Source organism: Arthrobacter sp. P4_H3, assembly GCF_056400885.1.
Window position 1 is genome coordinate 222,297 of the sequence record NZ_JBFUKK010000003.1, and the last position, 57,051, is coordinate 279,347.

The following is a 57,051-nucleotide window of genomic DNA, read 5'->3' on the forward strand; positions in this document are numbered from 1 at the left end:
CATGCGGCCACAGTACCAGCCGTGGCACCGGTCCGGTCCAGACCTCCGCGCCGCTGGTCCTGCCCTAGTCCTGGTGCAGCTGGACGAAGTTCCCGCAGCCGTCGTCCAGCACCGCTGAGATGCCGGTGGGGTCCTCGATCGGTTCGGCCTGGAAGATGACGCCCAGGGCAGTCAGCCGCTTGTACTCGGCCCGGACGTCGGGAACGCCGAAGACGATCGCCGGGATCCCGGCGTCGTGCAGGCCGTTCATGTAGTCCGCTCCAATGGGATTGTCGCTGGGCTCCAGCAGCAGCCCCACAGACGCGGAACTGCCCCCATTGGAGCCGGGATCCTTGACGATGTACAGGTTGTATTCGGGCATGACCATGAGGGTCTCGAAACCGAGGGTCTCCGTGTAGAACTGGTGGGCCGAGGCCGGATCCTTGACGTGGATGCTGCACATTTTTAGTCGCATGGTGCCTAGGCTACCCGTGCGCCGTCCGCGCCGGAACGGGACCGGGCCGGAAAAAGCCCGGGAAGGACACGTCGGGACTCCTGCCCATTGACGGCCGGGCCTGCCGGGATTCCAATGGAATTAACGGAACCCAGCCACCCCGGTCAGGTTCCGTCGGAGGTGGAGCGGTGTCTGTCATTACGGAGTCGGTCCCCATGGGGCCCCTGCAGCTGGCCGTCTGTGCCGTCGTTGTAGTGTGCGGCGTGGCCGGTGCGGTCTTTTCGGCGCGGTACCACGCCGGGCGCGACGCCGGGCAGCTCGACGCCGTCTTCTGGGACGCCTTCGCCGGACTGGTGATCGTGTTCCCGGCTGTCCTGATCCCCTCCCTTGCGTCACCCTGGCTGGGCCTGGCAACGGGTTCCCTCGCCGCAGTTACGGCGGTGGCGTCCTTTGTGTGGAGTCCCCGCGTGCTGGCCTGGCAGGACGAGCGGCTGCACCGGGCCGCCACACACCAGGACCTCGAGGCGGCGGCCGCACGTCACCGGACGGTGCTGGCCCGGTGGCAGCGTTACGAGCTCGATCCTGCGTGCTGCATCGACTTCCCGGATATGACCGACGTGCGACGGCCCGAAACGGCGGCCCTGATCAAAGCCATGAAAGAGGCCGAACGGCTCCGTGCCGTCGAAGCCGCGGCCTACCTTCCCGCCGTCGCCCGGCTGGAACATGCCCTGGGGCGGGCGGAAGCTGCAGCTGGTGTCCCTTCCCCCTGAGTCGCCAGGCCGCCGTAAGCCGCGGGAAATTCACCGCGGACGTTAACCGGTGTGTCGGGTACATTGGGCCGGCCTGAGCCGGCGGCGGTAGCATCCCATAATGGAGCCTTTAGTCACGGACACACGAGACCAGCACGGCAGGTTGCGATCGGACCGGGGAGTCTGGCGGCAGGCCACCACGCTCGCAGCAGCCGGTGAACTCACCGCCCGGTGGCTTGAGTCCCGGAGCGAATACCAGCCCGGCACCTTTGCGCCCAGCTTCGACGAGGAGACCCGGCCCATTGCCGCCGACCTCGCGGAAATTAACCGAAGCGGGCTGTTCACGAAGGAATCCCAGCCGGGCGTGCGCTCCGACGACGGCCATGCACAGCGCCAGTACGTGACCGGCTTCTGCAGCGCAGCGGCGGCAGCCGAACTTATGGCCCTGTCCACCCGGTCCGAGCTCATCACCATCGGCCATGCCCCCGGTGAAACGAGCGCAGCGGCAGTACCGGTCACGTTCGACGGCGCCGACGTGGTTACGGTGCTCGGGTCCAGCGAAAACCCTGTGGACGAAGACCAGCTCCGCGACTGGTCGGATGAAACCAACGAATCGCTGGCCCTGGTCCTGGCCGATTCCTGGTACGTGGAGGTCCTGGACCCGGTGTGGGGACGGAACGACGTGCTGCTGCCGGAGGTGCTGTCGGCACTCCGGCAACAGCAGTGAGGACTACAGGCCCACGGTTCCGCTCTCGCCGACACTCATGCGGCTGTGCGTCACCTTGGACTTGATCCACTGAAGCACCGTTGCCGCCCTGCCGCCGGGGCTGGTCCAGTACTCCGCCGAATCCGAGTCGACCCGCAGCAGGACCACTTCCGGGGTGTCCGGTCCGTCCGGGAACCATGCTTCAACCACCTGGTTCCACATGCCGTGGATCTTTTGCCTGTCCGTGATCACTTCAGCCGTGCCGGCCACCGACACCCATTCGGTGTTCTTCCCGAAGGACACATTCACGCGCGGGTCGGCGCGGACGTGCGCCACCTGGGAAGTTTCCGACGACGTGAAGAACCACATGTCGCCGTCGTCCTTTACTTCCTGGACGGCAAGCGGCCGGCTGACGAGGGCGCCTTCTTCGTCGATGGTGGTCAGCATCCCGATATGGGAACCGTTGATGATCTCCGTGACTTTGCTGATGCTCTCAGTGTCAGACATGCTTTTCACCCCGTTCTGGTCCAAGCTGGGGAAGGTCCCCACCCGGCCCAGCCTATTAGTAAGCGTGCTTACTTTCAACGGCGGGCCGCACTTGCCCCAAGCCACCCAATCCCAGGAGCAACTCATGACCACGCCGGACACCACACCCAAATCGGTGCGACCGGATTGGCTGATGCCGGTCATCGTCACCGTCGTAACCGGCCTGATCGCCATCGTCCTGGTCGCCCTGAACGGCCTCTACTGGATGTGCGCTGCCATTGCCGTGGTGGAAGCGATCAGCATTTCGATGATGATCAGGGCCTCGCGGGCGCGTGCCAGGAACAGCGTCTGACCCCAGATCCCGCCTGGCCTTAGATCCCGCGGGCCAGGACCTGCCCCTTGAAGAATTCCGGGCGAAGTTTCGCCATGACCAGCATGAGCGCCGCGCCCAGCAGGATCACTCCCATGCCAAGGATGAACACCAGCCCCACGCCGCCAATGGAGGAGCCCGATCCGTAGCCAGGGTCCATGGAGTCGTAGGCCGTCTTGACGAACATCACCAGCAGGATGACTCCACCCAGCAGTGGTGCCAGGAACTTGAAAAGGAATGCGCGGGGTCCGCTGAAGGCCTGGGCACGGAAGAACCAGACGCAGGCCAGAGCCGTGATGCCGTAGTAGAAGCAAATCATCATGCCGAGCGCGGTGATGGTGTCCCAGAGCGCGTTCTCGGACGTGGTCCGGGTGATCACGTAGAAGGCGGCGGCCGCCACGGCAGCGGCCACCGTGGCGTAGCCCGGGGACTTGTAGCGGGGACTGACATTTCCGAACTTCAGTGGCAGCGCCTTGTAATGGCCCATGGCCAGCAGGGTCCGGGCCGGTGACACGAACGTGGACTGCAGGGACGCGGCCGAGCTGCTCAGGATGGCCAGGGACATCAGGATGGCGAACGGGCCCATCACCGGACCGGCGAGCACGGCAAAGATGCTGGACTGGTTCTCGGGGTTTCCGGCGCCCAGCCCTTCCTCGCCGATTCCCGCGAAGGACAGCGTGGCCAGCGCCACGGTCATGTAGATGACCACGATCACCAGGACCGTGACGGTCGCGGCCCGGCCCGGCGTCTTTTCCGGATTACGGGTCTCCTCGTTCATGGTCAGCGTGACGTCCCAGCCCCAGTAGATGAAGATCGACAGCGACACACCGGCCGCGAAGGACGAGAAGGAGTCCACGGCGAACGGGTTGAACCAGTCCGGCGAGATGGCTGTGGCATCGAAGGCCGAGCCGTTGGCAACGTGGCTGAATGCCGCCACCGCGAACCAGCCGAGCACCAGGACCTGGAACGCCACCAGGACATACTGGACGCCCTTCGTGGCTTCCATGCCGCGATAAGACACCCAGCAGGCCAGCGCGATGAACACCAGGGTGGTAGCGATATTGAGGGGCAGGTTCCTGCTCAGCCCGCCCAGTTCAGGGTTGCTGAAGAGCTGGGCCAGCATGAGGTAGAAGAAGTCCACGGCCACGGCGGCGAGGTTGGACAGCACAATGATGGTGGCGGCGATCAGGCCCCAGCCGCCCATCCAGCCGATCCACGGCCCAAAGGCGCGCGTTGCCCACGTGAAGGAGGTTCCGGCGTCGGGCATTGCGTTGTTGAGTTCGCGGTAGCCCAGCGCAACGAGCAGCATTGGGATGAAGCCCACCAGGAAGATCGCCGGAAGGTGGACGCCCACCTCGGAGACGGTGGGGCCGAGCGCTGCAGTGAGGGTGTACGCCGGGGCAATGCAGGACACCCCGATGACGACGGCGCCGATCAGCCCCACGGATCCGGCCTTCAGTCCCTTTTCGCTCAGGGTTTTGCGTGCACCCTTGCCTGGCTGGGTTGCGGTTGACATGGGAGTTGCCTCTCCGGAGGATTCATTCGACGTTGAATGGCGGGGGCGCCAGGTTCCGGCGGCAGGCGCCGCCGAAACCCGCTCCCTAGGCCGGGGCGGTGACCCTGGCGACGGCGGCTACGCGGGCGGCAGTCAACTGCCCCATCCGGATGGCTCCGTCCACGTGCTGGTACCCCTCGGCCGCGAGGTCGGAGGAGCTCCAGTAGATGGGCCCCACCGGCTGGTGCTGGTCCTTGCCGTAGCGGTGCAGGCCGCCGAGGTCGTAGCTGGAGGCGTAGGCCCCGCGCGTCCACTCCTCGGAGCCCCAGTCGGATTCGTAGTACACCTCCGGCTCGAGTGCCTTGTCCCCCAGGAAGGCCGCGATGGATTCGAGGACGGCGCGGCGGCGGTCCCCGGCGCTGAGCTCGAAGACGGCGTCGGCCTTCTCATCCGAAATAAAGCCGACCAGGGTGCCTCGGGAATCCCCGTGGTTGGTGTTGTCGTAGACCTCCTGCACCAGCGAGCCGGCGCCGAAGCAGGTTCCGGAGAGCCCGTCTTCGCGCCAGAAGGGCGTCTCGTAGACGGCGTGCACCTTGATGACCAGGCCCAGGGACTGGTGCTGGTGCATCTGGTGCTGGCGGCGGGGCAGCGGCGGGTTGAAGGAGACCCGGGAATACAGGTTCGGCGGCACCGCCATGATCACATAACGGGCGTTGACGGCGGCCCGCTCGGACACGACGGTGACGCGCGGGCCGCCGTCGGGCTCTTCAGTCCAGTTGATGGTGCGCACCGGGCTGTTAAGCACGACGTCGTCACCCAGTTCCCGCGCCTGCAGCAGTGAGACCTGCTGCATTCCGCCCACAACCCGCTTGTCCAGGATGAAGTCCTCATCCGTCAGGTGGGTGAACGATCCCGCGGAAGCTGCCATCAGCACGGCCTGCAGCGCGGAAAATGCGTGCGCGGGCTTGGTCAGCATCCCGCCGGCGATGAACAGGCCGATGTTGTTGCAGGCCTCCTCATCCGGGGAGTTCCGGCGGAGCCAGTGGTGGAAGGAAATGGTGTCCAGTTCGCGCGCCTTGGGGTGGGCCCAGGGTTCGGTGGGGCCGATTTCCGCCGCCAGCCCGTCCAGCAGGCCAATCAGCTTGTCCATTTCGGCGGCGGTGGCTTCGCTGACCGGGAAGGAGTCCCCCGTGTAGCGGGTCTTCTTCCCGTCGGCGCCCATGTAGACGGATTCACCGTCACGGTAGCGGGAGTAGGTTTCCAGGCCCAGTTCGTCCAGGAGTTCCAGGAGCACCGTCTGGTCCGGCGAGACCCACTGGCCGCCGATTTCCAGCATGGCGCCGCCGATGGTGTCGGTCCAGGTGCGGCCGCCCACGCGGTCCCGCGCTTCCAGCACGGCGACGCTGAGGCCGGCCTTCTTCAGTTCGCGGGCTGCCGTGAGGCCCGAGGGGCCGGCTCCTACGACAACGACGTCGCGGTCAAGTTCCAGCATGATGTCCTCTCTGTGGCCGCCGGAGTGATGCGGGCCACTAAATGAATGCCATTCATTTAGGAAAACTATAGCGCGTACCGGGACGTCACGGAAGGGGTCAATGGAATAATGCTGGGGACCCCGCCACCAGAAAGGCCGACGATGCCGGCAGCCGCACAACCAGCCACGGACTCCCGCCACCCCGAAATTCCGTCCAAGCGCCGCGCGGGAAGGCCATCCTCGGCAGTGCTGGACCAGGCGGTCATTACATCTGCCGCGCTGCGGCTGATCGGCAAGAGCGGCTACGACGGCCTGACGATGGCCGCACTGGCACGCTCACTGCAGGTGGCGCCGTCGGCCCTTTACAACCATGTGACATCCAAACGGGACGTCCTGGTCCTGGTGGAGGACCACCTCGCATCGCTGGTGGATGTGTCCGCCTTCGGCGCGGAACCGTGGGACGAGGCGGTGCGGCAGTGGGCATGGAGCTACCGGGACGTCTTCTCCAAGCACACTCCGCTGATCCCGGTCATCGCGGTCCTGCCGGTTACGGATGCGCCGCAGACCCTGGCCATGTACGAGACCGTCAGCCAGGGACTGCGCGCAGCCGGGTTCCCCCAGGAGCGCATCGTTTCCTCGATCGTGGCCTTGGAGTCGTTTATCTTCGGTTCGGCCTACGACGTCACGGCACCGGCCGACATCTTCGATCCGGGCAGCATGGCGGAATCCACGCCCCACTTCACGGCAGCGGTGCGGAGCCTGGCGGACCAGGGCCACGAAAGGCCCGCAGACGTCGCCTTCAGCCTGGGCCTCGAGGCGCTGATTTCCGGGCTGGGGGCACTGCGGACGTAGGCGCCTTCAGGCGGCCCGAGGGCCGGGCTTCAGGCGGGCCGGTGGTCGGCCTGGGAGCCGCCGCAGGGGTTGAGGGCCGCCGGAGGGCGGCGGTCAGTCGACGGGGCGGGGCGGACGGGAAGGGTGCCGCGGGCTGTTCGAGGCCCGGGGCGGAGCCTTCGCACCAGGCGCGTTCAAAACAATGGTCATGATGTCCTCAGGAAGTCGTTTTGCAGTGGCCAAAAGTGCCTGCGTTAGAAGTGCGCGCCGTCCGCTTTCACTGCCAGGACCGGGCGGTCAGCCTGCATCAGGATGCGCTGGGCATGGCTGCCCAAGATGAATTTGCCAACCTGCGAACGGTGCCGCAGGCCGATAACGATCAGCGACGCGTTCGCTTCGCGGGCAACGTCCAGGAATTCATCGGCCAGGTCGTGATGGTAGGGCGGCTGGATGACCTTGGCCATGACGCCGGCCTCCGCCGCACGCTGGGCCGCCCGGGCCAGCACGTCCTCGCCCGCGACGGACTTGTCCACGAGCGCACCCTCCCGGGCCGAGTTGACGATCACCAGGTCCTCGTTGCGGAGGGTGGCTTCGGCGATGCCCGCCGTGAGGGCGGCCTCGCCCGCAGGGGTGGGAACGAATCCAACGATGATGCTCATACCTTCTCCTTGATTTTGGCCGGGGCAGGCTCTGCCACTGCGGAGGCCTTGCGCTTGGCCAGCATGGCCCTGATACCCGGCAGCACAGCGACCAGGACGAATACCACAATCAGCGTGGCGGAGATCGGACGGCCGAAGAAGCCCATGGGGTCGCCGCCGAACACGAGCAGTGAGCGCCGCATGGAGCTTTCCAGCAGCTCGCCGAGCACGAACGCAAGCACCAGCGGTCCCGGTTCGAAGCCGAACTTCTTCATCAGGTAGCCGACGATGCCGAAGACGACCACCAGCGAGACCTCGAACATGCTGTTGTTGATGGTGTAGGCGCCCATCAGCGTGATGAGGGCCGTGACGGGAGCCAGGATAGCGGCCCGGACGCGGAGGATCTTCACAAAGATGCCCACCAGCGGAAGGCTCATGATCAGCAGCAGGATGTTGCCGATGTACATGGAGTTCACCACGCCCCAGAAGAGCTCCGGATCCTGTTCCACAAGCTGCGGGCCCGGTGTGACGCCCTGGATCAGCAGGGCGCCGAACATCAGCGCCATGGTGGCGTTGGCCGGAATGCCCAGGGTGAGCAGCGGGATGAAGGACGACGTCGCCGCGGCGTTGTTGGCCGTTTCCGGTCCCGCGACGCCCTCCGGCGCGCCCTTGCCGAAGCGCTCAGGCTGCTTGGCCCGCTTCTTTTCCATGGCGTAAGACGCCATGGAGGCGATCGTGGCGCCGCCGCCGGGGAGGATTCCCAGGAAGAAGCCCAGCACGGATCCGCGGCCAATGGCACCGGACGCCTGCTTCAGGTCTTTCCGTGACGGCCAGACATTGGCCACCTTGGAGGGCGCTTTCGCAGCCCGGTGGCGCTCCTCGAGGTTGTAGAGGATTTCGCCGAGGCCAAAGATGCCCATGGCGATCGGTACGAAGTCGATGCCGTCAGCGAGGTCCAGGCTGCCGAAGGTGAACCGGCTTTCACCGGTGAAGATGTCCCGGCCCACCGTCGCAAGCAGCAGTCCGAGGGCAGCGGCGACGAGCGCCTTGGCCTTGGACCCGCTGCTGATGGTGGCCACGAGCAGGATGCCCAGCATCGCCAGGGCGGTGTACTCCGGCGGGCCGAAATCCAGTGCGAAGCTTGCCACGACCGGCGCAAGGAAGGTCAGGCCGATGATGGACGCGGTGCCGCCGACGAATGAGCCGATGGAGGCCAGTCCCAGTGCGGTCCCGGCCTTGCCCTGTTTTGCCATCTGGTAGCCGTCGAAGACGGTGACCACGGAGGACGCTTCACCGGGCAGCCGGAGGAGCACCGACGTGATGGTGCCGCCGTACTGGGCGCCGTAGAAGATACCAGCCAGCATGATGATGGCGGTGACAGGCTCCACGTTGTAGGTGAGCGGCAGGAGGATGGCGATGGTTGCCGCGGGCCCCAGTCCGGGCAGCACGCCGATCAGCATGCCGATCACGACGCCGATCAGGCAGTACAGGAGGTTGGTCGGCTCCAGGACAACCGCAAATCCGTTGATAACGGGATTCAGAAAATCCACGGGGGTCTCCTAGAAGAGGTGGGGGATGGACGTGCCGAGCGCCAGGACAAAGATGCCGTAGAACGCCGCGACGACGATGGTGCTGATGAGCAGCGTGGACCGCCAGGTCTCGCCGCCCAGGAAACGCATCCAGATGATGCAGAGCACCAGTGCGGGCAGTTCAAAGCCGATCAGCGGCATCAGGGCCACCATGGCGGCGAGCGTAACCAGCCCGGTCAGCGGGGCCGTGGACATGCGGGTGAACTTCTCCGCGTCCCTGTTGTGGCGTCCCGCGATGAGCTGGAAAAGGCCCAGTGCCACCATGACGCAGCTGATGATGAAGGGCCACAGCCCGGGCTGCGGTGCTGACGGAGTACCCAGGCCCATAGCGACGGAAAGGACCAGCGCGCCGATGCCGACGCCGAGCACCGCCAGGGATGCCGCGGCGTTGGCAAGGGGGCCGGCAGCCGGCGGCTTCTCCTCTTCCCACTGCGCCGCAAGCTGTTCCGGCGTCAGGTCGTCCGGCAGCTCAGCCGGCAGCCCTGCTTGCTGGCCTGCCGGCAGCTCCGTCGGCTTGCGGCCGGCTCCCGCTGCAGGTGTTTCCTTCACTGGAATCACTTCGTTCCACTGAGGCTGATGTCGTACTTTTCAACCAGGGACTTGTACTTGGCGGCGTAGTCCTTCCACTGCGTCACCACTTCCTCGCCGGAGATTTCCTTCGGGGTCAGCATGTTCTTCTTGTTGAACTCCTTGTAGGCATCCGACTTGAAGGTCTCCTTGAAGGCAGCGAGCAGTTTGTCCTTCACGTCCTGCGGGGTCCCCTTGGGGGCTGCGACGGCGCGGTACTGGGCCACCGGCACGTCATAGCCGGATTCCTTGGCCGTGGGGACCTCGGGGAGGAAGCTGTTCCGATCCTCGGAGAAGACCAGCAGCGGCGCCACCTTTCCGGCCTGGATCTGCGGCATTGCTTCGCCAAGCTGGATGGTCGCCAGTTCCACCTGGTTGCCCAGGACAGCCGTCAGCGCGGGCTTGCCGCTGTCAAAGGGAACGTCGGTGCCCTGCACGTTGGCCTGCTTGAAGAGTACGGTCTGGGCCAGCTGGCTGCCGGTGCCTACGCCCGTGGTGCCGAAGGTGATGTTGCGGCCGGCCGCGGTCACGTCCTTGATGCTCTTGAACCCGGACTGGGTGCTGGCAACCAGCGCGTAGTCGTCCTGGGACAGGCCGGTAATGATGTCAAGGTCGTCGATTTTGACTGCTTCGTCCGCTGTGACCGCCAGCGGCGTGATGGTGACGAGCGACGCCGTCACCAGGAGCAGGTTCTGGCCGTCGGCAGGCTTGCCCGCCACTTCCTTGGTGGCGAGGGCACCGTTGGCGCCAGGCTTGTTGACAACGGGCATCGGGGTGCCGAGGGTCTTGGAGGCACCCTCGGCGACGGCCCGGGCAATCAGGTCCGTGCTGCCGCCGGCGGCCTGCCCCACGGTCACGCTGATGGGTCCGCTGGGAAATTTCGACGAATCGGCACTGCCGCCGGCAACGTTGCCGCACGCAGTCAGGGCCAGGAGCGTTATGGCCGAAGCCGTCCCAAGTACGGCTCGGCGGGTGGGGAAGTGCATCATTGGAACTCCTCGTTGGCACTGTGGGGCGACCGCCCCGGGCGTTTGTGAACCGGATCACGGCCGGTTGGCTGTATCGAGTGTATGAAGTCACTATGATGCATGTCTAAGCCCGAATATGCATCGAGTGATACCCGGAAGGCATCATGTTTACCTTTGACCAGCTTGCAGGATTCATTGCCGTGGCGGAGGAACTCCACTTCGGCCGGGCTGCCGAACGCCTCAACATGACCCAGCCGCCCCTGAGCCGCCAAATCCAGAAGCTGGAAAAGGCGGTGGGGGCAGAACTGCTGGAGCGCGACAACCGCAAGGTGGAGCTCACCGCCGCAGGCCGCGCCTTTTTGGACGAAGCCCGCCGGTTGATGGCGCTGGCGGACCGGGCGCCCATAACAGCCAGGCGGATCGCCTCGGGGCGGTCTGGCCTGCTGCGGATCGGCTTCACGGCGGCCAGCGGCTTCAGCATCCTGGGCCCGCTGCTGGAGGAGATCGCGGCCACGCTCCCTGACGTCGACATCGACCTGCAGGAACTGGTGACCGGTGAGCAGATCGCCGGGCTGCAGTCCGGTGAACTCGACCTCGGCCTTGCCCGGCCACCCTTTGACAATGAGGTCTTCGATTCCCACCTGCTGTACCGCGAAGCCATGGTGCTGGCAGTGCCGTCCGGCCACGCGCTGGCCGGCCTCACCAGGGCCATCACCGAAGAGGACCTCCGGGACCAGCCGCTCATCATGCATTCATCGACCCAAGCCCGGTATTTCTACGACCTCGTGGTGCGGATGATCTCCATCCAGCACGCAAACGTGGTCCACACCGTCAGCCAGATCCTGACCATGGTGTCCCTGGTCGCCGCCAAACGGGGTGTGGCGTTCGTGCCGCACTCGGCGACCCTGCTGGGCGTCCACGGCGTTGAATTCCTGCCGCTTCAGAGCAGCGTCAACGATCCCGTGGAGCTCCACGCCATCTGGAACCGCAGCATCACCAACCCTGCCCTCGCCCGGGCCCTAAGGTCCCTCGAGTTCCAGGAGAACTGACCCAACACGAGTGATGCACAGATGGTATCAATGCATACAAAAATGAACTTAGACATGCATCATCAGGCTCCCTAGGCTGAAGGAGAACACATCAACTGCCGCACCGACGCGGCGCCGACATGGAGGACTCATCGTGGCCAAACATTCACCCCAGGAACTTGCCAGCGTTCTCAAAGACGGGCTGCTCTCCTTCCCGGTGACCTCGTTCGACTCGCAGCTCCAGTTCGACGAGGAGAACTACCGCAAGCACCTGGCCTGGCAGGCCAGCTTCCCGGTGGCAGGCCTCTTCGCCGCCGGCGGCACGGGCGAGGGCTTCTCCCTCACTCCGGCCGAATCGGCCCGCGTGGTCCGCGCCGCTGTCGAGGAGGTGGGAAACATTGTTCCCGTCCTGGCCTCGGCCGGCGGCTCGACGGCCCAGGCCATTGAAAACGCCCAGGCCGCCGAAGCGGCCGGCGCGAACGGGATCCTGCTCCTGCCGCCCTACCTGACCGAAGCAGATCAGGGCGGCCTGATTGACCACGTCAGCGCGGTCTGCAGCTCCACCTCGCTCGGTGTCATCATCTACAACCGTGCCAACGCGATCTACAAGGACACCACCGTAGCCACCCTGGCCGAGCGCCACGAGAACCTGATCGGCTTCAAGGACGGTGTGGGCGACCTCGAACACGACGCCCGCGTCTACGCCAAGCTCGGTGACCGGCTGTTCTACCTCGGCGGCCTGCCCACGGCGGAAACCTTCGCCCTCCCGCTGCTGCAACTGGGCATGAGCACCTACTCCAGCGCCATGTACAACTTCGTCCCGCAGTTCGCCCTGGACTTCTACCAGGACGTGCGCAACCAGGACCGCGTCGCCGTCAACAAGAAGCTCAACGATTTCGTGATCCCGTACCTGGATATCCGCGACAGGGTCAAGGGCTACTCCGTGTCCATCGTCAAGGGCGGCCTGGACGCCATCGGCCGCTCGGCCGGCGGAGTCCGCCCGCCGCTGCAGAACCTGGCGCCGCAGGATCTGGCCGACCTCAAAGCCCTCATCGCCACCGTCTCCTGATCCACCACCTCCTAGGAGTAACCACAGTGACACTCACCGGACATTCCCTCATCGCAGGGCAGCCCGTCGCAGGCGAAGGCAAGACCGCCTTTGGCTTCAACCCCGCCAGCAACGAACAGCTGGAACCCGCCTATACCCTGCTCACCGACGAGCAGCTCAAGTCAGCCACCGCCGCAGCCGCGGAGGCGTACGCGTCTTTCAGCACACTGGACCCGGACACGCACGCCGCATTCCTCGATGCCATCGCGGACAACATCGAAGCCATCGGCGACGAACTGATCATCCGCGCGGGACAGGAGACCGGACTCCCCGCAGCCCGACTGCAGGGCGAACGTGCCCGCACCACCGGCCAGCTCCGCCTGTTCGCCTCCGTGGTCCGCCAGGGCGACTTCCGCGGCGTCCGCATCGATCCCGCCCTGCCGGAACGCACGCCGCTCCCCCGGGCGGACATCCGCCAGCGCCAGATCCCGCTGGGACCGGTGGCCGTCTTCGGCGCCAGCAACTTCCCGCTGGCCTTCTCGACGGCGGGAGGAGACACCGCCTCGGCCCTCGCCGCGGGGTGCCCGGTGGTCTTCAAGGCCCACAACGCCCACCCCGGCACGGGCGAGCTCGTCGGCCAGGCCATCGTGAAGGCCGTCCGCGACTCAGGGCTGCACCCGGGCGTCTTCTCGCTCATCTACGGGCCCGGGGCCAGCATCGGCCAGGCCCTCGTGGCGGACCCTGCCATCAAGGCCGTGGGCTTCACCGGCTCGCAAAGCGCCGGCATCGCCCTGATGCGCACCGCGGCGGCACGGCCCGAGCCCATCCCGGTCTACGCGGAAATGTCTTCGCTCAACCCGGTCTTCGTCTTCCCCGGCGCCCTCAAGGGTGATGTCGACGCACTCGCCCAGCAGTACGTCGCGGCCGTCACCGGAAGTTCAGGGCAGCTCTGCACCTCCCCCGGCCTGCTGTTCGCCCCGGCCGGCGAGGCAGGCGACAAACTGGCTGCCGCCGTCGGACGCGCAGTCTCCGCCTGTGCAGGCCAGACGATGCTGACCGCAGGCATCGCCGGTTCCTGGAACAACGGCGCCGAGGCGCTCGGTTCCGCCGACAACGTGACCGTCGTCGGGCAGGGCACCCCCGGCACTACCGAGAACGCGCCGGCACCGACCATCTTCGGCACCGACATCGCCGACTTCGTCTCCAACCACGTGCTGCACGCCGAGATCTTCGGCGCTGCCAGCCTGGTGATCCGCTACTCCACCGCCGAGGAACTGATCCAGGCCACCAACCGGCTCGAAGGCCAGCTCACCGCCTCCCTGCAGCTCACCGAAGAGGACTACCCGACGGCGGCCCAGCTGCTCCCCGCACTCGAGCAGAAGGTCGGGCGCATCATCGTCAACGGCTGGCCCACCGGCGTCGAAGTAGGCCACGCCATGGTCCACGGCGGCCCCTTCCCCGCAACCTCCGACACCAAGACCACCTCGGTAGGAACCCTGGCGATCAACCGCTTCCTGCGGCCGGTCGCCTACCAGAACCTGCCCCAGGAACTCCTCCCGGCACCGCTGCAGGACCCCAACCCCTGGCACCTGAACCGCCGGATCGACGGCGTTATTGAGAAGGCCGGAGCCGCCGCCGACGCAAAGGACGAGGTCAACGCATGAGCACGCAGCCAACGATCGCCAAGGTTGAGGTAGTTCCCGTCGCAGGGCACGACAGCATGCTGATGAATCTCAGCGGCGCACACGGACCGTTTTTCACCCGCAACGTGGTGATCATTACCGATTCGGACGGCCGCTCCGGCCTCGGCGAAGTCCCCGGCGGCGAGAAGATCCGCACCACGATCGAGGAGGCCGGGGCCTTCATCTCCGGCAAACCGGTGGCCCGCTACCGTTCCCTGCTGCGCGAGATCGCGGCGGAATTCGCCGACCGCGACGCCGGCGGCCGCGGGCTGCAGACCTTCGACCTCCGCACCACCGTCCACGCCGTCACCGCCGTCGAATCGGCCCTACTGGACCTTCACGGCCAGTTTCTGGGCGTCCCCGTCGCGGAACTGCTCGGCGACGGGCAGCAGCGCACTGCTGTCCCCATGCTCGGTTACCTCTTTTTCATCGGTGACCGCCGGCGGACGGACCTGCCGTACCTCGTGGAGGATGCCCCGGCGGACCGTTGGGAGAGGCTGCGCCGGCAGGAGGCGATGACGCCTGCAGCGGTGGTTGCGTTGGCGGAAGCCGCGCAGGAGCGTTACGGGTTCAGTGACTTCAAGCTCAAGGGCGGCGTGCTGTCCGGCGACGACGAAGTGGATGTGGTCACCGCGCTGGCCAAGCGCTTCCCCGACGCCAGGGTTACCCTCGACCCGAACGGCGGCTGGCTCCTGGAGGAGGCCATCCGTCTCGGGAAGCGGATGCAGGGCGTGGTGGCCTACGCCGAAGATCCCTGCGGCGCCGAGGGACGCTTCTCGGGACGTGAAGTCATGGCGGAATTCCGCCACGCCACCGGGCTCAAGACCGCTACCAACATGATCGCCACGGACTGGCGCGAAATGTCGCACGCCATCCGCAGCAACGCCGTGGACATTCCCCTGGCGGACCCCCATTTCTGGACCATGCACGGTTCCGTCCGGGTGGCGCAGCTGTGCCATGAATTCGGGCTCACCTGGGGCTCGCACTCGAACAACCACTTCGATATTTCGCTGGCCATGTTCACGCACACCGGGGCAGCCGCGCCGGGCGAGATCACGGCGCTGGATACGCACTGGATCTGGCAGGACGGGCAGGGGCTCACCAAGGAACCGCTGCAGATCAGGAACGGCGCCATCGAGGTTCCGGCCGCTCCCGGGCTGGGCATCGAACTGGACCGCGATGCCCTGGACAAGGCGCACCAGCTGTACCTGGAGCACGGCCTGGATGCCCGCGACGACAGCATTGGCATGCAGTACTACATCGACGGCTGGGCGTTTGATCCCAAGCGCCCCTGCCTGGTGCGCTAGGGTCCCTCTCGAACACTAAGTACAAAGCAGACAGTTAAATAGAAGGGCGCATTTTGGGCGGCGTTGTCTCCGGAATACTGATCATCTCCGCCGTCATTGCCGTGGGCTATTTCGCTGCCCGGCTCCGGATCCTGGGGCCCGAAATCCAAGGCGCCCTGACCCGCACCGCCTATTACGTCACCAACCCGGCCTTGCTGTTCACAGTGGTTGCCGGCAGCGATATCCGGGCTGCACTCGGAACGGACGCCCCGCTGGCGCTGCTCTCGGCAGCGATAGTGGGGCTCCTCTATTGCCTGGCGAGCTTCCTGTTCTTCCGCCGTCCCGCCGCCGAAACTGCGGTGGGTGCCATGGCCAGCAGCTATGCCAATGCGAACAACATCGGCATCCCGGTCTCCCTCTACGCAGTGGGCACGGCACAGCACGTTGCCCCGGTGCTCCTGGTACAGATCCTGGTAATGGCGCCGTTCTACCTCACGGTGCTGGGCGTCGCCTCCGGTTCCAAGATCTCCTGGAAGAAGCTACTTCTTCAGCCCTTCGCCAATCCGATGATCATCGCCTCTGGACTGGGCGCCGTCGTGGCACTGACCGGCTGGACCGCGCCCGAACTGCTGCAGAAGCCCATCGACATGCTGGCCGGCGGAGCCGTACCGATGGTGCTGCTGGCCTTCGGGCTGTCACTCGCCGGCCGGGCCCCGCTGCAGAAGGGCGACGGCCGCACTGAGACGCTCGTGGCAACGTTCCTGAAGATTGCCGGAATGCCGCTCGTTGTGTGGGTCCTGGGCCGCTTCGTCTTCGGGCTGGAGGGGCAGCACCTCCTGGCCAGCGTCATCATGGCCGCGCTGCCCACGGCCCAGAACGTGTTCCTGTTCGCCTCCCCCTACGGCCGCGGAATGACCGTGGCGCGCGACGTGATCCTCTGCACCACCCTGCTGAGCATCGGCGCGCTGCTCGTTGTGGCCTGGCTGGTTCACTAGCTTCGGTGCCCGCTGTTCAAAGGCCAGCCGCGTCAGGCAGTTTCGACGGGCCTATCAGTAGCGTGCCCGTATTGGGACCAGCCGCCGACGAACAGCCTGCCGCGGCCCAGTCCCACCTGCTCCATTACAAGGAGGTTGTGGCACGCGGTGACACCCGATCCGCAGTATGCAATTGTGTTCTCGGCCGCGGCAATTCCTGCACGTTCAAAATTCGCGCGAAGACGCTCGGCCGCGAATAGTCTTCCTGATGAGTCGAGGTTCTCTCGGCAAGGCACATTTACTGCTCCTGGTATGTGGCCGGGGCGAGGGTCGACAGGGTCTTGACGTCCCTCAAAGCGGTCACGGTTCCTCGCGTCCACGACCTTGTATTGGCCCGAAGACGCTTCCGCAATATCCGCCCGCAGAGCCGTGGGCCATCCCTGGACTGAAAAGTCGCTGGTCGATCTTTTCGGCTCCTTTGTATCGAGCTCCCCTGGGTAACTGCCAATGCCGCCGTCAAGGACTGCAGCGCTTCTGCCTACCGACCGAAGCATCCATACGATTCTCGCGGCTATGACGCCACCGGCGTCGTCATATGCAACGACGACATCGGAGTCAGCTATGCCGCTTTCCCGCATCCCTTGTGCAAACACTTCGGGGTCGGGCAGCGGGTTCCGACCTGCCTCTTTGGAGGCCGGGCCAGAAAGCCACGTATCCATGTCGACGAACACGGCACCGGGGATATGGCCCGCACGGTAAGCGTCCCTACCCGAGGAACCATCCAGATACCATCGCGTATCAACGAGGACGTACCCCCTTGGATTGCTGACGCACCAGTTCCAGTCGACAAAGGGCTGCAGGTTGGGGTGGCCGTTACTCATACGTTGGATTCTAAAAGGCACCGCCACATAATGAGATGCCGATCTCAGCATGTGAACTACCCTGCCCTCCGTCATCCGAAATCCCGCAACCCCCACCAGGCCTGACGGATACTTGTAATACAAGTTGAAGACTTGTACTCTAACCAGGAGGGCAATGTAGCCCGGACATCCTGCTTTCAAGGAGCACCCATGAGCACCGTAGACCTCATCCGCCACGTAAAACTTTCCACTGCAAGACTTCCCCTGGCCGTGCCGATCAGCGACGCCAAGGTGTTCACCGGCCGCCAGAAGCCCATGACGGAGGTGGCCTTCCTCTTCGCGGAAATCACCACCGAGCAGGGACACAGCGGCATCGGCTTCAGCTACTCCAAGCGCGCAGGCGGGCCGGCCCAGTACGCGCATGCCAAGGAGGTGGCCGAGGGCATCATCGGCGAGGACCCCAATGACATCGGCAAGATCTACACCAAGCTCCTCTGGGCCGGCGCTTCCGTGGGCCGTTCGGGTGTTGCCACCCAGGCACTGGCCGCGATCGACATTGCCCTCTATGACCTCAAGGCCAAGCGCGCCGGCCTGCCCCTGGCCAAGCTCCTCGGCTCCTACCGCGACTCCGTCCAGACCTACAACACGTCCGGCGGTTTCCTCAACGCCTCATTGGACGAGGTCAAGGCACGCGCCGCCCAGTCCATCGAGGAGGGAATCGGCGGCATCAAGATCAAGGTCGGCCTTCCGGACAGCGAAGAGGACCTGCGCCGCGTCGCCGGAATCCGCGAACACATCGGCTGGGACGTTCCGCTCATGGTGGATGCCAACCAGCAATGGGACCGCGCCACCGCCCTGCGCATGGGCCGGCAGTTGGAGGAATTCAACCTCATCTGGATCGAAGAACCGCTGGACGCCTACGATTTCGAGGGCCACGCCCACCTCGCCAACGTCCTGGACACCCCCATCGCCACCGGCGAGATGCTGGCCTCCGTGGCCGAGCACAAGGGCCTGATCAATGCCAACGGCTGCGACATCATCCAGCCCGATGCTCCCCGCGTCGGCGGCATCACCCAGTTCCTGCGCCTGGCCGCGCTGGCGGACGAGCGCGGGCTGGGACTCGCACCGCACTTCGCCATGGAGATCCACCTCCATCTCGCCGCCGCCTACCCCCGCGAACCGTGGGTGGAGCACTTCGACTGGCTGGACCCGCTGTTCAACGAGCGCCTCGAAACCAAGAACGGCCGCATGCTGGTTCCGGACCGCCCGGGCCTGGGCGTGACCCTCAGTGACCAGGCCCGGGCCTGGACCACCGAGTCCGTGGAGTTCGGCGCGTAACCTTGAACGCATGAGCCGGAACCTGACCGCGGACCTCGCCGCCGACCTTCGCACGCGCATCGTTGACGGCGTCATCCAGCCCGGCGACAAGCTTCCGAGCGAAAGCACGCTGATCGGCGAGTTCGGCGTCAGCCGCACCGTGGTCCGGGCAGCCCTCACCCGGTTGCAGGCCGAAGGACTCGTCGAAACCGAACGCGGGCGGGGCAGCTTCGCGCTGACCCCGCCCCCGCACGGCGATCCGTTGGCACCGGGAGGCCGGCCGGTGGCGAGCATGGAGGACCGGCTCCACCTGCTCGAGTTCAGGATCGGCGTCGAGGCTGAAGCAGCCGCCCTTGCTGCCCGCAACCGGACGGACCGGCAACTGAAGGCCGTCCTGAACGCCCTGGAGGAGTTCACCGCCAGCGGCGACCACCCCGCGCACGCCATGAAGTCCGACTACGAATTCCACAAGGCAATCGCCGCGGCGTCGGGAAACCCCTTCTACTCGGACTGCCTCGCATCGCTGGGCCAGACCATGATCGCCATGCCCCGCACCCGGCTGATGACCGGTGTCGAACACTATGCCCGCGACCACTTCGAACAAGTGGTCCACGAGCACGAATCCATCTATGCGGCCATCGCGGAAGGCGACGTACCGTCGTCGTCGGCTGCCATGCGCAGCCACCTGGCCAACTCGAGGCGGCGCCTCCGGGCCGGTCGTCAGTAGGCCCCGTCCGGTCAGGCGAAGGTCAGTGCGCCGGTCAGAACGTCTCGATTAGCCTAAGAAGCCGCAGGACAGCGGGGTTGGCTGTTTCTTCGTTCCACGCCAGCTCCAGGTCCACCCGGTTCAGCTCCTGAATGCCGTGCCGTCCGTCGATCTCGTGGAATTCCACTCCGGCGGGGGCGAAAGCCATGGCGGAGGCGGGGACCAGTGTCACACCCAGACCGGCCTGGACGAAGGCCAGGAGAGCCGGAACCTGGCTCGCATATTGGGTGATGTTGGCATGGGCGCCGGCGCTGGCAAACAGCCGGAGCACCAGGTCGTGGAAGTACCGGGCCTCCTTGGTGGAATACATCAGCAACGGCAGCCTGTCCAGGGACCCCAGGGGCAGCGGCTCCCCCTTCGGCGCCGCCATGTTGCCCAGCAGTGAACTCCCCTCAGGCAGCGCCACCACCAGGCGGTCCTGCATGAGCGGCCGGGACACCACGCCCGGCCGGGCGACTATGGGCCGCAGCAGGCCGATGTCCACACTGCCCTTCACCAGCCCGTCCATCTGGTCCGTTGAGACCAGTTCCCGGAGCACAAACGACACCCCGGGCATCCCCTCCGCGGCACGACGCAGCATCACCGGCAGCGCACTCTGCCCCGCTATGGCCGTGTACCCCACCGTGATGGCGCCCGCCTCGCCGGAGGACACCCGACGGACATCCAAGTCCGTCTTGATACACATATCCAGGATCTGCCGCGCCCGCGGAAGCAGGGTGGCGCCTGCGGCGGTCAGCTCCACTTTCCTGCTGGTGCGGCCGAAGAGCTGGGTTCCCAGCTTCTTTTCGAGCATCTGGATCTGGCGGCTCAGCGGCGGCTGCGTCATGTTGAGCCGCTCAGCCGCGGCGCCGAAGTGGAGTTCTTCAGCAACGGCCACGAACGCTTCTAACTGGGGTAGGGAGAACATTCATACCTTTACTGAATTGTTGAGTGCACAAATTGGCTTGGACTTGGATCGATGACTCCCCTTATGGTCGGTGAACGGAGCAGGTAAATCAACCCCCGAGCCAACCCAAGGAGCACAGCGCAGTGGACCAGGCATACGATCCCGCCCAGCACGTCAACCAGGCCAGGATTACGGGCGTCTCCATCACACCGGTGGCCTTCAAGGACCCGCCGCTCCTGAACACCGTGGGCGTCCACGAACCGTTCGCGCTGCGTGCCATCGTGGAGGTCCGGACGGACGCCGGGGTATCAGGTTTCGGTGAAACCTACGGCGATGCCGGCCACGTTGCCCGGCTCCAGCTCGCAGCTGCGGCCCTCCCCGGGACGGACGTTTTCAACATCAACGGGCTGCGCAGCCGCATCGTCCAGGCACTGGAGCAGGACACCATCCAGGGCGGCCACGGCATGAGCGGCATGGTCACCGGCTCGAGCACAATCGACCGCGTGCTGTCCGCCTTCGACGTCGCAGCCCTGGATATCCAGGGCAAGCTCCTCGGCCGGCCGGTCAGCGACCTCCTGGGCGGCGCCGTCCGCGACTCAGTGCAGTTCAGCGGGTACCTGTTCTACAAATGGGCGGGCCACCCAGGCCAGGAAGACGACGCCTGGGGCGCGGCCCTGGATCCTGCCGGGATCGTAAAGCAGGCCCGGACCATGGTGGACCGCTACGGTTTCAGCGCGCTCAAGCTGAAGGCCGGCGTCTTCGCGCCGGAAGAAGAGATCGCGGCCATCCACGCCCTCCGTGCGGAGTTCCCCGATCTGCCCCTCCGCATCGACCCCAACGGCGCCTGGACGGTGGAGACCTCCATCCGCGTGGGCAAGGAATTGCACGGCATTCTGGAGTACCTTGAAGACCCCACGCCCGGCATTGAGGGCATGGCGGCCGTGCGCCGGGACGTGGACATGCCGCTGGCCACGAACATGTGTGTGGTCAGCTTCGCGGACGTGGCGCCTGCCGTGGCTGCCGGCGCAGTGGATGTCATCCTCTCGGACCACCACTTCTGGGGCGGCCTCCGCCGCACCCAGTTCCTCGCCGGCATCACCGAGACGTTCGGCCTGGGGCTGTCAATGCACTCGAACTCCCACCTGGGCATCAGCCTCGCCGCCATGGTCCATTTGGCGGCAGCCACCCCGAACCTCGATTACGCGTGCGATACGCACTGGCCGTGGAAGGACCCGTCGGAGGACGTCATTGCCGGCGGCGTGTTCACGTTCGCGGACGGCGCCGTCAAGGTCCCCGCCGGCCCGGGCCTGGGAATCGAGGTGGACCGTGACGCACTCGAACGCCTGCACCGCCAGTACCTGGACTGCGGACTCAGGAGCCGGGATGACACCGGCTATATGCAGCGGCTCCACCCCTCCTATGAACTTCAGAGCCCCCGGTGGTAAACCCCGGGGAGCAGAATCCGGACCGCCTGGAATCACTGAAGATCGTGGTTACGGACCCCATCATCAGCCGCTTTGAGGAAAAGCTAAGGGCCGACGGCGGCACTCACCAGTGGGACATGGCTGCGGCTTGGACTCCCGAACGCCGGCTTAGCGCCCTGGCGGGCGCCGACGTCGTGGTTTGCTCCTCCCTCGGCCCCACGGAAGCGGAGGCTGCCGGCCGCGTGCGGCTGGTCCATGTCACGGGTGCAGGCTACGACAAGATCTCCTTCCCGCACCTGGTGCCGTCAGCCCTGGTGGCCAACACCTTCCACCACGCACGGCCCATCGCAGAGCACGTCCTGATGGTCACCCTGATGCTTTCCCGCAATGTTGCCGCCGCCGACCGGGAGATCCGCCGGGGGCAGTGGCGGACCATCGCAACGGCCGACGGCGTGCCGTTCCATCCCGTCCTCGCCGACCTGACGCTGGGGTTGGTGGGCCTGGGTTCCATCGGCGCTGAAGTTGCCCGCGTCGCCGGAATGCTGGGCATGAAGGTCCGGGCCGTGCGGCGCAATCCGTCAGCCGTCCTGCCACAGGGAGTCCGCCTCGACTGGGTGGGCGGAAACCACGAGCTCCACGGGCTCCTGGCCGCGTCCGACGTCGTAGTGGTGACCGTGCCGCTGGGTTCCGACACAGAAGGGATGATCGGGGCGGCCGAACTGGCTTCCATGAAACCCTCGGCGTTCCTTATTAACGTGGCACGCGGACCCGTGGTTGACCAGGGCGCGCTGTACGCAGCCCTGAAGGAACGGCGCATCGCCGGAGCGGGCCTCGACGTCTGGTGGGGGTCGCCCGCGGATGGCATGGTTCCGCCTGCGGAACTGCCGTTCGCGTCCCTGCAGAACACCGTCCTGACTCCGCACCATTCCGGTCATGCGCGCATCACCTTTGAACGCCGGGCGGCGGACATTGCCGCCAACATCGGGCTGCTGGCGCGCGGCGGGGAGCTCGCGAACATGGTGCAACGGCCCGTTCCGGCTGCGTAGCAAGTTCCCGGCTGCCTAGCCGCCCAGCCAAGGCCCGTTAAGGCTACGGAGCCGCCAGGACCAACTGCACGATCAGCATGCAGCTTCCCAGCGCCGACGCCCCCAAGGCCAGTGCCTTCAGGCGTGCGGCGTTGAGGAAGCGATTAACGAACCGGGATGCCGCGTAGCCGCCAACGGCCGCAGGAACCATCCACAGCGCCAGGGAAAGCATCTCCGGAGTGACCGCGCCGGTCATCCACAGCATCACCATCGAAATCGACGATCCCGCCATAAAGAACGCGCTCATGGTGCCGCGCAGCTTGGGACCATGGTGTCCCTGCCAGACCAGGGCCATGGGCGGGCCGCCGATGGAGGTGGCGGTGCCCATGATGCCGGAGGCCGCGCCGGCAGCGATCAGGTTGGCGCGGACGGGGCGGGGCGCCCAGCCGCGGCCCGCCAGCACCAGGCCGGTCAGCACCACGGCCACCACTACCCAGGCGAGGCCTTCCTTGGACAGCACCGTCACCAGCCACGCACCAACGAAACTCCCGGGAATCCGGCCCACCAAAGCCCAGCCCGTGCCCCTCAGATCCAGGCTTTGGCGCTCCCGCACGGTCACCATCACGGTGACCAGGAAGGCGAGGAGGATCAGCGTGGCCGGAAGCAGCGCCGGATCCACCATCGCGATCACCGGCGCTGCGAGCATGCCCATGCCGAAGCCGCTGGACGCCTGCAGGCACGCGGCCAGGAAGACCACCCCGGCGATGACGGCATACTCCGCACCAGTCACTCAGGTTCCGTCACTGGGCGGCAGCAGCGGCAGTGGACATGGCCGCGGCCGTGGCGCCGGTCAGGCCCTTGATGGAATCGAGCGGGAAATGGCACTCGGCAACATGCTTCGTGCCGTCAGGGGCCGCCAGGACCTGCGGCTCCGGCGACAGTTCAGCGCAGATGTCCTCGGCTTTCCAGCACCGCGTCCGGAAACGGCAGCCCGACGGCGGATCCAGCGGAGAGGGCAGCTCGCCCTGGAGGACAATCCTGTCCCGCTTGGTTCCGGTGACGTCCAGCTTGGGGGACGCTGACATCAGGGCCGCAGTGTAGGGATGCCGGGGGTGGTCAAAGACTTCCTCGGTGGCCCCTGTCTCGATGATCCGGCCGAGGTACATCACGGCCACCCTGTCCGCCACATGGCGTACCACGGTCAGGTCGTGCGAGATGAAGATGTAGGACACCCCGAGTTCCTGCTGGAGCTCGTTGAGCAGGTTCAGGACCTGCGCCTGGACGGAAAGGTCCAGGGCCGAGACCGGCTCGTCGAGGATGATGACATCCGGGTTCAGGGCCAGGGCACGGGCGATGCCGATGCGCTGGCGCTGGCCGCCGGAGAATTCCTGCGGCGACTTGCGTGCGTCGGAGGGGCGCAGCCCCACCATGTGGAGCAGCTCGCGGACCCTGGCCTCGCGTTCCCGGGACGTCGGGTAGAGGCCACGGTGGGTGGCCCAGGGCTCGGCGATGATGTCGCCGGCGTTCATCCGCGCGTTCAGGGAGGCGAACGGGTCCTGGAAGACCATCTGCACGCGCCGCCGCCAGCTCAGCAGTTCCTTGCCGCGGAGCCCGAACGGGTTGGTTCCCTCAAAGCTCACGGTCCCCTCGTCCGGTGTTTCCAGCATCATCAGGGTCCGCGCCAGCGTGGACTTGCCGCAGCCGGACTCGCCCACCAGCCCGAGCGTCTCCCCCCGGCCCACTGTCAGGCTGATGCCGTCCAGGGCCTTGAGCCGGGTGTTTCCGCTGGCGCTCTTGGCCACATGGAACGTTTTGGTCAGGCCGTCAATTTTCAGAAGCGGCTCAGACATTGTTGATCTCCTCGCTGAAGTGGCAGGCGGCGGTGCGCGTGGGCCGCGGCTCCGTGCCGGAAGGGACGTTCACGGGTGTGCCTGAGACCGGAGCGCCAGTGACCGGTGTGCCTGTAACCGGGGTGACCGGACGGAGCACGGGCCGCTCCGCCCGGCAGATGTCCTGCACCAGCGGGCAGCGGGATTGGTAGACGCAGCCGGCGGGAATGTCGTGGAGCTCCGGCGGACTGCCGGCAATTGACTTCAGCCGGGCGCCGCGCTCCAGGTGGACGGGCACCGATTCCAGCAGCCCTTTGGTGTAGGGGTGGCGCGGGTCGGCGAAAACCTCGGAGACCGGTCCGCTCTCCACCACGTTGCCGGCGTACATCACGGCCACGGAGTCGGCCTCCTCGGCCACCACCGCAAGGTCGTGGGTAATGAGGATGACGGCCATCCGGCCCTCCTCCCGGAGCTTCCGCAGAAGTTGCATGATCTGCGCCTGCACTGTGACGTCCAGGGCGGTGGTGGGTTCATCGGCGATCAGCAGGCGCGGGTTGAGGGCAACGGCCATAGCGATGAGGATGCGCTGGCGCATGCCGCCGGAGAACTGGTGGGGGTAGGAATTGATCCTGGATTCCGGTTCGGGGATTCCGACGCGCTTCATCAGGTCAATCGCCTCAGCCCGTGCTTGCTTGGCGTTGAGGCCGCGGTGGATACGGAAGGCCTCACCCAGTTGCGTGCCCACCGTGTAGACCGGGTTCAGCGCAGTCAGGGCGTCCTGGAAGACGATGCCCAGCTCGGGCCCGGCAAACTTGAGCCGTTCCTTGGCGCTGAGCGCGGCGAGGTCGGTGCCGTTGAGGAGGATCTCACCGTCAGCCAGGTCGCAGACGGGATCCATGATCCCGGCAAGTGCCTTGGCTGTCATGGATTTTCCGCAGCCTGATTCCCCGAGCAGCGCCAGCGTCTCTCCGGCGCGGGCCTCGAAAGCCACGCTGTTGACGGCGCGCACTGTGCCACGGTGTGTGCGGATGTCCACCGCGAGGTCGCGGACCTGCAGGACGACGTCGTGCGCCTTCGCCTGCCCTGTGCCTGCGGCTGTTGCTGCGGCTGCGGCACGCGAGCGTTTGGCGGGCGCTTGGTCGGTAGCTGTTTTCACGGCTTTGCCTCCTTGTCTGGGATGCGGGCGATTAGCCGCTTGCGGGGAAGTGCGAGGCGCCAGCGCTGGGCGGGATCGGTAGCGATCCGCAGCCAGGCGGCGAGGACGTTGGCGGCGATGGTGGTGACCACGATGGCAACACCGGGGAAGATCGACAGCCACCACGCGGTCTGCAGGTACTGCCGGCCCTGGGAGACCATCAGGCCCCAGCTGACGTCCGGAGGCTGGATGCCGATGCCCAGGAAGCTCAGTGACGACTCGGCAAGCATCACGTAGCAGAACTCGAGCGTGGCCAGCGTCAGGAGCGTCGGCAGCACCACCGGGATGACGTGCCTGACGATGATCGCGTTTGGCTTGGCGCCGAACGTGCGTGCCGCATCAACAAATGTCCGGCTCTGGAGCTCCGCCGACTCGGCACGTGCGGTGCGCAGGTATATAGGGATGCGGGTAAGGGCCAGGATCAGCACGATGTTTGCTGCGCTGGGGCTGAACACATAAAGCACGACGACGGCGAGCAGCAGGGACGGGAAACTCATGATCACGTCGGCGATGCGCATGGACACGTTCTCCCGCCAGCCCCGGTGATAGCCTGCCCACACGCCCCACAGGGAGCCAACGAACAGGGCCCCGGCCACCGCCGGCAAAGCGACGGACAGGGTGGTCCGGCTCGCCACCACCAGGCGGGCCAGCATGCTGCGGCCCAGCGAATCACTTCCCAGGAAGTATTCCCAGCCGTGCGCCAGTGTGAAAGGTGCTTTGTTGGCGAACAGCAGGTTCTGTTTGGTGGCCAAATCGCCCATCAGCGCGGGGCCGACAAGGGCGGTCAGGCCGACGAACAGCAGGATCAGCGCAGAGACGGTAGCAAAGCGGTCCTTGAGCAGGAGACGGAAGAGGCTCAGCTTTCCATCCTGTTTTCCGTCATTCTTTTCGTTCTGGTGTTCGTGGGCCACCGGCAGCTGCTCCGGCGCCACACCCTCAGTCAGTGAACTCTTCATGGCTACTCCTAAGCCTTAACTGTGACGGGACGGACGCGCGCGTCCAGCAGCGCGTACCCCATGTCGATGAGGATGTTCAGGGCAAAGATCGCGACGGCAGTGAGCAGGACGGCTGCCTGCAGGACGGCGAAGTCCCGCTGCAGGATCGAATCGATCATGAGCTTTCCGATCCCCGGCCAGCCGAAGATGGTCTCCACCACCACGGCGCCGTTGACGAGGCCCACGGTCAGGTCGCCGGCCACCGTCAGCGCAGGGGCGGCCGCATTGCGGAGCGCGTGGTGGGTGACCACGCGGAGTTCGCCTGCTCCGCGGCTGCGGGCCAGTTTGATGTAGGGCTCCGAAAGGGCGGAGACCATGGAGCCGCGGACGATCTGGACCAGCACGCCGAACGGCCGCAGGAGCAACGTGGCGATGGGCAGCACCCAGGCGCCGGCTCCCGACACACCTGATGTCGGGAGCCAGCCCAGGGTAATGGCGAAGACCCAGATGCCCACGATTGCCAGCCAGAAGTCCGGGATCGACGCGGCAGCCATCGAGACGAAACTTGAGATGCGGTCCGCAATGCCGTTCGGCTTCAGCGCAGCCCAGCAACCGACCACCAGGGCCAGCAGCACCGCCAGCACCATGGTGGTGGCGGCCAGCTGCAGGGTGGCGGGGAAGGCACGCAGCGCCATGGCCGCGGCATCCTGCCCCGTGCGCAGCGACTGCCCGAAATCGAGCCGGAGCACTCCGCCGAAGTAGTCGGCCATCTGCACCAGCAGCGGCTGGTCCAGCCCGTGCCGCGCGGTGAAGTCGTCGCGCATCTGTTGGGTGGCATTCAGCGGCAGGTAGAGGCTGGCGGGGTTTCCCGTCATTCTGGCCAGCGCGAACACGCCAACGATCACCACCAGCAGCGGCAAAGCGCTGGAGACAATCCGCTTTCTCAGGTAGATCAGCATGGCTGTCCTTCTTTCCCGGAGGTCCGCGCTAGTTTGCCGGGGTCATTTCCGAGACACGCAGCTCGTCGCCACTGGACGAATTCGGCGTGTATTTCACGGACTTGGCCTTGCCGATGATGCCGGTCTGGTGCGAGATGTGGGCAAACTGGACAACCTTGTCGTTCTGGTAGGCGAAGATCTCCTCGAAGTCCTTCTTCCGTTCATCGCCGGAGGCCGCGTCCGCCTTCTTGATCATGGCGTCGAACTCAGGCGTGCCGAAGTAGCTCTGCGCTCCGGTGGACAGCATGTACTGGTCAACCGTGAAGGCCGCATCACCGGCCTGGTTGCCGTGCTGGGTCATCAGGGCAACTGCGCCTTCGTCGTCCGCGAACGGGCGGACCTGGTACGTCAGGTGCTGGCTGGTTTCGAGCATCTTCAGCTTCACGTTCAGGCCGGCCTGGCTCAGCTGCTCCTGGAGGACCTGGGCCAGTTCAGTGATCTTGGGAAACTGTGCGCTGCGGACCACGAGCGAGATCTGCGCGGACGTATCAACGCCCGCGGCCTTTGCCTCGGCTACGAGGGACTTCGCCTTGTCCAGGTCGAACGGCCAGCCCTTCAGTTCCGCGTTGTGCCCCACGATGCCTTCGGGAATTAGCTGGGCAGCCACCTGGTGCTTGCCCTGGTAGAGCGAGTTGACGATTCCCTCCTTGTCCAGCGCGTAATTGACTGCCTGGCGTACGCGGATGTCATTGAGCGGGGCCTCGTTCGCGTCGAGCCGCAGGGCCACCGTCTCGTTGTTCGGGTAGTCGACGCCAAGGTCTCCGATGTTGTCGTCCGGGCTCAGCCCCATGGCAACGTCAGCTTCGCCGCTGGTGACCATGGCAGCGCGCACCGAGCTCTCGGAGCGCCACTGGTATTCGGCCTTGGCGTAGGCGGGCTTGTCTCCCCAGTAACCGTCCCAGCTGGCCAGCGTGATCTTCTGGCCGGCGTCCCACTTCTCGATCTTGTACGGACCGGTGCCGATTGGCTCACGGACTTTCTCCGTGGCGCTCGTGGACGTCGGAACCACTTCGAGGAACGAAAGGCGCAGCGGCAGGATCGGATCAGGTTCGGGGGTGGTCACGGTCAGGGTGGTGGCATCCACGGCCTTTACGGCGAGGTCCGCGTCGCCGAAGACGTAGCCCTCCACGTTGCAGCCAAGCTTGGAGTTGACCGCTCTTTCGATGGTGAAGGCGGCGGCTTCGGCATTGAACGGCGTGCCGTCCTGGAAGGTCACGCCTTCCCGGAGCTTCAGGGTCCACTCGGTGGCCGTGGTGGCTTTCCATTCAGTGGCGAGCTTGGGCTCGAGTTCGCCGCTCTGGGGGTTGCGTTCAATCAGCGGTTCGGTGACGTTCGAGCGCACCACAACACCGGTGGAGGTCAGGTTCGACTCACAGGCTTCCAGGGTGGGCGGTTCCTGGCCGAGCACCACGCGCACTGTATTCGAGGAGGCGGCGCCGGCGTCGGAATTGGCTACTGAGCACCCGCTAAGACCGAGCACCGCGACGGATGCCAGGGCCGGCCATTTGAGCAAGGCAACGGGAAATGGGGGCTTTGAAGAAGACGTCATTGGATTCCTCCGAATTGGGTGTTTGCGGCAGGGGGTGCGCTTGCGCCAGTGGAACAGGCAACAAGATCAGGTGTTTCGGGCCGCGCTGGACTCAAGCTAGTTGAGGTCCAAAGGGCTCCACAAGGTTTTCGCCGCCCTCCGGGGACGCGCGGCTTGGCCCGGTCGTGGCGCCGGCACCCCATGATGGGCGCCACTTATCGCGGAAATCCGCGCGGTTCCGCCAAAGTAGTCCAATCGATACACTTCGGGCATCGATCCATGCCATTTACATGTTGGACGCGTATGGATCGGAAACCTAGGGTGCAGATATGAAGAACATCGCTGTCCTGCAGGTAGGGCCACTCATGCCAACCGTCCAACAATCCATCAGGAGCGAGTACGACGCCGTGCGGCTCCCCGACTCCACCCCGGAGCGGGAAGAATTCCTGCAGCACCACGGCGGGACCTTCGAGGTTGCCGTGACCTCCGGAAAGTTCGGCGTCGGACCGGACCTGATGCGCGCCCTGCCCAACCTTCGCGCGGTCATCAACTTCGGCGTCGGTTACGACACGACGGACGTTGCCCAGGCCGCCCGGCGCGGCATCACCGTCAGTAACACCCCCGATGTCCTCAACGACTGCGTGGCGGACACTGCCATCGCCTTGTACCTGGACGTCCTGCGCCGGGTAAGCGCCGCGGACCGCTTCGTCCGCCGCGGCGACTGGCTCAGCCAAGGCAACTTCCCCCTGGCCACCAAAGCCAGCGGCCAGAGAGTGGGCATTCTCGGACTCGGCCGAATCGGGCGCGTCATCGCCCGAAGGCTGGAAGGCTTCGACTGCGACATCAGCTACCACAGCCGCAATCCGGTGGCCGGGGTCAGCTATGAATACAAAGCCTCACCGCGCGAACTCGCTGCCGGTTGCGACGTGCTGATTGTCGCCGCCGCAGGCGGACCCGGTTCGGCCAAACTCGTGGACGCCGACGTCATCAATGCGATCGGGCCCAAGGGCTACCTGATCAACATCGCCCGCGGATCCGTGGTGGATGAGGAGGCTCTCGTAGCTGCCCTGCTGGCCGGACGGCTGGCCGGCGCCGGGTTGGATGTCTTTGCGGAGGAACCGAAGGTCCCGGAAGACCTCCTCACCCTGGACAACGTGGTGCTCCTGCCGCACCTCGGGAGCGGGACCCACGAAACGAGGGCGGCCATGGCAGAACTTACCCTCGCCAACCTGCGGCAGTTCGCGGCCACGGGTTCGGTCCTGACGGCGGTGCAGGCATGAGCGTGGCAGTGGGCTACGTCGCCAGCCAGGAGGGCCGTGCCGCGCTGAGTGCCGCCATCGGGGAGGCGGCACTGCGAAAAACCGCCTTGCAGATCATGGGCCCCGCCGCGGGCGAGGCATCCGCCGAGGCGGAGTCGGACATCCGCCACGCCATCGCCACGGCAGCGGCCGCAGGTGTCCAGGCCGCACTCCGCCCCACCGAAGGCACTGACGCGGCGGACTTCATGATCGATGCCTCCTATGAGGAGGATGTTGAGCTGATAGTGATCGGCGTTCGGCGGCGCTCCCCGGTGGGGAAGCTGTTCCTGGGCAGCACTGCCCAGCGCGTCATCCTCGAAGCCGGCTGCCCGGTCACTGCGGTTAAACCAGACGTCGGCCCGCGCACCTGATCCGACCTGTGCGGTTCCTCCCCGCCTTACGGTGAAATCCCCCGGCAACGCCAGGGGGAATGGACCGCGCCGCAGGGAGAAGCCGTGCGAGTCAGGTTAAAGCAGAAGAACCCCGGTCCTAAGACCGGGGTTCTTCCATTTGCGTGCGCGAGGGGGGATTTGAACCCCCACGCCCTTTCGGACACTGGCACCTGAAGCCAGCGCGTCTGCCGTTCCGCCACTCGCGCGCAACTTCTCTCACCCGACAAGACGCCCGATTTCCGGACTCCCAGCCTTGCAAAAGCAGCGAGATCAAGCATAACGGACAACCACGGCAAAACACCAATCGGGCCCTGCCGCTGTCCGTCCGGGCAGAAACGCGCTCAGGGATGGGGCCTTCGGATGATGCGGTCCGAACCGCGCCAGCGCAGGCCCGGATGAACTATTCTGCCCGCCCCGGCGTTGTGCATTAAGGTCATTCACAGCCCTGCCCAGTAGTATCTGATGTAGGAGTGCCCGTCCCCGGCGCACTCCCGGCAATGTTGTGAACTGAGTTCCGAAACGTGTGCTGCCCCGCAGCCGTCAGGAGAGGAGAGGTGCCATGGGAATGCTGGACAAAGTCGAGCGCGGCATCGAAAAGGCCGTCCGCGGTGTCTTCTCCACCGGTTCGCGCGCCCAGGTTGAGCCTGTGGAAATCGCCAGCCGTCTTCGCCGGGAAGTGGACCACAAGGCCATCACCATCGCCGCCGGACGCACACTTGCCCCCAATGTTTTTGACGTCCGCCTCAGCGCCGACGACTTCAAGCGGGCACAGGAGTGGGGCACGCCCCTGGCGGAAGAACTTTGTGACGTGGTCATCAACCACGTCCGGAGCCAGGGCTACACGCTCCGCGGTTCGGTCCGCATTTCCTTCCGCCGCGACGAAGAAATCCGCGCGGGCGATTTCGAGATTGATTCAAAGACTGAGAACGCCTCCGGTTCCGCTGCGGCTCCGCCCGTGCCACGGAACAGCGTCCCGGCTGCTCCGAGCCGCCAGCCGGTTCGGCTCCAGCCGGTCCTGGACATTGACGGACAGCGATACTCCCTGAATGCCGCGTCCATCGTTTTGGGCCGGTCGTCGGAGGCCGACATCCTGGTGGACGACACCGGGGTTTCCCGCCGCCACCTTGAAATCCGCACCACCAACGGCACTACAGAGGCCGTCGACCTGGGATCCACCAACGGCAGCTACGTCAACGGACACAAGGTCGTAGGCAGCGTAGACCTTACTGACGGCTCCACCATCACGATGGGACGGACCAAAATCATCTTCCGCCTTTTGCCCGCCAACTCCGGTGGCCGCCAGTGAGCGAACTGACCATTACGGCCCTGCGCTTCGGGTTCCTCCTGTTGCTGTGGGTCCTTATCTTCAGCATCGTGTCCACCATGCGCCGGGACCTGATGATCGGCCGGAAGGCCTCCATGGGTGCCCCGACTGCCCGCCAGGTACGCAAACATCCCGAACTGGCGGAAGCCGCTCCGCCGCCCGCGAAACAGCAGGCCCGGCAGTTGGTTGTCACAGAGGGTCCGCTCAAAGGCCACACCATCCCGCTTGCCGAGAGTCCCATCCTGTTGGGTCGCGCGCAGGAAGCCACGCTGGTCCTTGAGGACGACTACGCCTCAGGCCGGCACGCCCGGCTGTTCCCGCAGGGCAGCCGCTGGTTCATCGAGGATCTTGGCTCGACCAATGGCACGTATCTCAACAATCAGCAGCTCACCCGAGCCCTCCCGGTGGAGCTCGGTGTCCCCGTGAGAATCGGCAAGACGGTCATCGAATTGAGGCCATAGCCGTGGCCGTCCCGGAGATCCCCGCCGAAAAGGGCCCAACCCCGATGCGGCCGCTCATCATGCGCTACGCCGCCCGCTCGGATGTGGGACGCATCCGCGCCAAAAATGATGACTCCGCCTACGTCGGCCGGCACCTGGCCGTTGTGGCCGACGGCATGGGCGGCCACGCCGGGGGTGACGTGGCCTCCGCGGCGACTGTCCTGGACATGCTCCACCTGGACCACGGCAATTACGACGGCGACGCGGGAACCGTGCTGGCGGACGAAATCCAGACCGCCAATTCCCTCCTGTCCGAACTGGTCCACATCAACCCCAAGCTTGCCGGGATGGGAACCACTGTCACGGCCCTGCTCCTGGCCGAAGGCAAACTGCACTTCGCCCATATCGGCGACTCCCGGGCCTACCGGCTGCGCAACGGCGAATTCAAGCAGATCAGCGTCGACCACACGTTCGTCCAAAGGCTCATCGACGAGGGCCGGCTGCGCCCGGAGGAAGCGGAAACACATCCGCACAAGAACGTTCTGATGCGGGTCCTGGGCGACGTCGATGCCAGCCCCGAGCTCGATCTGGCCACCCTTGACGTCGAACCCGGCGAACGGTGGCTCCTCTGCTCCGACGGCCTGAACTACGTTGCGGGACACGTGGTGGAACGTACGGTCCGCGAGACCCAGGACCTGCGCGAATGCGTCGAAACGCTCGTGGACCTGACCCTTGAGGCCGGCGCCCCTGACAACGTCACCGTGGTCATGCTGGAAATCGTGGAGCAAACCCCCGACGACGTCCGCACGGCCGCCGTCGAAATCGTCCAGCCGCAGGCAGGCAGCGCAATTGCTGCCGGCGCGGCCGCCCTGGCGAGCACCCCGGCGCCCGCTGCCAAAATTCCTGACGAAGAGACACATCTGCCGGAGGCGACCGGCGGGACTGGCGGGGCAAAGTCCCCGGAAGCCGCCCCCGGGGCTGCCGCTGGCTCCGCACCGAAGCCTGCCGGAGACGACGCCGGCGGCGACGACCGAACCGGGAGCAGTGACGGCGGGAACGCCGGCACCAGCCGCCCCGGACAGGCACCCAAACCGGCTGAACCCTCCACCACCACGGACCCGCATCTGGGCGAGCACCTTTCGGCTGCCGTTCTCCGCGAGGAACTTTCAACGCGTCCGCATGAGCTCGTTGGCGCGGCCGCCACGGCCGCTGAAGCCGGTTCCATCCCCACGATCGCCGGCCGGACCGTCGCCCGCCGCGCCGCGACCGTGCTCACGCACAAGTCGGATCAGGGCCGTGAGGAAACCGACGAATACAAGCCTGCCGCGAAGCCGCGCCGCTGGGTCACCATCGCCACGGCTGCCGCGCTGCTCGTAATCCTGAGCGTCGGCCTCTGGCTCGGCTATGCCTGGACGCAGACGCGCTACTACATCGGCGAATACGACCAGCGGGTTGCCATCTACAACGGCGTTTCACAGCGCCTGGGACCCATCCAACTGTCGACCCTGGAGACAGTGACGGACATCAAGATGTCGGACCTCCCGGAATTTTCGCAGCAGCGGGTCCGCCAGACGGTACCCGCGCGCGACCTCTATGACGCCCAGCGGATCGTCAAGAACCTGGACCTGACCGGCACCACGTCGCCGGCGGACGACTGCCCCACATCGTCGCCCACTTCCACCACCGCCCCGTCGGCCTCCGGAGCAGCGCCCTCCCCGGGCGGTACCGCACCCCCCGGAACGCCCACATCGACCGCCACGCCCAGCCAGACTGACAAAGCTTGTGAGGAGGCCAAATGACACAGCTCGAGGCCGCCGCCCCCAAGCCGCGCAGGAACACCGAGCTTGCCCTGCTGGTTCTTGCCCTTGCCGTCGGCATCGGCGCCAACGCGCTCGTAGGGGTTGACCAGGAAAAAGCGTTTGACACGGATTTCTGGTTCCAGTCCAGCATGCTGGCCGCTGCCGCCCTTGCTTTCCACGTGGTGCTCCGCATCCGCGCAAAATATGCCGATCCGGTTATTCTTCCCCTCGTGGTCGCCCTGAACGGCCTGGGCCTGGCCATGATCCACCGCCTCGACCGGGTGGGCGAGGACACCGGCAACAACCAGCTCCGCTGGACGCTGGTCGCCATGGGCGTCGCTATCGCGGTTATCTGGTTCCTCAAGGACCACCGGATCCTGCGCCGTTTCACCTACATCTCCTTGGCAGTGAGTGCCCTGCTGCTGATTCTGCCGCTGGTGCCCGGCATCTCCGCGGGCGAAATCCTTGGAGCCAGCGTGTGGATCAAGATCGGCCCGATGACCTTCCAGCCGGGTGAAGTCGCCAAAATCACCCTGGCAATATTCTTCGCCGGGTATCTTTCGTCCAACCGCGATCTCATCCTGCTCGCGGGCCGCAAGATCGGGCCGCTCCAGTTCCCGCGCTTCAAGGACATGGGCCCCATGATCACGGCGTGGCTCGTGAGCATCGGCGTCCTGATCTTCCAGCGGGACCTCGGCTCCTCAGTGCTGTTCTTCGGCCTGTTCATCGTTATGATCTACGTGGCCACGAGCCGGATCAGCTGGGTGATCATCGGTGTCGGCCTGCTGCTGGGCGGCGGTTTTATCGCCTCCCGGGTCTTCTCCCACGTGGGTCTCCGCATCGACGGGTGGCTCAACGCCTTCACGGACGAAGTTTACGGACGGCAGTTCGGCGGCAGCCTGCAAATTGTTGAGGGCCTGTTTGGCATGGCCAACGGCGGCCTGGTGGGCACGGGCCTCGGCCAGGGGCGGCCGAACCTGGTGCCGTTTGCCAACAGCGACATGATCATCGCGTCCTTCGGCGAGGAACTCGGCCTGATCGGCCTCTTCGCCATTGTGCTGATGTACCTGCTCCTGTTCACGCGCGGCTTCCGTGCAGCCCTGGGAACGCGGGATGCTTTCGGGAAGATGCTGGCGTGCGGGCTGTCCTTCGCCATCGCTCTGCAGTGCTTCGTGGTGATCGGCGGCGTCACGCGGCTGATTCCGTTGACCGGACTCACTACTCCGTTCCTGGCAGCGGGCGGGTCCTCGCTGCTGGCCAACTGGATCATCGTTGGCCTGCTGCTGATGATCTCGCACACCGCACGCGGGCCGGTGGACACCACGCCCATGCCGCACGGCGCAGATCCCGGCGAAATGAAGCCCGCCCCATCCTCCCCGCCGCGACCTGCCAAACAACCCGGCCGGCAGCCTTCCTCCGCCCATCCCGACGCGCCAACTGAAGCGGTGAAACAACTGTGAACCATGCAATTCGGAATTCATGGATTGCCGCGGTAGCCATGTTCGCCCTGATCTTCGGCGCCCTCAGCTATGTCCAGGTGGTGGGCGCGGACGAACTGCAGGCAAACGCCTGGAACAAACGCGCCATCCTGCAGAACTACTGCAACGACCGCGGTGCCATCATCGTCGGCGGAAAGCCGATCGCCCAGTCCGTTGCGGCGTCGGAAAGCTGTAAGTTCCAGCGGACCTACACGGAACCCGAACTGTACGCCGGCATCACCGGATACTTCTCCCGGAGCTTCGGCGTCACCGGACTGGAAAGCGCCCTCAACCAGCAGCTGGCCGGCAGCTCGGACCAGCTCTTCCTGGACCGGGTGGGCCAGCTGTTCCTCGGCAACCAGCCCAAGGGTGCCTCGGTTGAACTCACGCTGGATCCTGAGATCCAGAAGCTCGCCTACGACCTGATTCCGGACGGCCAGCGCGGCTCCATTGTGGTGACAAACCCCAAGACGGGCGACATCCTGGCCATGGTGTCCAAGCCGTCCTACGATCCCAACCTGATCGCCACCCAGGACCCGGACGCCGAGGCAGCCAACTACAACGAGCTCAACAAGATCCCCGGGATCAACCTGAACCAGAACGTCAGCGGCCCCACCGGCGCGCTGCTGGCGCCAGGCTCGGTCTTCAAGCTCGTTGACACGGCTGCGGCGCTCAGCTCGGGCAAGTACAACAAGGACAGTGTCCTGCCCAACCCCGCCGAGATGAGCTTTCCCGGTATCCAGTACAAGCTGCCCAACTACGCCGGCGGCAACTGCTACACGCAGAACACGGCGGACTTCGCCTTTGCCCTCCAGCAGTCCTGCAACACTCCGTTCGCGGAGATTGCCCGGGACCTTGGCCAGCAAGCGATCGCCGACCAGGCCGCAAAGTTCGGCTTCGGCGAGGACCTCGGTGACCAGCTGAAGCTGGACTACGCCAAGAGGCCCTTCCCGGAGGAGGAACTCGACGCGGCCGGGCTCGCCCAGTCCGCCATCGGCCAACGCGATGTCCGTGCCACGCCGCTGCAGATCGCGCTGATGACTTCAGCCATCGCCAACGGCGGCGTCCAGATGCGGCCCAACCTGATCAAGACCTTGCGGTCCCCGGACCTGCGGATCATCAGCGAACCGAAACCGGAGGTCCTCCGGACGTCCACCAGCCCGGAGATCTCGCAGCAGATCACCGAGTGGATGACCAGCGTCGTCAGTCAAGGCATTGGCCGTGGCGCGGCCGTGCCGGGCGTCCAGGTGGCCGGCAAGACCGGAACTGCCGAACTGGGAACAGACGGCTTGAACAACTCATGGTTTACCGGGTTCGCCCCGGCCAATGACCCGCAGGTGTCGGTGACCATCGTCATGCAGGGCGTGGACATCACTACCGGTGCACAGCTAACCAGTCCGAACGCGAAAAAGATTTTTGAGGCGGTGTTGAATAAGTGAGGCCTACATCGGGAATCACCCTCGGCGGGAGATTCCAGCTGACCACGCGTATTGCGATTGGCGGGATGGGAGAAGTCTGGAAAGCCAAGGACCTTATCCTTGGCAGGATAGTCGCCATCAAGGTGCTCAAAGAGGAGTACACCGGTGACCCCGGGTTCCTCCAGCGTTTCCGTGCCGAGGCGCGCCACACGGCGCTGCTGAACCACGTCGGCATCGCCAACGTCTTTGACTACGGGGAAGAAGAGGGATCGGCCTATCTGGTGATGGAGCTGGTCCCGGGCCATCCGCTGAGCAGCATCATTGAACACGAACAGGTGTTGTCCCCGGACCGTACGCTGTCCATGATCGCCCAGACAGCCCGCGCCCTGTCCGTAGCCCACTCACAGGGATTGGTACACCGCGACATCAAGCCGGGCAACCTGCTGATCATGCCGGACGGCCGCGTCAAGGTGACCGACTTCGGCATCGCCCGGCTGGCGGACCAGGTCCCGCTCACCCAGACCGGACAGGTCATGGGCACGGCCCAGTACCTCGCCCCGGAACAGGCCACCGGCCAGACCGCCACGGGCGCCTCGGACATCTACTCACTGGGCGTCATCGGCTACGAGTGCCTCACGGGCCACCGTCCGTTCTCCGGTGAATCGCAGATCGCCATTGCGCTTGCCCAGGTGAATGATGCCCCGCCGCCGCTGCCGGAAACACTGCCGACGCCGGTCCGGGCCCTCCTGATGTCCATGCTGGCCAAGGATCCCAAGAACCGCCCGGCCAACGCCATCAAGCTGTCCGAGGCAGCGGAAGCCATCCGCAACGGCGACATCGCCGCTGCGCATGCCGCTGTACCCGGAATGCTGCTCTTCGAGGCAGCCACGGGTCCAATCACAGCACCGGTGGACATCCCCACCGCTGCGACAGGCGTCATCGAATCCGGTCCGGAAAAGGACAAATCGGCGACGACGACTTCCGCACTTCCCGTTGTCGGCGCCGCGGGCGCCGGTGCAGCCGCAGGGCTTGCCGCCGGGGAAACCGGTCCGCGCGGCACCCTGTCGCGCGCCGATGCCCTTGCTGCCGAACGCAGCTGGGAGCAGGAGGAGGAGCAGGACCGCTACGACGAACCCGTGGACGAGCCCCAGCGCAAGGGCCGCAGCCCGTGGACGTGGCCGCTCATCGCCCTGATCGTGCTGGTCCTCTTCGCCCTGATAGGTGTCATCCTCACGCAGGCCGGCATCTTCTCCCCGTCCAGTCCTGCAGAGTCCTCGTCGACGTCTAGCAGCGCTAAACCCAGCAGCGCGTCGCCGACGTCCAAATCGGCGAGCCCGACCCCCACCAGCGCGAGCCCGACGCCCACACCGACGCAAAGCACTCCGGAGACCATCAACCTGATCCCGGATGCCTACCTGGGCCGGCCGTACAACGAGGTCCGCAGCGCGCTGGTTGGCATGGGACTCCAGGTCATTGGTGAGCAGGTCTTCAACGACGCGCCGTCAGGCACGGTCACCAACATCGAACCGTCGGGTCCGGTAAACCCCGGGTCGGCCATCACGGTCACCTATTCGAAGGGCCCCGACCCGAGCCAGGAGTCGTCAGTCCCGGCAATTGGCGTTGGCAGCTCTGAATCACAGACGCAGCGCGCCATCGAAGACGCAGGGCTGCGCTGGCAGAAGGGGGCAGACGTGCCCGGCAGCGCCGGGCAAAAGGCCGGGACCTTCGTCAGTTCCGAGCCGGGGGCGGGCAGCAAGGTGCCCGCCGGTTCAGTCGTGACGTATCACCTTGCCCAGGAGCTCCTGCCCACGCCCAGTACCTCGACGTCGAACTAGGGCGCACCTTGCCGGACTCACCCCGTATCCCGTCGCACAGAGAGGACAGCCTCCCAGTGAATACCCAGCGCGTCCTCAACGGACGGTACGAACTCGGTGAGCTGATTGGCCGCGGCGGCATGGCCGACGTGCACCGCGGCGTTGATACCCGGCTGGGCCGGACAGTGGCCATCAAGCTCCTGCGGCCGGACCTGGCCCGGGACCCGCAGTTCCAGGCGCGGTTCAAGCGCGAGGCCCAGGCCGTGGCCGCGTTGAACCATCCCTCGATCGTTGCCATCTACGACACCGGGGACCACGCGGTTCCGGGAGGTCCGGAGGACACCGTCCGGGTGCCCTACATCGTGATGGAGTTCGTGTCCGGAAAGACCCTTAGGGATCTCATCCGCGCCAAGGAAGTCAGTATCGGCCATGCCATCGACTTCACCCTTGGCGTGCTCTCGGCCCTTGAGTACAGCCACCGGGCGGGTATCGTCCACCGGGACATCAAGCCGGCAAACGTGATGTTCTGCGAGGATTCGGACACCATCAAGGTGATGGACTTTGGCATTGCCCGGGCCATGGCCGATTCGTCCGCCACGATGACGCAGACCCAGGCGGTGGTGGGCACCGCGCAGTATCTTTCCCCGGAGCAGGCCCGCGGTGAAACGGTGGATGCCCGCAGTGACCTCTATTCCGCGGCTTGCCTGCTGTACGAAATGCTGACGGGACGGCCACCGTTCATTGGCGACAGTCCCGTTTCCGTGGCCTACCAGCACGTCCGCGAGATCCCGGAACCGGCCAGCAGCCTCAACCATGACGTGTCAGAGGCTCTGGACAGCGTCCTGGCCAAGGCTCTGCAAAAGAACCGTGCGGACCGTTTCCAGGATGCGGCGGCGTTCCAGCGTGCCCTCCGGGCGGCGCGCAATGGCATTCCCGTGCCGGACGTGGCGGCAGGGGAGGCCTCGACGGAACCCCACAACACGGTCCCGGCCGCGGAACGGACGGCCCAGGCTGCCCCGTACTCGGTCACGGGCGCAAGCTTCCTTGACGATTCGCCGAGCGGACGGCTCCGGCCGGTCCACGACACGCTCGGCGATGACCGACCCATTCCTGCCCAGGTATACGAACCCTCGGAGGCCGGCGAGCTTCCCCTCGGGCTTCCGCCGGAACGTGACCGCACGCCGCGGCAGAAGTCCCGCCGTCGGACCTGGATTGCCACCCTGGTGATATTCACCTTGCTGGTCCTCGCCGGGGGTGGCCTCTGGCTCTACAACATGATGAACCAGGCGCCCCCACCGGTGGCCAAGATCCAGGTACCATCGGTATCGGCGCTCACCGAATCCGAGGCGTTGCAGCGCCTCTACAATGCCAGGCTCAGTCCGCAGATCAACCGGCTCCAACACGACACTGTCACCAAGGGCACAGCCATCGGTACGGTGCCGGCGGCAGGAACGTCCATGGAACCCGACTCCAAGGTGACCCTGAATATCTCCGACGGTCCGAGCGCTGTCAAGATCCCGAATGACCTGCCCGGGCGAACGGAAGCCGCTGCCCGGGATGTTTTGCGGCAGATCGGCCTGGCCGGCGCGCCCGGCACCACCATGGCGAACAGCCCCACGGTGCCCGCGGGGCTGGTGATCACCACCAAGCCCGCTCCGGGCGACACCGTCGCCATTGGAACCACCGTGGAAATTGTGGTGTCCACCGGCAAGGTGGCCATGCCCGAGCTCCGCGGCCTTCCGCAGGCGGAGGCGGAGGCGGCACTCAAGAACCTCGGCCTTAGCATCGCAGTGAGGGAAGTCGAAAACTCGGAAGTTGAAGCGGGCAAGGTGACCGAGCAGAGCGACCCGGTCAACGCGCTGGTTGAACAGGGGAAGACCATTAGCGTGATTGTTGCCAAGGCGCCACCGCCCAGCCCCAGTCCGACGCCGACCCCCACACCCACAGCGACCGACCGGAACCGGGGTTAGGAGCCGCACCTCAGTCGCTTGGGTAACCGCCCAAGCGCCTCCCGGCCGCCCGCCACTTCGATGCCGGATATCCGGCGACGGAGGGGTCAGTGCTGGATGAGCGGGCTCAGTTTGGCAGCGCGTTCGGCTGCGCCCTCCATGCCCAGGGATTCCAGCCAGTTGCCCAGCATCTGGTAGCCGCCCTCGGTGAGGACCGATTCCGGGTGGAACTGCACGCCACAAAGGGGTGCCGTCCGGTGCCTGAGGCCCATGATCACTCCGTTGGCCGTCTGGGCGGTGATCTCCAGGATGTCGGGAATGGTCTCGCGGACGGCGGCCAGGGAGTGGTACCGGGTGGCCGTGACAGGGGAGGGGAGGTCGGCGAAGACGCTGGTTCCTTCGTGCTCCACCAGTGACGTTTTGCCGTGCATCAGCTCGGGGGCGTGCGTCACGGTGGCACCGTATGCTTCTGCCAGTGCCTGGTGTCCCAGGCACACGCCGAACATCGGCTTGTCATGGCTGCCGCACCATTTGATCAGGTCAATGCAGACGCCGGCTTCTGCCGGGGTGCCGGGCCCGGGCGAGATGAGGACACCGTCACGCGCGTCCGCCATCTCGATCGCCTCGGCGAGGGTGACGTCGTCGTTACGCACCACCGTTGTCTCGGCGCCGAGCTCCTGGAGGTATCCCACCAGGGTGTAAACAAAGCTGTCGTAGTTGTCTACGACCAGGATCTTGGTGGTGCTCATTGTCGAGTTACTAAACCAATCGTTGAGTCGGTGAACTGGGTGAACTGTGACATCCAGGGAAAGAGGAACTGAACCATCAATACCAGCACGCCGGCAAGCAGCACCAGCGATGTGACGATCCTGAGCCACAGCGGCCCCGGCAAGTGGCGGAAAATCCATCCGTACATAACGTCAGCCCTTCCCGAGCGCCTTGGCCACCTGGGCCGCTATTTCCGCCGGCGGCCCCGCGGAAGCCGGCTGCCAGTGGTCCAGCAGGGAATACGCAATGATGCGTTCCTGCGAGCCGAACCGCGGGTTGCAGCTGGTCATGGTGAGGTACGCTTCCGTGGGCCGGGCTGCGGGCTGGGTGGGTACCGGCAGCAGCACGTCCGTCGCTGACGGAAGCACAATCTGGTTGTTCCGGAAGACGTAGACATAAAATCCGTCCTTGGTCTGGACGTAGATCTTGTCGCCCGGGACCAGGGTGTGGATGTTGTCCAGGACGGCCCCGTGCGTCTGGCGATGACCTGCCACCGCGAAGTTACCTGTCGCCCCGGGCATCGCCGTATTGCTGTAGTGTCCCAGGCCGAGCGTGTCCAGGACATCCGTGGAGGTTCCCTGCACGATGGGCCGTGTGTAGTCCGCACCGAACCGGGGAATGTACATGATGCCGATGGTTCCGCCATGTCCGGGCGCCTCAGCTACCTTCGGCGGGCCGTAGTCGGTAGGCGCGGAAGGTGTCACGTCGGCCGGATCTGAAGCCACAGGGCCCTCGGAACCGCCCAGTTCCTGGGCGAAATTCCTGATGGTCTCAGTCTGCTTGGCATCGGACTCCACGTTGGTCCACCACAGCTGCCATGCAACGAACAGGAGCAGGACCACACCCACCGTGATGAGCAGCTCGCCAGCGATTTGAACGAGCTTCCGGAGAACTCCGCCGCCGCGTGCAGGCACGGCGGAGGTCGTCCCCTTCTCCAGCAACACCACGTGATCTCCTCAATTGGCAGCGCGGGCGGGCGCCGGTGTGTTCCGAACTACAGCTAGAATTGGCTGCTAGTAAGAATTCAGACCTGACCAAAGGCGCCAACACCGCCGGCATCTTCCTTCTTGCAGGATACCAAGCCGGAGGCTCCGCCCTTGATTCAGCCCGACCAGGAGGACCCGTGCCCGAGTCAAAGCCACGAAAGAAAACCGCCGCCGCGGGAAAGCCGGCTTCTGCATCGCAGGCATACAAGCCCAACGCGGTGTGGTTCAAGCCCGTCATGTTCGGCCTGATGATCATCGGGTTGCTGTGGATCATCACGTTCTACATCAGTGAAGGCGCCCTCCCCGTCAAGGCATGGGAATCCTGGAATATCGTGGCCGGGTTCGGCATTGCCATCGCCGGGTTCCTGATGACCACCCGCTGGCGTTCGTAGCCGAATCCGCCATGGGGCTGTCAGCCCCTTCTGTGACACCCCGCTTCACGCAAAAAGTCGGACCGGCACGTTGTGCCGGTCCGACTTTTTTGTGCCCCTGCTACAAACCGGGGTTGACCACATGGATGGCGAGGTCTGAGCCGGCGTCGGACGTTACGGATATCTCTACCCCGTGCCCGGCAACCTTTACGCTTCCGGAGGGGTTCTCCGCGCTGTAGTAGGCCAGCGGATCAATGTCCTTGAAGACTCCGATCGGCGCGCTGCTCCCCGTGCAGGCGTCCAGAGACTCGATGGCTGGATTGCGCTTAGTGCCCGTCTGCACTTCCTTCGCGATGCACAGCGGGTCCGTTGCTTCCAGTCCGAAGGTCGCGTCGAACGGCTGCCGGCTGTTGCCGGGCATCGTGCCGTCGGACCACTTCAGCGGTGCGGGCCGGGCATCGACCGGCAGCGCCGAGCCTGCACCCGGGTGGGCGGAAACATTGTTGTCGGCATAGGAATCGTCGATGTACCAGACCAGCATGCCGTTCTGGTACTTGAAGAAATCGACCCAGTTCGGGGAGCTGATGCCCTTGGTGAAGGCGTACGGTCCCTCCGCGAGTGTGGCGTCAAAGCCCACATACTCACGGTTTTCCACGAGGTAGTACTGCTCAGTTGTACGGGTGACCGAACCGGTGCTCAGCTGCCACTGCCCGTCGGCAAGCCACTGTCCCTGGCCGGACTCGGCGTCGTCGCTGAGGATGACGGTTTTCCCGGCAGAGATCTTCACGTCGTCAATGAAGGCACCCGCATTGTGGACGCCGCCGTCGGTCTGGTACCTGAAGCGGAAGAGAGAGGCCGCGCCAGCGGCGTCGTACGAGTACCGCAGCTGCCCCCATCCGGCTGCTCCGCTGAGCGCATGCCCGGCGGACAGCCAGGTCTTGCCGGCGTCCGTGGAGTATTCACCGTAGAGGAAGTCGTAGTCCGCCTCGATGTCGTACCAGGCGTTCGCCGTTACGGTAACCCGGGACTGCGCCGGAACAGCGTGGGTCAGGGACTCGTTGAGGTTGTCCTCGCTGCCCGACCACCACGCCTTGGTTCCGGAAGAGGGGGCGGTGTAGTCCGTGGTGGTTGTCTTGTCCGGAAGGTTAACCCGGACGGCCTGGTCCTTGCCCTCGGCCTGAAGCTGGGCCGGATTAAGGACGAAGTCGCCAGTGGAACCTGCCTGCACGGTGCTGTGGTCCAGCCAGCCGAGGAAGAGCTTCTCTTCGGGCCCCATCAGGCCCGGGGTAGTGCCGATCCCTTCTTCGGCCGCTGAGCCGTGGCCCAGCCAGGACCCCGAGCTCATCAGTGTCCAGAATGCGGTGCCGTTGGTCGCGGCGCCCGAGGTGTCGTAGAAGTCCGGCAGTCCAAGGTCATGGCCAAATTCGTGTGCAAACACACCGACGCCACCGTTTTCGGGTTCCGTGGTGTAGTCGCCCAGCCAGTACTTGGAAGACCCGATCCGGGTGCCGCCGGAAAGATTCCCGTCGGGGCCGGCCGAGCCGAACTGGTTGCCGAAGGCGTACCAGCGGTGGGACCAGATGGCGTCCTCGCCCAGGGCACCGCCGCCGCCTTCCTCACCCTCACCGGCGTGCACTGCCTGGAAGTGGTCGATGTAGCCGTCGGATTCGTCGAAGTTGCCGTCGTTGTCGAAGTCATAGCGGTCCCACACATCGAACTGCGCGAGGTACGTATCGATTTCTGCCGGTGTTTTGCCGGCCGCAACCTGGGAATCCCACCATGCATTGCCGGAGTCACGGATAAAGGCCCACGAGCCCCCGGTGTCTTCGGTGGCGTTGTCGCCGTAGAAGGATCCGTTGTTGGGCACCTTGACCCAGTCCGTCACAGTGTTGGTGACGGAATATTTGCCGTTTGAAACTGCTTCGTAGTAACCCCTCATTGATTCGCCGCTGCCGTTGAACAGTTCTTCGTAGTGGGCCGGGCTGAAATCCGCGGTCCACAGCGTGGTGTTGTCCACGGAGCGGTCCGGCTCGGCGATCGAATTGTGCAACGGACCCGGCACGGTTCCAAGCCGACCTGAACCCTGATCGCCAAACTCGGCAAGGATGGTGAAGATCTTGTCCTGCTTGCTGGTTTCGATTTCGGCGAACTTGTCCTCCGCCAACTGAACTACGCCGTCGTCGCTGGCTTTCGCCTGTCCACGGGCCACCTTTTCAATGGCCGCTTTCCGCTTGTCAACGAGTTCCTTCGTGCGCGGCCCCGGACGGTTGTCCTGCCGGATTGCCGTTGCGGGCCCGGTGGTCCCGTCGTCGACAGGTGGTGCCGCTACGGCCGGGGCCTGGATGCTGAGCATCCCGAGAACCACCCCTGCAATGCCAGCCACGGCAGTTTTGGATTTCCTCACACGTACCTCCCAGTATTTTGTGATCAGAGCCACAGCATAATGTGAGAGCGCGCCTTCGGCTATGAAATTCGCTATGGCGGAGGCAGCTCAGCTGCCTGCCGCTGAATATGCTGTAGGCAGCAACCCGCACCGGATAGCTAGGAACCCAGATGACCCCGGAAGAACGCGGCACTATTGTCGGCAGCGACGGCCTTGCCCGTCCGCCGTGGGCCGCCACAGACGCCTTGCTGCAGAAGTATTACGACACTGAGTGGGGCATGCCTGTCCGCGACGAGCAGGGGCTGTTCGAACGCATCAGCCTGGAGGCTTTCCAGGCCGGGCTGTCTTGGGCCACTATCCTGCGGAAGCGGCACGCTTTCCGGTTGGCCTTCCACGACTTCCAGCCCGATACCGTGGCCGCCTTCACCGAAGGGGACGTCGAACGCCTGATGCTCGACGCTGGCATTGTCCGGAACAGGCTCAAGATCAGGGCCGCCATCACCAATGCCCAGGCCACTATCGCCCTGCGGGGCGAGGGCGGTCTAGTGGACTTCGTCTGGAGCTTCCAGCCGGCAGTAACCCCAATTCCCCTGACCCACGGCGAGATACCCACTACATCGCCTGAGTCCGTAGCACTTTCCAAAGCGCTGCGCAGCAAAGGCTTCGCGTTCGTGGGCCCCACCACGATGTACGCGCTTATGGAGGCGATCGGGATGATCGACACCCATCTGGTCGACAGCCACCGCCGAGGTTCGTCCGGCGTGTGGACGGATCCGGCCTAGGTTATCCCTCCCTGTGGGGAAAGTTATCCACAGTGTTGATAAGACTTGGACCGCCGACTGGCCATTCCGCAGGCCATGGCCAGTCACTGATGCACTCCCGGGTTGAACCACAGAGCTGTAAGTTATTAACACTGTGGATTCTCTGTGGATAACCCACCCGCAGCCGGCGTTTGTTGAAAATCCGCTCAAGCATGACCTGGCGGTCCCACCTCAAGCCTCAGCGGCGTCGTAGAAGGCGTTGAATTTTGGTGACACGCAGTTATCCACTTAAGAACAGCAGTATCCCCAGAAGTTATCCACAGGTGGGGATAACCTGGGGGTTATTTCGCCGTGGATTGCCCGTTCAGGCCGCATGCCGGTCGATTTTCTATGGTCGGCTTCGGCGCGTGCAGTTATTAACAATGTGCATAACCTGTTGAAGACTTGATGTCTTTCGCTGTTTTACCGTCCGTATCGGCACTTTTACACCGGGATGTGAGCGGTTTGCGGAGCGCGCCTCTCTGCGCAGCGCGAGAAACGGCTGGCTGCGGGCGGGACACCCAGGGTTCTTCCAGGTGCTCAAGGAGCTGTCCCGGCGGCCGAGTTGTCCACTTAACCACAGCCCCCAGGAACATCTTTATCCACAGATGTGGACAAAAAACGGGTCCCTTGTCGATAATCGCCAGCTGGCAAGGGCAATAGGGGAGGCGGACACTGAACTACAACCGTGTAAGTTACCAACATTGTGGATAACCCCTGTGGAAAACTTTCGGAGCGACGGGGGCTGCAGCCAGGCAGCGCGGCGTGCGGGCGGAGGCACGCCCCCGACATATGCGGGCTGGGTCCAGAGTGTGCCCTCGGGCTGCCCTAGGGGATTCGTGGGCGGGGCATGCGGACGGGCGGTCAAGGGCGTCGGCACGCCGCCCGATGCGTCAGCAAGGCGTCGGAGGGACCGACGCACGCGCAGGGCGCCGTACGTCGGCGGGGAATTGGGCGCGTCCGCGGCCGGGGTCCAGAGGGCATGCGGGGCTGGTGGAGGAATCAGGCCCCGCGACGGCGGGCGGGTAGCGCGTGAAGGGCCGTGCGCGGGCGCCCTGCGGAGTGGTTCGGGTGGGGCAGGCCCAGCGGGGCACGGCGCAGCACGCCCAGCGGGAAGGATCCAGCAGACCCTGCGTAAGCCGAATGCTTTAGACGCCGGCCATTCTCAGCCAGGTGGCACCAATGAGCAGGCCGAGGACAAGCACCAGGCCGGCCGACTGCCAGAGCCAACGTCGCGGACCGCGGGGAGCGTAAGCGATTGCTGCGGCGCAGGCAGCACCCGTGACCAGGCCGCCAAGGTGGGCCTGCCAGGCAATCTGCGGGATGATGAAGCCGATGACACCGTTGATCGCGATCAGCACCCATAACTGCTTCGTATCTCCACCGCGGTGGCGTTGGACCACCAGCATGGCGCCGAAGAGTCCGAAGATGGCACCGGACGCTCCCACGACGCCTGCGAGCGGCTGGCCGGGAGTATAGCCCGGCGTCAGCAGGAGGTAGCCGACGGATCCGCCCACCGCAGCCAGCAGGTAGAGAGCCAGGAAACGGATGCGCCCGAGGAGGGGTTCAAGTGCCTGCCCGAACATCCACAGCATGTACATGTTCAGCACGATGTGAAGGATGAAACCCTGCGAATGCAGGAAGGCGGAGGTCAGCATGCGCCATGGTTCGAAGACCCCGTACTCGGGGGTGGCGTAGACCGTGGCGAAAGCGAAATTCTGGTAGATCCCGTCATTGGGAACTATCCATTGGAGCACGTAGACGAGCGCGCAGGCGGCGATGATCCCGAACGTCACCAGGGGCCTGCCGGTGACGGCGGTGCCGCCGTAGACGGTCCTGGCTGTCGGCGTCGTACGTTTTGTTTCGTTGACGCAGTCAATGCATTGGAACCCGACGGCGGCCGCCCGCTGGCATTCCGGGCATGCCGGGCGCCCGCAGCGCTGGCACCGGACATAGGAAGGCCTGTCCGGGTGCCGGGGGCACACCGGAATCTGTGCGGACGGCTCAGCCGCCGGAATTCCGTAACTCATCGAGTGTTAGAGCTGCTCGACGTCGATGCTGTTAATGACGACGTCCTCGACCGGGCGGTCACCCATGCCGGTGCGGACACCTTCAATGGCGTCAACGACCTTCTTGGACTCGTCGTCGGCAACTTCACCGAAGATGCTGTGCTTGCCCTGGAGCCAGTCGGTGGGGATGGTGGTGATGAAGAACTGCGAGCCGTTGGTGCCCTTGCCCATCTGGATGCCGGCGTTGGCCATGGCCAGCTTGTACGGCTGGTTGAAGGTCAGTTCGGGGTGGATCTCGTCGTCGAACTTGTAGCCCGGTCCGCCGACGCCGCGGCCCAGGGGATCCCCGGCCTGGATCATGAAGTCCTTGATGATGCGGTGGAAGATGGTGCCGTTGTACAGGGGGGTTCCGGTCTTGTCCTCACCGGTTTCCGGGTGGGTCCAGGCCTGCTCGCCCGTGGCCAGGCCGACGAAGTTTTTGACCGTCTTGGGCGCGTGGTTGCCGAAGAGGTTGACGACGATGTCGCCGAGGCTGGTGTGGATGGTTGCTTTTGCAGTTGCGATGGCAGTCATAGGCCCATTGTTCCATGTCGGGCCATGGCGCAGGAGGCCAGCCGGGCAGTTCCGCGCTAGGTGAAATCCGGCCAAAATGCTGATGAAGAATAGCCGGTGCCATCCAATCCACGTAGGCTAACAAAAGAACCGTCACATTAATCGGGAGGTAGTTGTGAAGAAATCGGATCGTATTGCCCGTGACCTGGAGCAGTCAGTCAGCAGCGCGGTAGAGAACGCCAAGGATTGGGCAACCCCCCGCGTAGAAGCAGCCGTGGACTGGGCGGTTCCCCGCCTGCAGCACGGCATCGACACCGCTTCCCCGAAGATTCAGGAAGGGCTCAAGTCCGCAGCCCACAACCTGGCCGACGGCGTCGCCACCGTGACGCCGCGCATCCAGGACGGCCTGGCCCACCTCGCGCCCAAGATCCATGACGTTGTGGATAACGCCACCCCGCGCCTCCACGAGGCACTGGACAAGGCCACCCCGGTGATCTCCCAGGCACGTGACCGCGTTGTGGTGGAGTACCTGCCCCGGCTTTCGGACCAGATCGGCCAGGCTTCGGAGGCAGTGCACCGCACCCTCGAAAGCGCACCGGCCCATGTGGATGCCGTCGCCCAGAGGCTTGCCGATTCCGGCGTGGTGCATTCCATCCAGGACCAGGCGCAGGTCGCGGGCCAGCAGCTCAAGGCTGCAGCAGCCGAAGCCACCCGCGTTGTCACCGGGGAAGTGGCCAAGCCGCAGAAGCCCAAGCACCGCGGACTGCTGATCTTCGGCGTAATCGCCGCGGCAGTTGCAGCCGGTGTGGCCGCCTGGAAAGCGTCCAAGCCGGTGGAGGATCCCTGGAAGACGCCAGCCCCTGTAACTCCTGCGCCCGTTCCCGCCACCACCGTCAATGACGTCACTGCGACATCCGTCGAGGACGCCAGCACCAAGGCCACCGTGGGCGGGAAGGCCGTCGACGCGGCGGACGCTGCTGCTGACGCTTCCGACGACGCCGCTGAGAAGGCCGCGGATGCAGTTGAGGACGCCAAGAACGAGGCAGCCAAGGTTGCCACGGACGCCAAGACTGCCGTGAAGAATATCGCTTCCAGCATGAACAACGGTGCCGCCAAGACAACCGAGAAGTAAGCCTGGCCGTCGTCGTACGGCACCACAACAGAGGGACCCCGCAGGGCGGGGTCCCTCTGTTGTTTCCCCGACCTTCACCCGGCATCACGGGCTGCGACACGCAAGGGTGCTAAATTTGTGGTGATGTCACCCGATAGATCCGCCGAGGATGCCTCGCACGACGCTGCGCTACTGCCGGGCGTATCCATCGTCATACCGGCATATAACGAGGAAAGCGTCATCAGGCAGTGCCTCATCGCGGCTGTTTACCAGTCGGTGCCTGCCGCGGAGATCATCGTGGTGGACAACATGTCCAAGGACCGCACGGCAGAGATCGTGCGGCAAATGCAGCTGGAATACCCCGAGAGTCCCATCATCCTGCTGAGCCAGGACCGGCACCAGGGCCTCATCCCGACCCGTAACTTTGGCCTCAACCACGCCACAGGCGAGGTGTTGGGGCGGATTGACGCGGACTCCGTGGTGGAACCGGACTGGGTGGAACAGGTCCAGAAAGCATTCCTTGACCCCTCCGTCCAGGCTGCCACCGGCCCGGTGGTCTATTACGACATGCCGATGCGCCGCTTCGGGCTCAAAGCGGACGACAAAATGCGTCAGCTGATGCTCAAGTTGGCCAAGCACCAGTACCACTTCCTCTTCGGCTCCAACATGGCGCTCCGCCGCTCCGCTTGGGAAACCATCCGCGACGAGACCTGCCGGGACGAAAAAGACGAGATGCACGAGGACATCGACCTCTCCCTGCATCTGGCCGACCACGACCTCAGGGTCCAGTACTGGCCCCAGATGGTATCCGGAATGTCCGCCCGCCGGCTCGAGGATTCTCCCCGCGACTACCGGTACTACGTGACCCGGTTCGACCGGACGTATAAGGCCCACAACGTCAAGAAAATGGCCCTCAAAGCGCCCATGGTGGTGTTCTTCTCCGTCTATTTCCCGGCCAAGCTCCTCCGCGCCATCCACACGGTGAACTCCACCCAGCCTGCGCGCCGCGGCGGCCAGTAGCCTTTACCTCGGCTTCAGCGGGGGCTGGCCCAAACCCAGTGCCGGGCGTCAGTCCGTTCCCAGCTCCCCCAGGCGGGTTGTGCCGGCGCGTGAGGGCCTTTTGCGCCGCTGCCCGGCCACAACGACGGCGAGCCCCACCATAATCAGCACCAGGCCCGCATAGGTACCGCCCGGAAGGGTCTCACCCAGGAACACGGCAGCCAGCAGCGCGGCGCCGGGAATCTCCAGCAGGATGATCATGGATACCAGCAGCGGACTCATGGTGGCCAACAGATGGTTGAAGGCTGTGTGCCCCACCAGTTGGGCGCACACGGTGATGGCAAGGATCCCCAACCAGCCCGCGGCGTCGAAACCCACCAGCGGCTGCCTGGAGAACAGTGCCAGCAGCGCCACCACGGCCGCGCACATCCCGTAGCAGAGCGTCGTGTAGGTGCCGGTGCCCATGGTTTCGCGCGCCTTGCCGCCTGCCAGCGTGTAGAGGCCGGCCAGGGCCCCTCCAGCCACCGCCAGCAGGTCGCCCAGCAGGGCTTCCGGTGACGTGCCCATGTCGAAGCCCGTGATCGCCACAACGCCGCCGAACGCCATCCCCAGGCCCACCAGTACCTGCCAGGGGTGGCGCACTCCCCGGAAGAGCTGGAACACCGCGATCCAGCCGGACTGGAGGCAGACCAGCGCCGTCGCCGCTGCCACGGACGTGAGCTGGAGGGAGGTGATGAAGCATGCGAAGTGCAGCGCCAGGGCGACAGCGGCAAGGACGGACCAGCGGAACTCGCGCGGTGTCACGTTGCCGAACTGCCGGGGATCCGTCACCAGGACCGGTGAAGCCATGACAGCGGCTCCGATGGCGTTGCGCCAGAAGGCGATGGCCAGGGCGCTGACAGAGGTGGCACCCAGCGTGGCGGCGATGAGGGGCCCGGAGGAGGCCACTCCCAGCACGCCCAGGGCGGCAAGGAAGAAGTTCACTGTTCCAACAGTAGTGCTGCCCCTGAAGGTGGTCATGGACGACTACGCCAAGCACAAGGATTGAGGGCAAAGCAAAAGGCCCCGGATTGCGTTTCCGCATTCCGGGGCCTTCCTTATGGTGGAGGCACGGGGACTCGAACCCCGAACCCCCTGCTTGCAAAGCAGGTGCGCTACCAATTGCGCCATGCCCCCATAAGAAGCAACCCGTCAATCATACCCTAGTTCAGGAACGCTGCTTACCAGCGTCCGGACCGGGAATCCGGGCTATTCGACCTTGTCAGTCGAATCGCTCCAGACCGTTTTCCGGGCTTCGGATTCCTGCACCTTCTTGAACAGCAAGGCGCCTGCGATAGCCACTGCAACAACCAGCAACTTCTTCACATGCACCCCGTTCCGGCCCGGTGTTATCCGAACCATTTCCAAAACCTGTGCAGGTTCCGTGGGCGTACCAGGACTTGAACCTGGGACCTCTTCGTTATCAGCGAAGCGCTCTAACCGCCTGAGCTATACGCCCCGATGCCTCATCGGGCCGAGACATGACTTTACAGCACATCCCGGCCCGATCTCAAATCGAGGCATTTCGCCGGTGGAATTCCGGCGAAAATCCACGGACTAGTCGTCCGTCAGGGTCACGCCGATGCCACCGACGAGGGTGGCGGAAATGTTGTACAGCACGGCCGAAAGCATCGAGAGGGCAGTCAGCAGCACAACGTTCACCACAGCGATAATCACCGCAAAGGAAGCCACCTGGCCGAGGGAAGCCACCTTCTTCAGTTCGAACCCGCCGCCTTCTGAACCGGCAAGTGTTCCGAGCAGGCTGTCCACCTGGTCAAAGATCCCGGTCAGATCCAGGACGGTCCACAGGACGATCGCCGCAACAACCGTGACGATGCCCAGGGCAACGGACAGCAGGAAGGCCATCTTCAGCACAGACCAGGGGTCCACCTTGCTGACCAGGAGCCGGGCACGGCGGACCTTCGCCTTCGGAGCCGGCTTGACCAGCCCGGGAGCGCCCTGGGCGCCGCCCTGGCCCGGACGCTGGCCGGGAACGCCGGGACGCGCCCCCTGGGGCGGCTGCGCAGGGCGCTGCCCCTGGGCTGGACGCTGCCCGGGGACCACAGGACGCTGCGCCGGAGCGCCCGGCGTCGAAGGCCGCTGCTGGGGACGTACGGGGGCGTTCACGCGCGGAGCGGACGCCGGCTGCCTGATCCCGCCGGGAGTGTTGCTGTTCGGCTTGGGATATGAGTCGGAATTGCTCACTCGTTACCTCCGGTATTTTCTTCGTCCAGCTCAGCGTCGTCCGATGACTCTTCGGACTCCGCGGCCGGTGCTGAATCTTCCTCTGCGGACCCGTCATGTGATCCGGCACCTTCAGCCAACGTTACGTCATCCTCGGCCGCAGCCGGGCTTTCGGACGGGTTTTCCGGGTCGGTGGCTTCAGCCTCCTCGCCTTCCAGACCGCGTTCGCTGTTACGCGCGACCTCGATGATGCGGTCGTTCTTGTCCGGCTTGGCGAAGATGACACCCATGGTGTCGCGACCCTTGGCAGGCACGCCGGCCACCGAGGACCGGACCACCTTGCCGCCTTCCATGACCACCAGGACTTCGTCCTCTTCCTGGACAATCAGGGCACCCACGAGGTGGCCCCGTTCTTCCTGGTACTTGCCAACCTTGATTCCGAGGCCGCCACGGCCCTGGAGGCGGTATTCCTCCACCGCAGTGCGCTTGGCGTAGCCGCCTTCGGTGACGATGAAAACGAACGAGCCGTCCTTGACGACGTCTGCCGCCAGCAGTTCATCGTCTTCACGGAACTTCATGCCGGTCACGCCGGAGGTCGCACGGCCCATGGGGCGCAGTGCATCGTCCGTCGCCGTGAAACGGATGGACTGGCCCATCCGGGAAACCAGCATGAGGTCATCGGTTTCCGAGACAAGCTGTGCCGAGACGAGTTCGTCGCCGTCGCGCAGGTTGATCGCAATGACACCCGCGGAGCGGTTGGTGTCGTAGTCCTCCAAGCGGGTCTTCTTGACAAGGCCGCGCTTGGTGGCGAGCACCAGGTACGGGGCGTGCTGGTAGTCACGGAGGTCCAGCACCTGGGCGATGTGCTCGTCCGGCTGGAAAGCCAGCAGGTTGGCAACGTGCTGGCCCTTGGCGTCACGCCCCGCTTCCACGAGTTCGTAAGCCTTGGCACGGTAGACGCGTCCCAGGTTGGTGAAGAACAGCAGCCAATGGTGCGTTGTGGTGACGAAGAAATGTTCCACGACGTCGTCCCCGCGCAGCTGGGCACCCTTGATGCCCTTGCCGCCGCGTTGCTGTGAGCGGTAGTTGTCACTGCGCGTGCGCTTGACGTAGCCGCCGCGGGTGATGGTGACCACCATTTCCTCTTCAGGAATGAGGTCTTCCATGGACATATCACCGTCGAAGCCCATCAGGATCTTCGTGCGGCGGTCATCCCCGTGCTTGGCGACGATTTCGGCAAGTTCAGTGCTGATGATCTCGCGCTGGCGCTCTTCGGAGGCCAGGATCGAGTTGTACTCGGCGATCAGGGCTTCCAGTTCGGCATGGCGGTCCTGGATCTTCTGGCGTTCCAGGGCGGCAAGCCGGCGAAGCTGCATGTCCAGGATGGCGCGCGCCTGAAGTTCATCGATGTCCAGCAGCTGCATCAGGCCGTCGCGTGCCGCTTCGGTGGTGTTGGACGCGCGAATGAGGGCAATAACCTCGTCCAGCGCATCCAAAGCCTTGAGGAGTGCACGCAGGATGTGTGCTTCCTCTTCGGCCTTGCGCAGGCGGTACCGGGTCCGGCGTGCGATGACGTCCATCTGGTGCGTGACCCAGTGGCGGATGAAGGCGTCCAGGCTAAGGGTCCTCGGGACGCCGTCAACGATCGCCAGCATGTTTGCCGCGAAGTTGTCCTGCAGCTGCGTGTGCTTGTAGAGGTTGTTCAGCACCACCTTGGCCACGGCGTCGCGCTTGAGCACGATGACCAGGCGCTGGCCGGTGCGGCCGGAGGTCTCATCCCGGAGGTCGGCTATGCCCGAGATCTTCCCGTCCTTGACGAGTTCGGCGATCTTGATGGCCAGGTTGTCCGGGTTGGCCTGGTAGGGCAGTTCGGTGACCACCAGGCACGTGCGTCCCTGGAGCTCTTCAACATTGACCACGGCACGCATGGTGATGGAGCCGCGGCCGGTGCGGTACGCGTCTTCGATGCCTTTGTGGCCCAGGATCGTGGCGCCGGTCGGGAAGTCAGGGCCCTTGATGCGCAGCAGCAGTTCTTCCAGCAGCTCTTCGCGGCTGGCCGTCGGATTGGCCAGGTACCACTGCACGCCGTCGGCAACCTCGCGGAGGTTGTGCGGCGGAATGTTGGTGGCCATGCCGACGGCGATGCCCGACGAGCCGTTGACCAACAGGTTGGGGAACCGCGCCGGCAGGATGGTGGGTTCCTGGTTTTTGCCGTCGTAGTTGTCCTGGAAGTCGACGGTTTCCTCGTCGATGTCCCGGACCATTTCCATGGCAAGCGGGGCCATCTTGGTTTCGGTGTAACGCGGTGCTGCAGCGCCGTCGTTGCCCGGCGAACCGAAGTTACCCTGTCCCAGCGCCAGGGGGTAGCGCATGGTCCAGTCCTGGATCAGGCGCACCAGGGCGTCGTAGATGGCCGTATCGCCGTGCGGGTGGTACTGGCCCATGACCTCGCCCACCACGCGGGCACACTTGTTGAAGGAGCGGTCCGGGCGGTATCCGCCGTCGAACATGGCGTAAAGAACCCGGCGGTGGACGGGTTTGAGTCCGTCACGGACGTCAGGCAGAGCACGGCCGACAATAACGGCCATGGCGTAGTCGAGGTAGGAGCGCTGCATTTCCGTCTGCAGGTCCACCTGCTCCACGCGGTCGACCAGCACGTCGCCCTCCAAGACGGGCTCGGCGGGACCGGCGGATTCGGCCGGAACCTCGGGTGTTTCGTCACTCATAGTCTATATTTTCCGTTTCAGGTATATGTCTGATCGAGCATATTTAGGGCCGTTGGGCTCTTAGATATCCAGGAACCTGACATCCTTGGCGTTTTGCTGAATGAAGTTTCGGCGGGACTCAACATCCTCACCCATCAGCACGGTGAAGATCTGGTCAGCCGCGAGGGCGTCATCCATCGTGACCTGCAGGAGGGTCCGGTGGTCGGGGTCCATGGTGGTGTCCCACAACTCCGTGTAGTCCATCTCGCCAAGGCCCTTGTAGCGCTGGATGCCGTTGTCCTTCGGAATGCGGCGTCCTGAGGCCTGGCCGGCCACGAGCCGCGCGTCGCGTTCACGGTCGCTGTAGACGTAGTCGTGCGGTGCATTGGACCACTTGATCCGGTACAGCGGCGGCTGGGCAAGGTACACGTAACCGTTTTCAATCAGCGGGCGCATGTACCGGAACAGGAGTGTCATCAGGAGCGTGGTGATGTGCTGGCCGTCAACATCAGCATCGGCCATGAGCACGATCTTGTGATACCGGAGTTTGCTGAGGTCGAAGTCCTCGCCGATGCCGGTACCGAAGGCCGTGATCATGGACTGGACCTCGTTGTTGCCGAGGGCCTTGTCCAGGCGTGCCCGTTCCACGTTCAGGATCTTGCCGCGAAGGGGCAGGATGGCCTGCGTTTCCGGGTTGCGTCCGCGCTTGGCGGAGCCGCCGGCGGAGTCACCCTCCACGATGTAGACCTCGCACTTGGCCGGGTCCTTGGAGGAGCAGTCGGACAGCTTGCCCGGCATGCCGAAGGATTCGAGGGGGCTCTTGCGGCGGGCATTGTCGCGGGCCTTGCGGGCGGCCATGCGGGCCTGGGCAGCTGAAATGGCCTTGCGGATCACGTCGCGTGCCGGGCCGGGATTGCGTTCCAGCCAGTCACCCAGGCCGTCGGTGACAACGCGCTGGACGAAGCCCTTGACCTCGGAGTTGCCGAGCTTGGTCTTGGTCTGGCCCTCGAACTGCGGTTCGGCCAGCTTCACGGAAATGACGGCGGTGAGCCCTTCACGGATGTCATCACCCGTGAGGTTGTCGTCCTTTTCCTTGATGATGTTCTTCTCGCGCGCATAGCGGTTGATGAGCGATGTCATCGCGGCGC

At 65.1% G+C, this 57,051-nt stretch carries 54 protein-coding genes and 3 tRNA genes (2 of these 57 running past the window's edge); 26 read left to right on the forward strand and 31 right to left on the reverse strand.

The annotated features are described in order from the left end of the window. Positions 1-3, reverse strand: the beginning of a protein-coding gene (locus AC1DRE_RS06265; protein WP_476983810.1) for a PspC domain-containing protein. 177 nt of this gene lie to the left of the window's left edge; 3 of the gene's 180 nt are visible here — the first part of the coding sequence; it begins with the start codon at positions 1-3; its stop codon lies beyond the left edge, outside the window. A gap of 61 nt (positions 4-64) precedes the next feature. Further along, positions 65-454: a VOC family protein gene (locus tag AC1DRE_RS06270; protein ID WP_476983811.1), complete on the reverse strand. Its 390-nt coding sequence runs from the start codon at positions 452-454 to the stop codon at positions 65-67. Between the two features lie 167 nt (positions 455-621). Between AC1DRE_RS06270 and AC1DRE_RS06275 the strand changes: the two genes are divergently transcribed. Beyond that, positions 622-1,203, forward strand: a complete 582-nt coding sequence (locus AC1DRE_RS06275; RefSeq protein WP_476983812.1) for a hypothetical protein — start codon at positions 622-624, stop codon at positions 1,201-1,203. 100 nt (positions 1,204-1,303) lie between these two features. After that, a complete protein-coding gene (locus AC1DRE_RS06280) occupies positions 1,304-1,909 on the forward strand; it encodes a DUF6919 domain-containing protein (protein ID WP_476983813.1) in 606 nt (201 codons plus the stop codon). A gap of 3 nt (positions 1,910-1,912) precedes the next feature. Here AC1DRE_RS06280 and AC1DRE_RS06285 read toward each other — a convergent pair whose 3' ends face one another. Continuing rightward, positions 1,913-2,395 carry a pyridoxamine 5'-phosphate oxidase family protein gene (locus AC1DRE_RS06285; RefSeq protein ID WP_476983814.1) on the reverse strand — a complete coding sequence of 161 codons (483 nt, stop codon included), beginning with the start codon at positions 2,393-2,395 and terminating at the stop codon, positions 1,913-1,915. 124 nt (positions 2,396-2,519) lie between these two features. Here AC1DRE_RS06285 and AC1DRE_RS06290 point away from each other — a divergent pair, with 124 nt between their 5' ends. Beyond that, positions 2,520-2,726: a hypothetical protein gene (locus AC1DRE_RS06290; RefSeq protein ID WP_476983815.1), complete on the forward strand. Its 207-nt coding sequence runs from the start codon at positions 2,520-2,522 to the stop codon at positions 2,724-2,726. A 19-nt stretch (positions 2,727-2,745) separates the two neighbouring features. On the opposite strand, the gene AC1DRE_RS06295 is transcribed toward AC1DRE_RS06290, so the two are convergent. Continuing rightward, a complete protein-coding gene (locus AC1DRE_RS06295) occupies positions 2,746-4,260 on the reverse strand; it encodes an APC family permease (protein ID WP_476983816.1) in 1,515 nt (504 codons plus the stop codon). 85 nt (positions 4,261-4,345) lie between these two features. Next, positions 4,346-5,731: a flavin monoamine oxidase family protein gene (locus AC1DRE_RS06300; protein WP_476983817.1), complete on the reverse strand. Its 1,386-nt coding sequence runs from the start codon at positions 5,729-5,731 to the stop codon at positions 4,346-4,348. Between the two features lie 141 nt (positions 5,732-5,872). Between AC1DRE_RS06300 and AC1DRE_RS06305 the strand changes: the two genes are divergently transcribed. Beyond that, a complete protein-coding gene (locus tag AC1DRE_RS06305; RefSeq protein WP_476983818.1) occupies positions 5,873-6,562 on the forward strand; it encodes a TetR/AcrR family transcriptional regulator in 690 nt (229 codons plus the stop codon). A 233-nt stretch (positions 6,563-6,795) separates the two neighbouring features. Here AC1DRE_RS06305 and AC1DRE_RS06310 read toward each other — a convergent pair whose 3' ends face one another. Genes AC1DRE_RS06310 through AC1DRE_RS06325 form a run of 4 tightly spaced genes read right to left on the reverse strand, consistent with a single transcriptional unit; the run spans position 6,796 to position 10,324 of the window. After that, positions 6,796-7,200 carry a universal stress protein gene (locus AC1DRE_RS06310; RefSeq protein ID WP_476983819.1) on the reverse strand — a complete coding sequence of 135 codons (405 nt, stop codon included), beginning with the start codon at positions 7,198-7,200 and terminating at the stop codon, positions 6,796-6,798. Then, positions 7,197-8,729: a tripartite tricarboxylate transporter permease gene (locus AC1DRE_RS06315; RefSeq protein ID WP_476983820.1), complete on the reverse strand. Its 1,533-nt coding sequence runs from the start codon at positions 8,727-8,729 to the stop codon at positions 7,197-7,199. Before AC1DRE_RS06315 ends, AC1DRE_RS06310 begins: the two co-directional genes overlap by 4 nt. 9 nt (positions 8,730-8,738) lie before the next feature. Then, positions 8,739-9,317 (reverse strand): tripartite tricarboxylate transporter TctB family protein, encoded by a 579-nt coding sequence (locus AC1DRE_RS06320; protein ID WP_476983821.1) that lies wholly within the window; start codon positions 9,315-9,317, stop codon positions 8,739-8,741. A gap of 5 nt (positions 9,318-9,322) precedes the next feature. Continuing rightward, a complete protein-coding gene (locus AC1DRE_RS06325) occupies positions 9,323-10,324 on the reverse strand; it encodes a Bug family tripartite tricarboxylate transporter substrate binding protein (protein ID WP_476983822.1) in 1,002 nt (333 codons plus the stop codon). A gap of 143 nt (positions 10,325-10,467) precedes the next feature. On the opposite strand from AC1DRE_RS06325, the gene AC1DRE_RS06330 reads away from it, so the two are divergent. The 5 genes from AC1DRE_RS06330 to AC1DRE_RS06350 all read left to right on the forward strand — a co-directional run bounded on the left by AC1DRE_RS06330 (position 10,468) and on the right by AC1DRE_RS06350 (position 16,342). Next, a complete protein-coding gene (locus AC1DRE_RS06330) occupies positions 10,468-11,352 on the forward strand; it encodes a LysR family transcriptional regulator (RefSeq protein WP_476983823.1) in 885 nt (294 codons plus the stop codon). A gap of 133 nt (positions 11,353-11,485) precedes the next feature. Further along, complete coding sequence (gene kdgD / locus AC1DRE_RS06335; RefSeq protein ID WP_476983824.1) at positions 11,486-12,400, forward strand: 5-dehydro-4-deoxyglucarate dehydratase; 915 nt, start codon at positions 11,486-11,488, stop codon at positions 12,398-12,400. A gap of 26 nt (positions 12,401-12,426) precedes the next feature. Further along, the gene (locus AC1DRE_RS06340) at positions 12,427-14,043 is read left to right on the forward strand and encodes an aldehyde dehydrogenase (NADP(+)) (protein WP_476983825.1); all 1,617 of its coding nucleotides are present in this window, start codon (positions 12,427-12,429) and stop codon (positions 14,041-14,043) included. Then, positions 14,040-15,368, forward strand: coding sequence for an enolase C-terminal domain-like protein (locus AC1DRE_RS06345; RefSeq protein ID WP_476983826.1), 1,329 nt, complete (start codon positions 14,040-14,042; stop codon positions 15,366-15,368). Before AC1DRE_RS06340 ends, AC1DRE_RS06345 begins: the two co-directional genes overlap by 4 nt. Positions 15,369-15,421: 53 nt before the next feature. After that, on the forward strand, positions 15,422-16,342 hold the full coding sequence (locus AC1DRE_RS06350; RefSeq protein WP_476983827.1) for an AEC family transporter: 921 nt from the start codon (positions 15,422-15,424) through the stop codon (positions 16,340-16,342). A 32-nt stretch (positions 16,343-16,374) separates the two neighbouring features. Here AC1DRE_RS06350 and AC1DRE_RS06355 read toward each other — a convergent pair whose 3' ends face one another. Beyond that, complete coding sequence (locus AC1DRE_RS06355; protein ID WP_476983828.1) at positions 16,375-17,202, reverse strand: sulfurtransferase; 828 nt, start codon at positions 17,200-17,202, stop codon at positions 16,375-16,377. Positions 17,203-17,391: 189 nt separating this feature from the next. Between AC1DRE_RS06355 and AC1DRE_RS06360 the strand changes: the two genes are divergently transcribed. Beyond that, positions 17,392-18,519 carry an L-talarate/galactarate dehydratase gene (locus AC1DRE_RS06360; RefSeq protein ID WP_476983829.1) on the forward strand — a complete coding sequence of 376 codons (1,128 nt, stop codon included), beginning with the start codon at positions 17,392-17,394 and terminating at the stop codon, positions 18,517-18,519. A gap of 10 nt (positions 18,520-18,529) precedes the next feature. Then, positions 18,530-19,225: a FadR/GntR family transcriptional regulator gene (locus AC1DRE_RS06365; RefSeq protein WP_476983830.1), complete on the forward strand. Its 696-nt coding sequence runs from the start codon at positions 18,530-18,532 to the stop codon at positions 19,223-19,225. 34 nt (positions 19,226-19,259) lie between these two features. Here the strand turns inward: AC1DRE_RS06365 and AC1DRE_RS06370 are convergent, their stop codons facing one another. Then, entirely contained in the window at positions 19,260-20,171 is a 912-nt protein-coding gene (locus AC1DRE_RS06370) for a LysR family transcriptional regulator (protein ID WP_104174643.1), read from the reverse strand. A 122-nt stretch (positions 20,172-20,293) separates the two neighbouring features. On the opposite strand from AC1DRE_RS06370, the gene AC1DRE_RS06375 reads away from it, so the two are divergent. Both AC1DRE_RS06375 and AC1DRE_RS06380 read left to right on the forward strand, forming a co-directional pair. After that, a complete protein-coding gene (locus tag AC1DRE_RS06375) occupies positions 20,294-21,595 on the forward strand; it encodes a glucarate dehydratase family protein (RefSeq protein WP_476983831.1) in 1,302 nt (433 codons plus the stop codon). After that, positions 21,589-22,620, forward strand: a complete 1,032-nt coding sequence (locus AC1DRE_RS06380) for a 2-hydroxyacid dehydrogenase (RefSeq protein WP_476983832.1) — start codon at positions 21,589-21,591, stop codon at positions 22,618-22,620. The genes AC1DRE_RS06375 and AC1DRE_RS06380 overlap by 7 nt, the downstream gene beginning before the upstream one ends. Before the next feature lie 43 nt (positions 22,621-22,663). Here the strand turns inward: AC1DRE_RS06380 and AC1DRE_RS06385 are convergent, their stop codons facing one another. The 6 genes from AC1DRE_RS06385 to AC1DRE_RS06410 are packed head-to-tail and all read right to left on the reverse strand — an operon-like array spanning position 22,664 to position 29,105. After that, positions 22,664-23,389, reverse strand: a complete 726-nt coding sequence (locus AC1DRE_RS06385; RefSeq protein ID WP_476983833.1) for a TSUP family transporter — start codon at positions 23,387-23,389, stop codon at positions 22,664-22,666. A 10-nt stretch (positions 23,390-23,399) separates the two neighbouring features. Then, positions 23,400-24,449, reverse strand: a complete 1,050-nt coding sequence (locus AC1DRE_RS06390; RefSeq protein WP_476983834.1) for an ABC transporter ATP-binding protein — start codon at positions 24,447-24,449, stop codon at positions 23,400-23,402. Next, on the reverse strand, positions 24,442-25,584 hold the full coding sequence (locus tag AC1DRE_RS06395; protein WP_476983835.1) for an ABC transporter ATP-binding protein: 1,143 nt from the start codon (positions 25,582-25,584) through the stop codon (positions 24,442-24,444). The genes AC1DRE_RS06390 and AC1DRE_RS06395 overlap by 8 nt, the downstream gene beginning before the upstream one ends. Beyond that, a complete protein-coding gene (locus AC1DRE_RS06400) occupies positions 25,581-26,579 on the reverse strand; it encodes an ABC transporter permease (protein ID WP_476983836.1) in 999 nt (332 codons plus the stop codon). The genes AC1DRE_RS06395 and AC1DRE_RS06400 overlap by 4 nt, the downstream gene beginning before the upstream one ends. A gap of 8 nt (positions 26,580-26,587) precedes the next feature. Next, positions 26,588-27,517 carry an ABC transporter permease gene (locus AC1DRE_RS06405; protein ID WP_476983837.1) on the reverse strand — a complete coding sequence of 310 codons (930 nt, stop codon included), beginning with the start codon at positions 27,515-27,517 and terminating at the stop codon, positions 26,588-26,590. Positions 27,518-27,545: 28 nt separating this feature from the next. After that, positions 27,546-29,105: an ABC transporter substrate-binding protein gene (locus AC1DRE_RS06410; RefSeq protein ID WP_476983838.1), complete on the reverse strand. Its 1,560-nt coding sequence runs from the start codon at positions 29,103-29,105 to the stop codon at positions 27,546-27,548. Positions 29,106-29,413: 308 nt separating this feature from the next. On the opposite strand from AC1DRE_RS06410, the gene AC1DRE_RS06415 reads away from it, so the two are divergent. Beyond that, on the forward strand, positions 29,414-30,364 hold the full coding sequence (locus AC1DRE_RS06415; RefSeq protein ID WP_476983839.1) for a 2-hydroxyacid dehydrogenase: 951 nt from the start codon (positions 29,414-29,416) through the stop codon (positions 30,362-30,364). After that, a complete protein-coding gene (locus tag AC1DRE_RS06420; RefSeq protein WP_476983840.1) occupies positions 30,361-30,753 on the forward strand; it encodes a universal stress protein in 393 nt (130 codons plus the stop codon). Before AC1DRE_RS06415 ends, AC1DRE_RS06420 begins: the two co-directional genes overlap by 4 nt. A 144-nt stretch (positions 30,754-30,897) precedes the next feature. On the opposite strand, the gene AC1DRE_RS06425 is transcribed toward AC1DRE_RS06420, so the two are convergent. Then, positions 30,898-30,980 (reverse strand) — tRNA-Leu (locus AC1DRE_RS06425). Positions 30,981-31,333: 353 nt separating this feature from the next. On the opposite strand from AC1DRE_RS06425, the gene AC1DRE_RS06430 reads away from it, so the two are divergent. From AC1DRE_RS06430 to pknB, 7 genes are read left to right on the forward strand one after another with little or no spacing between them, the layout of a single operon-like run. Beyond that, entirely contained in the window at positions 31,334-32,080 is a 747-nt protein-coding gene (locus AC1DRE_RS06430) for an FhaA domain-containing protein (protein WP_476983841.1), read from the forward strand. After that, positions 32,077-32,559, forward strand: a complete 483-nt coding sequence (locus AC1DRE_RS06435; protein ID WP_476983842.1) for an FHA domain-containing protein FhaB/FipA — start codon at positions 32,077-32,079, stop codon at positions 32,557-32,559. Before AC1DRE_RS06430 ends, AC1DRE_RS06435 begins: the two co-directional genes overlap by 4 nt. Positions 32,560-32,561: 2 nt before the next feature. Continuing rightward, on the forward strand, positions 32,562-34,337 hold the full coding sequence (locus tag AC1DRE_RS06440) for a PP2C family protein-serine/threonine phosphatase (RefSeq protein WP_476983843.1): 1,776 nt from the start codon (positions 32,562-32,564) through the stop codon (positions 34,335-34,337). Then, complete coding sequence (locus AC1DRE_RS06445) at positions 34,334-35,797, forward strand: FtsW/RodA/SpoVE family cell cycle protein (RefSeq protein WP_476983844.1); 1,464 nt, start codon at positions 34,334-34,336, stop codon at positions 35,795-35,797. Before AC1DRE_RS06440 ends, AC1DRE_RS06445 begins: the two co-directional genes overlap by 4 nt. Beyond that, positions 35,794-37,254 (forward strand): peptidoglycan D,D-transpeptidase FtsI family protein, encoded by a 1,461-nt coding sequence (locus tag AC1DRE_RS06450; protein ID WP_214956784.1) that lies wholly within the window; start codon positions 35,794-35,796, stop codon positions 37,252-37,254. Before AC1DRE_RS06445 ends, AC1DRE_RS06450 begins: the two co-directional genes overlap by 4 nt. Beyond that, positions 37,251-39,068: a protein kinase domain-containing protein gene (locus AC1DRE_RS06455; protein WP_476983845.1), complete on the forward strand. Its 1,818-nt coding sequence runs from the start codon at positions 37,251-37,253 to the stop codon at positions 39,066-39,068. The genes AC1DRE_RS06450 and AC1DRE_RS06455 overlap by 4 nt, the downstream gene beginning before the upstream one ends. A 56-nt stretch (positions 39,069-39,124) precedes the next feature. Next, positions 39,125-41,017 (forward strand): Stk1 family PASTA domain-containing Ser/Thr kinase, encoded by a 1,893-nt coding sequence (pknB, locus tag AC1DRE_RS06460; RefSeq protein ID WP_476983846.1) that lies wholly within the window; start codon positions 39,125-39,127, stop codon positions 41,015-41,017. Positions 41,018-41,103: 86 nt separating this feature from the next. On the opposite strand, the gene AC1DRE_RS06465 is transcribed toward pknB, so the two are convergent. From AC1DRE_RS06465 to AC1DRE_RS06475, 3 genes are read right to left on the reverse strand one after another with little or no spacing between them, the layout of a single operon-like run. Further along, the gene (locus AC1DRE_RS06465) at positions 41,104-41,745 is read right to left on the reverse strand and encodes an aminodeoxychorismate/anthranilate synthase component II (protein ID WP_476983847.1); all 642 of its coding nucleotides are present in this window, start codon (positions 41,743-41,745) and stop codon (positions 41,104-41,106) included. After that, positions 41,742-41,912: a hypothetical protein gene (locus tag AC1DRE_RS06470; RefSeq protein ID WP_364122803.1), complete on the reverse strand. Its 171-nt coding sequence runs from the start codon at positions 41,910-41,912 to the stop codon at positions 41,742-41,744. Before AC1DRE_RS06470 ends, AC1DRE_RS06465 begins: the two co-directional genes overlap by 4 nt. Before the next feature lie 4 nt (positions 41,913-41,916). Beyond that, complete coding sequence (locus AC1DRE_RS06475) at positions 41,917-42,711, reverse strand: class E sortase (RefSeq protein WP_476983848.1); 795 nt, start codon at positions 42,709-42,711, stop codon at positions 41,917-41,919. A 176-nt stretch (positions 42,712-42,887) separates the two neighbouring features. Between AC1DRE_RS06475 and AC1DRE_RS06480 the strand changes: the two genes are divergently transcribed. Further along, positions 42,888-43,142 (forward strand): cell division protein CrgA, encoded by a 255-nt coding sequence (locus AC1DRE_RS06480; protein WP_476983849.1) that lies wholly within the window; start codon positions 42,888-42,890, stop codon positions 43,140-43,142. 100 nt (positions 43,143-43,242) lie between these two features. On the opposite strand, the gene AC1DRE_RS06485 is transcribed toward AC1DRE_RS06480, so the two are convergent. Next, positions 43,243-45,504, reverse strand: a complete 2,262-nt coding sequence (locus tag AC1DRE_RS06485; RefSeq protein ID WP_476983850.1) for an immune inhibitor A domain-containing protein — start codon at positions 45,502-45,504, stop codon at positions 43,243-43,245. Positions 45,505-45,674: 170 nt separating this feature from the next. Between AC1DRE_RS06485 and AC1DRE_RS06490 the strand changes: the two genes are divergently transcribed. Then, positions 45,675-46,286, forward strand: a complete 612-nt coding sequence (locus AC1DRE_RS06490; protein ID WP_476983851.1) for a DNA-3-methyladenine glycosylase I — start codon at positions 45,675-45,677, stop codon at positions 46,284-46,286. Between the two features lie 1,166 nt (positions 46,287-47,452). Here the strand turns inward: AC1DRE_RS06490 and AC1DRE_RS06495 are convergent. Both AC1DRE_RS06495 and AC1DRE_RS06500 read right to left on the reverse strand, forming a co-directional pair. Next, complete coding sequence (locus AC1DRE_RS06495; protein WP_476983852.1) at positions 47,453-48,334, reverse strand: rhomboid family intramembrane serine protease; 882 nt, start codon at positions 48,332-48,334, stop codon at positions 47,453-47,455. Positions 48,335-48,340: 6 nt separating this feature from the next. After that, positions 48,341-48,886, reverse strand: coding sequence for a peptidylprolyl isomerase (locus AC1DRE_RS06500; protein WP_104174621.1), 546 nt, complete (start codon positions 48,884-48,886; stop codon positions 48,341-48,343). Positions 48,887-49,040: 154 nt separating this feature from the next. On the opposite strand from AC1DRE_RS06500, the gene AC1DRE_RS06505 reads away from it, so the two are divergent. Continuing rightward, positions 49,041-49,997, forward strand: coding sequence for a hypothetical protein (locus AC1DRE_RS06505; protein WP_476983853.1), 957 nt, complete (start codon positions 49,041-49,043; stop codon positions 49,995-49,997). Positions 49,998-50,120: 123 nt separating this feature from the next. Further along, on the forward strand, positions 50,121-50,996 hold the full coding sequence (locus AC1DRE_RS06510; RefSeq protein ID WP_476983854.1) for a glycosyltransferase family 2 protein: 876 nt from the start codon (positions 50,121-50,123) through the stop codon (positions 50,994-50,996). Between the two features lie 48 nt (positions 50,997-51,044). Here AC1DRE_RS06510 and AC1DRE_RS06515 read toward each other — a convergent pair whose 3' ends face one another. The 7 genes from AC1DRE_RS06515 to gyrB all read right to left on the reverse strand — a co-directional run. After that, positions 51,045-51,959, reverse strand: a complete 915-nt coding sequence (locus tag AC1DRE_RS06515; RefSeq protein WP_476983894.1) for a DMT family transporter — start codon at positions 51,957-51,959, stop codon at positions 51,045-51,047. A 116-nt stretch (positions 51,960-52,075) separates the two neighbouring features. Beyond that, a tRNA-Ala gene (locus tag AC1DRE_RS06520) sits at positions 52,076-52,151 on the reverse strand. 72 nt (positions 52,152-52,223) lie between these two features. Continuing rightward, on the reverse strand, positions 52,224-52,376 hold the full coding sequence (locus AC1DRE_RS06525) for a DLW-39 family protein (protein WP_476983855.1): 153 nt from the start codon (positions 52,374-52,376) through the stop codon (positions 52,224-52,226). 23 nt (positions 52,377-52,399) lie between these two features. Next, positions 52,400-52,473: transfer RNA gene (locus tag AC1DRE_RS06530), tRNA-Ile, on the reverse strand. Between the two features lie 98 nt (positions 52,474-52,571). Further along, positions 52,572-53,219 carry a DUF3566 domain-containing protein gene (locus AC1DRE_RS06535; protein WP_476983856.1) on the reverse strand — a complete coding sequence of 216 codons (648 nt, stop codon included), beginning with the start codon at positions 53,217-53,219 and terminating at the stop codon, positions 52,572-52,574. Further along, on the reverse strand, positions 53,216-55,924 hold the full coding sequence (gene gyrA, locus AC1DRE_RS06540; RefSeq protein WP_476983857.1) for a DNA gyrase subunit A: 2,709 nt from the start codon (positions 55,922-55,924) through the stop codon (positions 53,216-53,218). Before gyrA ends, AC1DRE_RS06535 begins: the two co-directional genes overlap by 4 nt. Positions 55,925-55,984: 60 nt before the next feature. Then, positions 55,985-57,051 carry the 3' portion of a DNA topoisomerase (ATP-hydrolyzing) subunit B gene (gene gyrB, locus AC1DRE_RS06545; RefSeq protein WP_476983858.1) on the reverse strand. The gene runs 1,024 nt beyond the window's last position, so 1,067 of the gene's 2,091 nt are visible here — the last part of the coding sequence; the start codon falls outside the window, past its right edge — the gene reads right to left on this strand; it ends in the stop codon at positions 55,985-55,987.

Coding starts and splice junctions, on each gene's coding strand:
- AC1DRE_RS06270 (WP_476983811.1), bottom strand. CDS start 454: ATGCGACTAAAAATGTGCAGCATCCACGTCAAGGATCCGGCCTCGGCC.
- AC1DRE_RS06280 (WP_476983813.1), top strand. CDS start 1,304: ATGGAGCCTTTAGTCACGGACACACGAGACCAGCACGGCAGGTTGCGA.
- AC1DRE_RS06285 (WP_476983814.1), bottom strand. CDS start 2,395: ATGTCTGACACTGAGAGCATCAGCAAAGTCACGGAGATCATCAACGGT.
- AC1DRE_RS06290 (WP_476983815.1), top strand. CDS start 2,520: ATGACCACGCCGGACACCACACCCAAATCGGTGCGACCGGATTGGCTG.
- AC1DRE_RS06295 (WP_476983816.1), bottom strand. CDS start 4,260: ATGTCAACCGCAACCCAGCCAGGCAAGGGTGCACGCAAAACCCTGAGC.
- AC1DRE_RS06300 (WP_476983817.1), bottom strand. CDS start 5,731: ATGCTGGAACTTGACCGCGACGTCGTTGTCGTAGGAGCCGGCCCCTCG.
- AC1DRE_RS06305 (WP_476983818.1), top strand. CDS start 5,873: ATGCCGGCAGCCGCACAACCAGCCACGGACTCCCGCCACCCCGAAATT.
- AC1DRE_RS06310 (WP_476983819.1), bottom strand. CDS start 7,200: ATGAGCATCATCGTTGGATTCGTTCCCACCCCTGCGGGCGAGGCCGCC.
- AC1DRE_RS06325 (WP_476983822.1), bottom strand. CDS start 10,324: ATGATGCACTTCCCCACCCGCCGAGCCGTACTTGGGACGGCTTCGGCC.
- AC1DRE_RS06330 (WP_476983823.1), top strand. CDS start 10,468: ATGTTTACCTTTGACCAGCTTGCAGGATTCATTGCCGTGGCGGAGGAA.
- AC1DRE_RS06345 (WP_476983826.1), top strand. CDS start 14,040: ATGAGCACGCAGCCAACGATCGCCAAGGTTGAGGTAGTTCCCGTCGCA.
- AC1DRE_RS06355 (WP_476983828.1), bottom strand. CDS start 17,202: ATGAGTAACGGCCACCCCAACCTGCAGCCCTTTGTCGACTGGAACTGG.
- AC1DRE_RS06360 (WP_476983829.1), top strand. CDS start 17,392: ATGAGCACCGTAGACCTCATCCGCCACGTAAAACTTTCCACTGCAAGA.
- AC1DRE_RS06365 (WP_476983830.1), top strand. CDS start 18,530: ATGAGCCGGAACCTGACCGCGGACCTCGCCGCCGACCTTCGCACGCGC.
- AC1DRE_RS06370 (WP_104174643.1), bottom strand. CDS start 20,171: ATGTTCTCCCTACCCCAGTTAGAAGCGTTCGTGGCCGTTGCTGAAGAA.
- AC1DRE_RS06390 (WP_476983834.1), bottom strand. CDS start 24,449: ATGTCTGAGCCGCTTCTGAAAATTGACGGCCTGACCAAAACGTTCCAT.
- AC1DRE_RS06400 (WP_476983836.1), bottom strand. CDS start 26,579: ATGAAGAGTTCACTGACTGAGGGTGTGGCGCCGGAGCAGCTGCCGGTG.
- AC1DRE_RS06405 (WP_476983837.1), bottom strand. CDS start 27,517: ATGCTGATCTACCTGAGAAAGCGGATTGTCTCCAGCGCTTTGCCGCTG.
- AC1DRE_RS06410 (WP_476983838.1), bottom strand. CDS start 29,105: ATGACGTCTTCTTCAAAGCCCCCATTTCCCGTTGCCTTGCTCAAATGG.
- AC1DRE_RS06415 (WP_476983839.1), top strand. CDS start 29,414: ATGAAGAACATCGCTGTCCTGCAGGTAGGGCCACTCATGCCAACCGTC.
- AC1DRE_RS06420 (WP_476983840.1), top strand. CDS start 30,361: ATGAGCGTGGCAGTGGGCTACGTCGCCAGCCAGGAGGGCCGTGCCGCG.
- AC1DRE_RS06430 (WP_476983841.1), top strand. CDS start 31,334: ATGGGAATGCTGGACAAAGTCGAGCGCGGCATCGAAAAGGCCGTCCGC.
- AC1DRE_RS06445 (WP_476983844.1), top strand. CDS start 34,334: ATGACACAGCTCGAGGCCGCCGCCCCCAAGCCGCGCAGGAACACCGAG.
- AC1DRE_RS06465 (WP_476983847.1), bottom strand. CDS start 41,745: ATGAGCACCACCAAGATCCTGGTCGTAGACAACTACGACAGCTTTGTT.
- AC1DRE_RS06470 (WP_364122803.1), bottom strand. CDS start 41,912: ATGTACGGATGGATTTTCCGCCACTTGCCGGGGCCGCTGTGGCTCAGG.
- AC1DRE_RS06490 (WP_476983851.1), top strand. CDS start 45,675: ATGACCCCGGAAGAACGCGGCACTATTGTCGGCAGCGACGGCCTTGCC.
- AC1DRE_RS06495 (WP_476983852.1), bottom strand. CDS start 48,334: ATGAGTTACGGAATTCCGGCGGCTGAGCCGTCCGCACAGATTCCGGTG.
- AC1DRE_RS06500 (WP_104174621.1), bottom strand. CDS start 48,886: ATGACTGCCATCGCAACTGCAAAAGCAACCATCCACACCAGCCTCGGC.
- AC1DRE_RS06510 (WP_476983854.1), top strand. CDS start 50,121: ATGTCACCCGATAGATCCGCCGAGGATGCCTCGCACGACGCTGCGCTA.
- AC1DRE_RS06525 (WP_476983855.1), bottom strand. CDS start 52,376: ATGGTTCGGATAACACCGGGCCGGAACGGGGTGCATGTGAAGAAGTTG.
- gyrA (WP_476983857.1), bottom strand. CDS start 55,924: ATGAGTGACGAAACACCCGAGGTTCCGGCCGAATCCGCCGGTCCCGCC.